The sequence below is a fragment of the Mesobacterium pallidum genome, from assembly GCF_019966535.1.
Lineage (GTDB): Bacteria > Pseudomonadota > Alphaproteobacteria > Rhodobacterales > Rhodobacteraceae > Mesobacterium > Mesobacterium pallidum.
In genome coordinates this window covers 222,590-279,707 of the sequence record NZ_JAIMID010000003.1, presented here as the reverse complement: position 1 = coordinate 279,707, position 57,118 = coordinate 222,590, and the positions used below count along the sequence as shown (strand labels likewise).

50 protein-coding genes (1 of these 50 only partly in view) are annotated in these 57,118 nt (G+C 67.3%); 31 read left to right on the top strand and 19 right to left on the bottom strand.

Translation table 11 applies throughout. From position 1 onward, the window contains the following. Nucleotides 1–93: the beginning of a DUF167 domain-containing protein gene (locus MF270_RS06645; RefSeq protein ID WP_238365090.1), read on the bottom strand. 159 nt of this gene lie to the left of the window's left edge; only the first 93 of its 252 coding nucleotides appear in the window; its start codon is at nucleotides 91–93; the stop codon falls past the left edge of the window. 102 nt (nucleotides 94–195) lie between these two features. On the opposite strand from MF270_RS06645, the gene MF270_RS06640 reads away from it, so the two are divergent. Then, nucleotides 196–774, top strand: a complete 579-nt coding sequence (locus tag MF270_RS06640; protein WP_238365089.1) for a nitroreductase family protein — start codon at nucleotides 196–198, stop codon at nucleotides 772–774. Continuing rightward, nucleotides 771–1,478: an EI24 domain-containing protein gene (locus MF270_RS06635; protein WP_238365185.1), complete on the top strand. Its 708-nt coding sequence runs from the start codon at nucleotides 771–773 to the stop codon at nucleotides 1,476–1,478. Before MF270_RS06640 ends, MF270_RS06635 begins: the two co-directional genes overlap by 4 nt. Before the next feature lie 211 nt (nucleotides 1,479–1,689). On the opposite strand, the gene MF270_RS06630 is transcribed toward MF270_RS06635, so the two are convergent. Both MF270_RS06630 and mce read right to left on the bottom strand, forming a co-directional pair. Next, entirely contained in the window at nucleotides 1,690–1,974 is a 285-nt protein-coding gene (locus MF270_RS06630; protein WP_238365088.1) for a DUF1467 family protein, read from the bottom strand. 1 nt (nucleotide 1,975) lies between these two features. After that, nucleotides 1,976–2,380 (bottom strand): methylmalonyl-CoA epimerase, encoded by a 405-nt coding sequence (gene mce / locus MF270_RS06625; RefSeq protein WP_238365087.1) that lies wholly within the window; start codon nucleotides 2,378–2,380, stop codon nucleotides 1,976–1,978. A gap of 154 nt (nucleotides 2,381–2,534) precedes the next feature. Here mce and MF270_RS06620 point away from each other — a divergent pair, with 154 nt between their 5' ends. Beyond that, nucleotides 2,535–3,251: a response regulator gene (locus tag MF270_RS06620; RefSeq protein WP_238365086.1), complete on the top strand. Its 717-nt coding sequence runs from the start codon at nucleotides 2,535–2,537 to the stop codon at nucleotides 3,249–3,251. A 110-nt stretch (nucleotides 3,252–3,361) separates the two neighbouring features. On the opposite strand, the gene MF270_RS06615 is transcribed toward MF270_RS06620, so the two are convergent. The 3 genes from MF270_RS06615 to MF270_RS06605 form a co-directional block, all read right to left on the bottom strand. Then, nucleotides 3,362–4,072, bottom strand: a complete 711-nt coding sequence (locus tag MF270_RS06615; protein ID WP_238365085.1) for a GNAT family N-acetyltransferase — start codon at nucleotides 4,070–4,072, stop codon at nucleotides 3,362–3,364. Nucleotides 4,073–4,142: 70 nt separating this feature from the next. Beyond that, nucleotides 4,143–5,342, bottom strand: coding sequence for a DUF1501 domain-containing protein (locus MF270_RS06610; protein ID WP_238365084.1), 1,200 nt, complete (start codon nucleotides 5,340–5,342; stop codon nucleotides 4,143–4,145). A gap of 4 nt (nucleotides 5,343–5,346) precedes the next feature. Further along, entirely contained in the window at nucleotides 5,347–6,741 is a 1,395-nt protein-coding gene (locus MF270_RS06605) for a DUF1800 domain-containing protein (RefSeq protein WP_238365083.1), read from the bottom strand. Between the two features lie 170 nt (nucleotides 6,742–6,911). Here MF270_RS06605 and MF270_RS06600 point away from each other — a divergent pair, with 170 nt between their 5' ends. Beyond that, a complete protein-coding gene (locus MF270_RS06600) occupies nucleotides 6,912–7,388 on the top strand; it encodes a hemerythrin domain-containing protein (RefSeq protein WP_238365082.1) in 477 nt (158 codons plus the stop codon). A 57-nt stretch (nucleotides 7,389–7,445) separates the two neighbouring features. Here MF270_RS06600 and MF270_RS06595 read toward each other — a convergent pair whose 3' ends face one another. Both MF270_RS06595 and aspS read right to left on the bottom strand, forming a co-directional pair. Continuing rightward, nucleotides 7,446–7,955 carry a DUF1993 family protein gene (locus tag MF270_RS06595; protein ID WP_238365081.1) on the bottom strand — a complete coding sequence of 170 codons (510 nt, stop codon included), beginning with the start codon at nucleotides 7,953–7,955 and terminating at the stop codon, nucleotides 7,446–7,448. Continuing rightward, nucleotides 7,952–9,733: an aspartate--tRNA ligase gene (gene aspS / locus MF270_RS06590; RefSeq protein ID WP_238365080.1), complete on the bottom strand. Its 1,782-nt coding sequence runs from the start codon at nucleotides 9,731–9,733 to the stop codon at nucleotides 7,952–7,954. Before aspS ends, MF270_RS06595 begins: the two co-directional genes overlap by 4 nt. Before the next feature lie 288 nt (nucleotides 9,734–10,021). On the opposite strand from aspS, the gene MF270_RS06585 reads away from it, so the two are divergent. Together MF270_RS06585 and carB are read left to right on the top strand one after the other, a co-directional pair. Beyond that, a complete protein-coding gene (locus tag MF270_RS06585; protein ID WP_336245998.1) occupies nucleotides 10,022–11,227 on the top strand; it encodes a cyclopropane-fatty-acyl-phospholipid synthase family protein in 1,206 nt (401 codons plus the stop codon). 145 nt (nucleotides 11,228–11,372) lie between these two features. Further along, nucleotides 11,373–14,705, top strand: coding sequence for a carbamoyl-phosphate synthase large subunit (gene carB, locus MF270_RS06580; protein WP_238365078.1), 3,333 nt, complete (start codon nucleotides 11,373–11,375; stop codon nucleotides 14,703–14,705). A 607-nt stretch (nucleotides 14,706–15,312) separates the two neighbouring features. Here the strand turns inward: carB and MF270_RS06575 are convergent. Continuing rightward, a complete protein-coding gene (locus MF270_RS06575) occupies nucleotides 15,313–16,131 on the bottom strand; it encodes an undecaprenyl-diphosphate phosphatase (protein ID WP_238365077.1) in 819 nt (272 codons plus the stop codon). A 227-nt stretch (nucleotides 16,132–16,358) separates the two neighbouring features. On the opposite strand from MF270_RS06575, the gene MF270_RS06570 reads away from it, so the two are divergent. From MF270_RS06570 to msrA, 8 genes are all read left to right on the top strand, one after another. After that, nucleotides 16,359–17,795: an NAD(P)-dependent oxidoreductase gene (locus tag MF270_RS06570; protein ID WP_238365076.1), complete on the top strand. Its 1,437-nt coding sequence runs from the start codon at nucleotides 16,359–16,361 to the stop codon at nucleotides 17,793–17,795. A gap of 60 nt (nucleotides 17,796–17,855) precedes the next feature. After that, on the top strand, nucleotides 17,856–18,290 hold the full coding sequence (locus tag MF270_RS06565; protein ID WP_238365075.1) for a GFA family protein: 435 nt from the start codon (nucleotides 17,856–17,858) through the stop codon (nucleotides 18,288–18,290). An 80-nt stretch (nucleotides 18,291–18,370) separates the two neighbouring features. Further along, nucleotides 18,371–22,909 (top strand): glutamate synthase large subunit, encoded by a 4,539-nt coding sequence (gene gltB, locus MF270_RS06560; protein ID WP_238365074.1) that lies wholly within the window; start codon nucleotides 18,371–18,373, stop codon nucleotides 22,907–22,909. A 288-nt stretch (nucleotides 22,910–23,197) separates the two neighbouring features. Beyond that, nucleotides 23,198–23,938 (top strand): monofunctional biosynthetic peptidoglycan transglycosylase, encoded by a 741-nt coding sequence (mtgA, locus tag MF270_RS06555; protein WP_238365073.1) that lies wholly within the window; start codon nucleotides 23,198–23,200, stop codon nucleotides 23,936–23,938. A gap of 106 nt (nucleotides 23,939–24,044) precedes the next feature. Beyond that, complete coding sequence (gene fzlA / locus MF270_RS06550; protein WP_238365072.1) at nucleotides 24,045–24,710, top strand: FtsZ-binding protein FzlA; 666 nt, start codon at nucleotides 24,045–24,047, stop codon at nucleotides 24,708–24,710. Between the two features lie 93 nt (nucleotides 24,711–24,803). Further along, entirely contained in the window at nucleotides 24,804–25,889 is a 1,086-nt protein-coding gene (gene queG / locus MF270_RS06545; RefSeq protein ID WP_238365071.1) for a tRNA epoxyqueuosine(34) reductase QueG, read from the top strand. Nucleotides 25,890–25,975: 86 nt separating this feature from the next. Then, entirely contained in the window at nucleotides 25,976–26,425 is a 450-nt protein-coding gene (gene msrB / locus MF270_RS06540) for a peptide-methionine (R)-S-oxide reductase MsrB (protein ID WP_238365070.1), read from the top strand. After that, entirely contained in the window at nucleotides 26,422–26,931 is a 510-nt protein-coding gene (gene msrA / locus MF270_RS06535) for a peptide-methionine (S)-S-oxide reductase MsrA (protein ID WP_238365069.1), read from the top strand. The genes msrB and msrA overlap by 4 nt, the downstream gene beginning before the upstream one ends. Before the next feature lie 151 nt (nucleotides 26,932–27,082). Here the strand turns inward: msrA and MF270_RS06530 are convergent, their stop codons facing one another. Further along, nucleotides 27,083–29,161, bottom strand: a complete 2,079-nt coding sequence (locus MF270_RS06530) for a caspase family protein (RefSeq protein ID WP_238365068.1) — start codon at nucleotides 29,159–29,161, stop codon at nucleotides 27,083–27,085. After that, nucleotides 29,161–29,790, bottom strand: a complete 630-nt coding sequence (locus MF270_RS06525; RefSeq protein WP_238365067.1) for a hypothetical protein — start codon at nucleotides 29,788–29,790, stop codon at nucleotides 29,161–29,163. The genes MF270_RS06530 and MF270_RS06525 overlap by 1 nt, the downstream gene beginning before the upstream one ends. 149 nt (nucleotides 29,791–29,939) lie before the next feature. On the opposite strand from MF270_RS06525, the gene MF270_RS06520 reads away from it, so the two are divergent. The 7 genes from MF270_RS06520 (at nucleotide 29,940) to MF270_RS06490 (ending at nucleotide 38,673) form a co-directional block, all read left to right on the top strand. Continuing rightward, a complete protein-coding gene (locus MF270_RS06520) occupies nucleotides 29,940–31,220 on the top strand; it encodes a S1C family serine protease (protein WP_238365066.1) in 1,281 nt (426 codons plus the stop codon). A gap of 10 nt (nucleotides 31,221–31,230) precedes the next feature. Continuing rightward, nucleotides 31,231–31,923: a response regulator transcription factor gene (locus MF270_RS06515; RefSeq protein ID WP_238365065.1), complete on the top strand. Its 693-nt coding sequence runs from the start codon at nucleotides 31,231–31,233 to the stop codon at nucleotides 31,921–31,923. Next, complete coding sequence (locus MF270_RS06510) at nucleotides 31,920–33,236, top strand: sensor histidine kinase (RefSeq protein ID WP_238365064.1); 1,317 nt, start codon at nucleotides 31,920–31,922, stop codon at nucleotides 33,234–33,236. The genes MF270_RS06515 and MF270_RS06510 overlap by 4 nt, the downstream gene beginning before the upstream one ends. A gap of 28 nt (nucleotides 33,237–33,264) precedes the next feature. Continuing rightward, a complete protein-coding gene (locus MF270_RS06505; protein ID WP_238365063.1) occupies nucleotides 33,265–34,722 on the top strand; it encodes a patatin-like phospholipase family protein in 1,458 nt (485 codons plus the stop codon). A gap of 72 nt (nucleotides 34,723–34,794) precedes the next feature. Continuing rightward, nucleotides 34,795–36,771, top strand: a complete 1,977-nt coding sequence (locus tag MF270_RS06500) for a caspase family protein (RefSeq protein WP_238365062.1) — start codon at nucleotides 34,795–34,797, stop codon at nucleotides 36,769–36,771. A 17-nt stretch (nucleotides 36,772–36,788) separates the two neighbouring features. Next, nucleotides 36,789–37,835: a serine protease gene (locus tag MF270_RS06495; RefSeq protein WP_238365061.1), complete on the top strand. Its 1,047-nt coding sequence runs from the start codon at nucleotides 36,789–36,791 to the stop codon at nucleotides 37,833–37,835. Between the two features lie 133 nt (nucleotides 37,836–37,968). Further along, nucleotides 37,969–38,673 carry a hypothetical protein gene (locus tag MF270_RS06490; RefSeq protein ID WP_238365060.1) on the top strand — a complete coding sequence of 235 codons (705 nt, stop codon included), beginning with the start codon at nucleotides 37,969–37,971 and terminating at the stop codon, nucleotides 38,671–38,673. 142 nt (nucleotides 38,674–38,815) lie between these two features. Here MF270_RS06490 and MF270_RS06485 read toward each other — a convergent pair whose 3' ends face one another. After that, entirely contained in the window at nucleotides 38,816–39,811 is a 996-nt protein-coding gene (locus MF270_RS06485) for a polyprenyl synthetase family protein (protein ID WP_238365059.1), read from the bottom strand. 50 nt (nucleotides 39,812–39,861) lie between these two features. Between MF270_RS06485 and MF270_RS06480 the strand changes: the two genes are divergently transcribed. The 3 genes from MF270_RS06480 (at nucleotide 39,862) to MF270_RS06470 (ending at nucleotide 41,132) form a co-directional block, all read left to right on the top strand. Beyond that, nucleotides 39,862–40,074, top strand: a complete 213-nt coding sequence (locus MF270_RS06480) for a putative signal transducing protein (RefSeq protein ID WP_238365058.1) — start codon at nucleotides 39,862–39,864, stop codon at nucleotides 40,072–40,074. After that, complete coding sequence (locus tag MF270_RS06475) at nucleotides 40,055–40,840, top strand: tRNA1(Val) (adenine(37)-N6)-methyltransferase (RefSeq protein WP_238365057.1); 786 nt, start codon at nucleotides 40,055–40,057, stop codon at nucleotides 40,838–40,840. The genes MF270_RS06480 and MF270_RS06475 overlap by 20 nt, the downstream gene beginning before the upstream one ends. 121 nt (nucleotides 40,841–40,961) lie before the next feature. Next, on the top strand, nucleotides 40,962–41,132 hold the full coding sequence (locus tag MF270_RS06470; RefSeq protein WP_238365056.1) for a YdcH family protein: 171 nt from the start codon (nucleotides 40,962–40,964) through the stop codon (nucleotides 41,130–41,132). A 109-nt stretch (nucleotides 41,133–41,241) separates the two neighbouring features. Here MF270_RS06470 and phbB read toward each other — a convergent pair whose 3' ends face one another. The 4 genes from phbB to MF270_RS06450 form a co-directional block, all read right to left on the bottom strand. Continuing rightward, nucleotides 41,242–41,964 carry an acetoacetyl-CoA reductase gene (gene phbB, locus MF270_RS06465; RefSeq protein ID WP_238365055.1) on the bottom strand — a complete coding sequence of 241 codons (723 nt, stop codon included), beginning with the start codon at nucleotides 41,962–41,964 and terminating at the stop codon, nucleotides 41,242–41,244. A gap of 54 nt (nucleotides 41,965–42,018) precedes the next feature. Next, the gene (locus tag MF270_RS06460) at nucleotides 42,019–42,891 is read right to left on the bottom strand and encodes a patatin-like phospholipase family protein (protein ID WP_238365054.1); all 873 of its coding nucleotides are present in this window, start codon (nucleotides 42,889–42,891) and stop codon (nucleotides 42,019–42,021) included. 55 nt (nucleotides 42,892–42,946) lie between these two features. After that, nucleotides 42,947–44,122, bottom strand: a complete 1,176-nt coding sequence (locus MF270_RS06455) for an acetyl-CoA C-acetyltransferase (protein WP_238365053.1) — start codon at nucleotides 44,120–44,122, stop codon at nucleotides 42,947–42,949. Between the two features lie 139 nt (nucleotides 44,123–44,261). Continuing rightward, the gene (locus MF270_RS06450) at nucleotides 44,262–45,104 is read right to left on the bottom strand and encodes an EAL domain-containing protein (protein WP_238365052.1); all 843 of its coding nucleotides are present in this window, start codon (nucleotides 45,102–45,104) and stop codon (nucleotides 44,262–44,264) included. Between the two features lie 123 nt (nucleotides 45,105–45,227). On the opposite strand from MF270_RS06450, the gene MF270_RS06445 reads away from it, so the two are divergent. Then, nucleotides 45,228–45,803 carry a DNA-3-methyladenine glycosylase I gene (locus tag MF270_RS06445; RefSeq protein ID WP_238365051.1) on the top strand — a complete coding sequence of 192 codons (576 nt, stop codon included), beginning with the start codon at nucleotides 45,228–45,230 and terminating at the stop codon, nucleotides 45,801–45,803. 7 nt (nucleotides 45,804–45,810) lie between these two features. Here MF270_RS06445 and MF270_RS06440 read toward each other — a convergent pair whose 3' ends face one another. Beyond that, a complete protein-coding gene (locus MF270_RS06440; protein ID WP_238365050.1) occupies nucleotides 45,811–47,880 on the bottom strand; it encodes a calcium-binding protein in 2,070 nt (689 codons plus the stop codon). A 349-nt stretch (nucleotides 47,881–48,229) separates the two neighbouring features. Here MF270_RS06440 and rpsD point away from each other — a divergent pair, with 349 nt between their 5' ends. The 5 genes from rpsD (at nucleotide 48,230) to MF270_RS06415 (ending at nucleotide 53,166) form a co-directional block, all read left to right on the top strand. Next, entirely contained in the window at nucleotides 48,230–48,850 is a 621-nt protein-coding gene (gene rpsD / locus MF270_RS06435) for a 30S ribosomal protein S4 (RefSeq protein WP_238365049.1), read from the top strand. 136 nt (nucleotides 48,851–48,986) lie between these two features. Further along, nucleotides 48,987–50,108: a cobalamin-independent methionine synthase II family protein gene (locus MF270_RS06430; RefSeq protein ID WP_238365048.1), complete on the top strand. Its 1,122-nt coding sequence runs from the start codon at nucleotides 48,987–48,989 to the stop codon at nucleotides 50,106–50,108. A gap of 96 nt (nucleotides 50,109–50,204) precedes the next feature. After that, nucleotides 50,205–51,290, top strand: a complete 1,086-nt coding sequence (gene hisC, locus MF270_RS06425) for a histidinol-phosphate transaminase (protein WP_238365047.1) — start codon at nucleotides 50,205–50,207, stop codon at nucleotides 51,288–51,290. Further along, nucleotides 51,287–52,207 carry a prephenate/arogenate dehydrogenase family protein gene (locus tag MF270_RS06420; protein WP_238365046.1) on the top strand — a complete coding sequence of 307 codons (921 nt, stop codon included), beginning with the start codon at nucleotides 51,287–51,289 and terminating at the stop codon, nucleotides 52,205–52,207. Before hisC ends, MF270_RS06420 begins: the two co-directional genes overlap by 4 nt. Further along, nucleotides 52,204–53,166, top strand: a complete 963-nt coding sequence (locus tag MF270_RS06415) for an extensin-like domain-containing protein (RefSeq protein WP_238365045.1) — start codon at nucleotides 52,204–52,206, stop codon at nucleotides 53,164–53,166. The genes MF270_RS06420 and MF270_RS06415 overlap by 4 nt, the downstream gene beginning before the upstream one ends. A gap of 275 nt (nucleotides 53,167–53,441) precedes the next feature. Here MF270_RS06415 and MF270_RS06410 read toward each other — a convergent pair whose 3' ends face one another. Both MF270_RS06410 and MF270_RS06405 read right to left on the bottom strand, forming a co-directional pair. Then, nucleotides 53,442–54,335, bottom strand: coding sequence for a CobW family GTP-binding protein (locus tag MF270_RS06410; protein WP_238365044.1), 894 nt, complete (start codon nucleotides 54,333–54,335; stop codon nucleotides 53,442–53,444). Then, nucleotides 54,335–55,975, bottom strand: a complete 1,641-nt coding sequence (locus tag MF270_RS06405) for an amidohydrolase (protein ID WP_238365043.1) — start codon at nucleotides 55,973–55,975, stop codon at nucleotides 54,335–54,337. The genes MF270_RS06410 and MF270_RS06405 overlap by 1 nt, the downstream gene beginning before the upstream one ends. Before the next feature lie 112 nt (nucleotides 55,976–56,087). Between MF270_RS06405 and MF270_RS06400 the strand changes: the two genes are divergently transcribed. After that, the gene (locus MF270_RS06400; RefSeq protein ID WP_238365042.1) at nucleotides 56,088–57,032 is read left to right on the top strand and encodes a LysR family transcriptional regulator; all 945 of its coding nucleotides are present in this window, start codon (nucleotides 56,088–56,090) and stop codon (nucleotides 57,030–57,032) included. The last annotated feature ends 86 nt before the right edge of the window (nucleotides 57,033–57,118 follow it).

The following is a 57,118-nucleotide window of genomic DNA, read 5'->3' as shown; positions in this document are numbered from 1 at the left end:
GTCCTCGACCGTGATCCGGTTGCGCGCGGCCTTGGGCGTCACCCGCACCTCAAAGGCCTGGCCCGGTGCGATCATCTGTCTGAGCTCGTCCATGGGGCTGCCTTACAGCCGCGCGCGCCGCTTGTCTGCACCAACCCGGGTTGAAATCCGCGCCCAATGGGCTGACATATGCGGCGACCAGACAAGGACGACCGCATGCCCGATCCCAACCCCGCCGCCCTCGAGTTCCTGCTGTCGCGGCGGTCCCGCCCGGCCAAGACGCTGACCGGCCCGGCCCCGGACCGCGCCGCGCTGGAGCCGATCCTGACCGCCGGGCTGCGCACGCCGGACCACGGCAAGCTCGAACCCTGGCGGCTGATCGTGCTGGAAAAGCCGGCGCTCGCGCGCCTGGCCGCGCTGGCCGACGAGCGGGCGACGGCACTGGGCAAGGACGACACCGACCGCGCCAAGGGCCGCCGCCAGTTCGATGACGGCCAGCTCTGCATCGCGGTGATCGAGGTGCAGCGCCCCTCGCCCAAGATCCCGCCGATCGAGCAGACCTATTCCGCCGGCGCCGTCTGCCTGGCGCTGCTGAACGCGGCCCTCGCCGCCGGCTGGGGTGCCAACTGGCTCTCGGGCTGGCCCAGCCATGACCGCGCCTTCGTCGAGACGGGCCTGGGCCTTGGCGAGGGCGAACGGGTCGCTGGCTTCATCTACCTCGGCACGGAAACCTCGACCCCGCCGGACCGCCCGCGCCCCGATCTCGACAAGGTGGTCACGTGGACATCGGCCTGATCTTCCGCAGCTTCTTCGCCGCCCTCGGCCAGTCGGGCGACCCGCGCTTCCGCCGCGTGTTGGCCCTGGGCGTCGTGCTGACGCTGGCCCTGCTGGTGGCGGTCTACGCCGCCTTCCTGTGGCTGCTGAACGCGCTCGTCGGCGACAGCGCGACAATCCCGCTGATCGGCGAAGTCACCTGGATCGGAGATGTCCTGTCGTGGACCTCGCTCTTCGTGATGATCGTGCTGTCGATTTTCCTCATGGTGCCCGTCGCCTCGGCCATCACCTCGATGTTCCTCGACGAGGTCGCCCAGGCCGTCGAGGACAAGCACTACCCCCACCTGCCGCACATCACACCGGTGCCCTTCTGGGACAGCCTGCGCGACACGGTGAACTTCCTCGGCATCCTGGTCGCCGCGAACCTCGTCGCGATCCTGCTCTACGTGTTCCTCGCGCCCTTTGCGCTCTTCATCTTCTGGGGGCTGAACGGCTTCCTGCTGGGCCGCGAATACTTCCAGCTCTCGGCCATGCGCCGCGTCGGCCGTGCCGAGGCCAAGCGGCTCCAGCGCAAGCACATCCTGACGATCTGGGCGGGCGGCATCCTGATGGCCATCCCGCTGTCGATCCCGCTGGTGAACCTGCTGATCCCGATCTTCGGCGCGGCCACCTTCACCCATATCTTCCACGGTCTCGTCCCGCACGCCGCCCGCACGCGCGCCTGACGTCGGGCGCGCGCCCAGTCCTTCATTGTTTCAAAAAAACCTCGCGGGAGTCGCCAGCGGCGACGGGGGCAGCGCCCCCATGCCCGGCCCGGCTCCCGACACCGACCCGGGAATAAGGGCGCCCTCGACAGGCGCGCCTTTCTTTCTTCGATCCTGAAAACAACACGCGGCGCTCGCCCATGGCGACGGGGGCAGCGCCCCAACTCCGCCCTCAGTTCCGCATCGACGGCGGGCCCATTCGGTTGAACCAGTCGATGTCGCGCACGGTGATCCAGCCCGACACGATGATCCCCGCGATGATGCACCAGATCACGATCGCGAGGCCCGTGGTGATCAGCGCCTTCTGCTTCAGGTGATGCTCTTCGGGCGAGCTGTCCATGGTCCCCCTGATCTTGCGCCCCATGTCGCCCTGGGTCTTCAGGCGAAACGGGATCACGATCAGGAAGGTCATGAACCAGATGACCACGAAGAGGACGAGCGCCGAGGTGATCGACATCTCAGACCTGCTCCAGCTCGATCAGGCAGCCGTTGAAGTCCTTGGGATGCAAGAACAGCACCGGCTTGCCATGGGCGCCGATCTTGGGCTCGCCCGTGCCCAGCACCCGCGCGCCCTCGGCCTTGAGCTTGTCGCGCGCGGCCAGGATATCCTCCACCTCGTAGCACATGTGGTGAATCCCGCCCGAGGGGTTCTTGTCGAGAAACCCCTGGATCGGGCTGCCCTCGCCCAGCGGGTAGAGCAGCTCGATCTTGGTGTTCGGCAGCTCGATGAACACCACGGTGACCCCGTGGTCGGGCTCGTCCTGCGGCGCGCCGACCTTTGCGCCCAGCGTGCTGCGATACTGCTCGGACGCGGCCTCGAGGTCGGGGACGGCGATGGCAACGTGGTTCAGGCGGCCGATCATGGTGAACTCCCTATGGCGCAAGATCTGTCGCAGACGCTTATGCCGCCGCGATTCGGGCGGCGCAATGCGGCGATTGTACCGGGTGGGCGCCGGGATTAACCGGCTCTTAGGGATGCCGGGGCCAATCTGGTTTCAGATTCGTGAGGACTGAACCATGGACGACATCGACGCCTTCGACCTTTTCCGTTTGCCGACCCCGGTGCGCCCGCTGCTGGGCCTGACCGTTCTCGTGGTCGAGGACAGCCGCTTTGCCTGCGAGGCGCTGCGCTTGCTGTGCCTGCGGTCGGGCGCGCGCATCCGGCGCGCCGATTGCCTGGCCTCTGCCCGGCGCCACCTGCAGGTCTACCGCCCCTCGGTGGTGATCGTGGACCTGGGCCTGCCCGACGGCCCGGGCACCGACCTGATCGAAGAGCTGCACCGCGCCAATCCGCGCGTCGGTGTGATCCTGGGCACCTCGGGTGACGATTTCGCCGCGGACCGCGCCATCGCGGCCGGGGCCGACGGCTTCCTGGCCAAGCCCGCGACCGACCTTGCCGCCTTCCAGGAGGCGGTGCTGTCGCACCTGCCTGCCGACCGGCAGCCCGGTGGGCCGCGCATGATCAACCACGAGATTGTTGAGCCCGACCGCATCGCCTATCGCGACGACATGGCCCATGCGGCGGATGTGCTTAACGACGGCTCCGACGACCAAAGCATCGATTACGTGGCGCAATTCCTCGAAGGGGTCGCCCGCAGCGCCGAGGACCGGCCGCTGATGGTCGCTGCGCAATCGCTGGCGATGGCCCGGGCCAACGGCACGCCCGCGCGCATGGACATCGCCCGCATCGCCGGGCTGATCCAGGAACGGCTGAACCACAAGATCGCCATCTGACTGACCACGCGGCGGCCGCACCCGGGTGTTCGTGTCGCGAGGACCCGGGGCAGGGGACGGACGGGGCACGCACCGGCTTGCGCGCAGCGCGCCATGGCCCGGCGGGCAGCCTACTCCAGCGTCGGGTCGTCCTGCGCGCGCACCAGCCGGGTCAGGTCCGACAGGCTCTCGATCTGCCTTCCGCCATCGGTGAAATTCGTCGGGCTCAGCCAGACGTCATAGGCCTGTTTCAGCGCCGGCCATTCGCGGTCGATGACCGAGAACCAGGCGGTGTCGCGGTTCAGCCCCTTGACCACCATGTGCTGGCGGAAGGTGCCCTCGTAGGAAAAGCCCAGCCGCTGCGCCGCCGCCCGCGAGGGCCGGTTCAGCGCGTTGCATTTCCATTCGTAGCGGCGATAGCCGGCCTCAAAGGCCCATTGCATCATCAGCACCATCGCCTCGGTCGCGGCGCGGGTGCGTTGCAGCACGGGGCCGAAACAGATGTTGCCGACCTCGATGGAGCCATTGGCCGGGTCCATCCGCAGGTAGCTGGCGACCCCGGCCGTCTGCCCGGTCTCGAGATCACGGATGGCAAAGAACCGCGTGGCCGGGTCTGCCTCGGCCTGCCGCACCCAGCGATGATACTGCGCGGCCGACCCGAAGGGCCCGACCGGCATGTAATCCCACAGCGCATCCACCCCGTCCCAGGCCCGGTAAAGCAGCGCGGCGTGGCGTTCGGCATCCAGCGGCTCGAGCGCGGCGTAGCGGCCGGGGCCGATAGGCCCCGAGGGCAGGGCGGGCGGCGTCCAGTCGTCAACCGGCGGTCCCAGCGGATTGGCCATGGCAGGTGTCCCCGTTCAAATGCGGGGCCACCCTAGCGCCGGCGCCGGGATGCACAATGTCAAAACGGGCTCACAGCAGGTGCGCGGGGGCGGCGCCCATCTCGATCCCCGGGAAGACCACGCGTTCGAGGTCCGAGACCGAGGTGCCGAAGAGCGACCGCATCACCCAGGCCGCATGGGCGCGCACGTCGCGCGTCGGCATCAGGTCGCGCCCGGCGTAAAGGTCGCCCTCGCCCAGCCCCGGCCAGTCGGTCACGACCTGTCCGCCGCGCAGCGCGCCGCCGGCAAACAGCATCGCGCCCCCCGTGCCGTGATCCGTGCCCGCCGTGCCGTTCAGGCGCACGGTGCGGCCGAACTCGGTCATCGCCAGCACCGCCGTGCGGTCCCAGTTGGCGCCAAGATCGGCGCGCAGGGTGGCGATGGTCTCTGACAGGCGCCCCAGCGCATTGCCAAGGTCGCGCTCCTGCCGGCTGTGCGTGTCCCAGCCGCCCAGCGAAAAGGCCGCGATCCGGGCCGCGCCGTTCAGCTGCTGCGCGGCAAAGCTGGCCAGCGCCTTGTGGCCGCCACCGCCGCCCTTCATCGCGTCCATCATGTTGCCGCCCATCTCGAGCTCGACCGCGTCGCCGTCGCTGGCGGCCAGCACCAGCGCCTCGCCCAGGGCGGACTGGAAGGCCGGGTCGGCAGACATCACCATCTCGGCCAGGCGCAGCGCCTGCGGGGTCATCAGCAGGTCGACCTCGGGCGTCCAGTTGGAATGCGGCGCGCGGCCCTGCAGCAGGATCATGTTGTCCCGCCCCAGCGCAAAGGCCGTCGACGGGTCCGAGGCGCCCGAGACCTGCAGCAGCCGGTTCAGCCAGCCGTCGCGGCTGCCGTCCAGCGTGGTCGTGCCCGCCTCGAGCAGGTCCTGCCCGTCGAAATGGCTGCGCTTGTCGCGGTAGGGGGTCGAGACGGCGTGGACAAAGCCCAGCTCTTCGGCGTCCCAGAGCGGCTTGAGATCCGCCAGCGCCGCGTTCATCGCGAACCGCCCGTCGAGGTCGAGCGGTCCGCCGGCCGAGCCGACCGCGGGCCCGGGCCGCAGCCCGGCCCAGTCGCGGTCGCCGTAGGGTAGGACGGTGCCAAGGCCGTCCATCGCCCCGCGCAGGATGATGACAACCAGTCGGTTGTCCCAGGGGGCCGAGGCAAAGGTGACCGGCGTCAGCAGCGGGCTGGCGGCGGCGGAACAGCCCAGGGCCAGGGACCGGGCAAGAAAGGCGCGTCGGGAAAGGCTCATGGGCTCAGCTCCTCTGGAAGGCGGGGGAGGCCAGGATCACCCCCAGCCCGTCGCGGCGGCTTTCGGCGGCGCCGGCGGCGAATTTCAGTCGTTCGTCGGCGCGCGGGCCGAGCGTCTTCAGGACGAAGTCGCGCGGGTCGGGCAGGTCATCGCCCAGCAGCTGACGCGGCGCGATCAGCGCCCATTGCAGGCGCGCGGCGATGCCCTGCGGCGTCAGCCAGGCGGCGTCGGATTCGGGCCAGCCATCGGGGCCGTTCGGTTCCTCGTAGGGCTGGCCCATGCGCGACAGGTTGGCCTCGAGCTGCCGGATGAAGGGCTTGGCCCCGTCGGGATGCAGCCGGGCCGGGTCGGGCGCCAGGGCCCGCACCACGGTCGAGACATAGGCAAAGGGTGGCCGGATGTTGCCCATCGGCGCGGCCCAGCTTGCCGGGTGCTCAAGCAGCGCGCGAGTGACCGCGGCAAGATCGCCGCCGGTCTCTTCGAACCGGGCGGCCAGCCTGTCGACCAGGTCCTGGTCGGGCGCATCCGCCACGAAATGCACCGCCAGCTTGTGCGCGATGTGCCGCGCCGTGGCCGGGTGGCGGGCCAGGTCGCGCAGGGCGGCGTGGATGTCGCGCAGGTTGGGGTCGTCCGTGCCGCCGTAGCTGCGGCCAAGGACCGTCTCGGCCCCCGGCTCGGCATAGTCCTTGCGGAACTTGGTGCCGTTGCGGATCTCGAAGGTTAGGCCGGTCAGCAACTCGGCCAGCTGGCGCACGTCGTCCTGCGTATAGGGCCCGCCGACGCCCAGCGTGTGCAGCTCCATCACCTCGCGGGCGAGGTTCTCGTTCAGCCCGTCGTCCTTGGGCGTCTTCAGCGCGCGCGGGCTGTTCGGCCCGACCGATTGCTGCTGGTCGAGGTAGGTGATCATCAGCGGGCTGGTGGTCGAGGCGATCAGCATGTCCTCGAACCGCCCCGCAACATGGGGCCGGATGGTGCTTTCGACATGGGCCGAGCTGGCGAATTTTTCGACACCGGCCTTGCCGCGGGCGGTGAAATGGTCGGCCCAGAAGGCCACCAGCCGTTCGCGCAGCGCATCGTCGGTGCGCGAGCGGCGGGCGAGGTGCCGGCCCATCGCCTCGATCTTGCCCATGCGCGCGGTTTTCCGCAGCTCTTTCATGCCCTCGATCAGCGCCGTGTTGGCCTCGGGCGTGCGTTCCTTGCGGCGCCGGTCGCGCAGGTCCTGCGCCGCGCCCATGAGCTGGATGCGGAACTGGTCGAACCCCTCGATGGGAAAGCGCTGCGCCATCCGGTCAGGGCCGGTCAGCCGCGTCATCATCGCGTCCACCGACGCGGGCGGGGCGACATCGGGCGACAGCCCGTAGCCAAAGCGGAATTCCGCGAGTTGGGGGTCGAAGCGCACGGGGGTCCTCCTCTTCGAACGCGGATCGGGTCCAGTCTACCCCATCGCCCTGCGGCTTTCACGGGGCAAGCGGCCTGGATCGTGACTTGAGCTAGGGTGTAACGCGCGGGGAACAATCCTCCGTCGCGGCTGGTTGACCGGAGAAGCAGAAACTTGCCGGAGGAAGACCGATGCGATCCATCTACGACGCCATCAAGGCCGACCATGACCATCACCGCGCGCTACTGGCCCGCATCGACAAGACCGAAGGGGCCAGCGAGGAGCGCCGCGCCGCCTGGGACGAATTCTTTCACGACGTGAAGGCCCATGCCGCCGCCGAGGAAGAAGAGTTCTATTCCAAGCTCATGCAGCAGACCTGGGGTCAGGACAGCGCCCGCCATTCGGTCGAAGAGCATGGCGCGCTCGACGACATCATGGAGGAGCTGCACGAGATGGACATGTCCTCGCCCGGCTGGATCCAGCGGTTCCGCACGCTCAAGCACGATTACGAGCACCACATGGAAGAGGAAGAGGACGAGGTCTTTGCCCGCGCCCGCAAGGTGATCGACGACAGCGAGACCGAGGGCTACGGCAAGGTTTTCGACAAGCGGAAGGCCGAAGAGCTGAAGCTGGTCGAGAAAAAGCGCGAGGATGCGCTGGAGGATTGATCCCCTCGTCTGACGGTCAAGGGCCCGCGCCGACGCATGTCGCGCGGGCCTTTTGCGTCAGAACCGGAAGCCCGGCGGGTAATCGTGCAGCCCGTCGAAATCGCTCTTGCCGACGTCCATGCCGCTTTCGCGCAGCACGGCAAAGCCCATGCTGAGGTGAAAGAAGAAGTTCGGCAGGGCGAAAAGGTGCAGGTACTCGGACGCGGTCTGGTCGAGATCGGCAAAGCCTGCGCGATGGGTCACGCGCCGCGTCTCGGCCCCGGCAAAGTCGGCCGGGTCGAGGTCCAGCAGCGCGCGGCGGGCAAATTCGAACCGGTCCAGCAGCCCGTTCGGATGCATGTCGGCCTGCGGGAACGCGGGGATCTCGCGGCCGATCAGCGGCAGGGTGCCGCGCAGGGTGAACCCGGCCGCGCTGGCGAATTGCTGCGCGCCCGAGAACATGTCGGGCGCCAGCCTGTTGCCCAGCCGCTCGGGCGCCTCGGCAGTGCGGCGCACCAGCCGCCCGGCCCGGTCCAGGTAGTGCAGGAACACCGGGACCGAGGCGGCGTAGAGCGGCGGAACGCTCACTCCTGCGGGATGACGCGCAGGCCCAGTTCCATCAGCTGGTCGCTGGTGGGATCGCTGGGCGCGTTCATCATCAGGTCTTCGGCGCGCTGGTTCATCGGGAACATGATGACCTCGCGGATGTTGGCGGTGTCGGCCAGCAGCATGACGATCCGGTCGATCCCGGCCGCGCAGCCGCCGTGCGGCGGGGCGCCGTACTGGAAGGCGTTGACCATGCCGCCGAAGCGCTTGCGCACCTCGTCCTCGCCATAGCCGGCCAGTTCGAAGGCCTTGATCATCACGTCCAGCTTGTGGTTCCGGATCGCGCCCGACACCAGTTCGTAACCGTTGCACGCGAGGTCGTACTGGTAGCCCAGCACGTTCAGCGGATCGGCTTCCAGCGCCTCGAGACCGCCCTGCGGCATCGAGAAGGGGTTGTGGCTGAAGTCGATCTTGCCCGACTCCTCGTCGGCCTCGTACATCGGGAAATCGACGATCCAGGCAAAGGCAAAGCGGTTCTCGTCGATGAGGTTCAGTTCCTTGCCGATCTCGGTGCGCGCCTTGCCGGCGACCCGTTCGAACGCCGAGGGCTTGCCGCCCAGGAAGAAGGCTGCATCGCCGACGCCCAGGCCCAGCTGCTGGCGGATCGCCTCGGTCCGCTCGGGGCCGATGTTCTTGGCCAGCGGGCCGGCGGCCTCCATCTCGCCGTTCGCTTCGCGCCAGAAGATGTAGCCCATGCCGGGCAGGCCTTCCTTTTGGGCAAAGGCATTCATCCGGTCGCAGAACTTGCGCGACCCGCCGGTGGGGGCGGGGATGGCGCGGATTTCCGTGCCGTCCTGTTCCAGCAGCTTGGCAAAGATCGCAAAGCCCGAGCCGCGGAAATGCTCGCTGACGTCCTGCATCTTGATCGGGTTGCGCAGGTCGGGCTTGTCGGTGCCGTACCACAGCGCGGAATCGGCGTAAGAGATCTGCGCCCACGTCGCGGGCGCATCCACCTTCCGGCCGCCGCCGAATTCCTCGAAAATGCCCGCGATCACCGGCGAGATCGTGTCGAACACGTCCTGCTGGGTGACGAACGACATCTCCATGTCCAGCTGGTAGAAATCGGTGGGCGAGCGGTCGGCGCGCGGGTCCTCGTCGCGGAAACAGGGCGCGACCTGGAAATACTTGTCGAACCCCGAGACCATGATCAGCTGCTTGAACTGCTGGGGGGCCTGGGGCAGGGCGTAGAACTTGCCCGGGTGCAGGCGCGACGGCACGAGGAAGTCGCGCGCGCCTTCGGGGCTGGATGCGGTGATGATCGGCGTCTGGAACTCGCGGAAGCCCTTGTCCCACATGCGGCGGCGGATCGACGCGACCACGTCGCTGCGCAGCGTCATGTTGCGCTGCATCGCCTCGCGGCGCAGGTCGAGGTAGCGGTAGCGCAGGCGCGTTTCCTCGGGGTATTCTTGGTCGCCGAAGACCATCAGCGGCAGCTCGGCTGCGCGGCCCAGCACCTCGAGGTCGCGGACGAAGACCTCGATCTCGCCCGTGGGCAGCTTGGGGTTCACCAGCTCGGGGTCGCGGGCCTTGACGGTGCCGTCGATGCGGATGCACCATTCCGAGCGGACCTTTTCCATGTCCGAGAACACGGGGCTGTCGGGATCGCACAGCACCTGCGTCACGCCATAATGGTCGCGCAGGTCGATGAACAGGATGCCGCCGTGATCGCGGATCCGGTGGACCCAGCCCGACAGGCGGACGGTGTCACCCACGTTGGCGGCGGTGAGGTCGGCGCAGGTATGGCTGCGGAAGGCGTGCATGGTCGTCCCTTTTTGGCTGTCGGGCGTGCGGTTCGGGCCGATACACCGTTTTGGCCGCCCAAAGTCAAGGCGCGGGGCGCGGGATTCCCGCCCGCGCAGTCCCGCACATGTGCGAAATTTATTTACAGAAATTCGAACTTAATTAACGATTGAAGCGTTTTCACCGCGATTCCCTGCGTCAGGCCGGGTGGGTGGCCCCGCAGGCCGGTTCGAACCGGGGGGCTGTTTTCGCCCCCAAGCCAAGCAAACACGGGGGTGATCATGTGGACATCCGTCTTTGACCGCGCAATGAAGAAACTGATCGTCCGGGGGCGCCTGCGCGTGACCTTGCCGGGCGGAGAGACCCGAAGTTACGGGCCCGGTGGCGGCAGGGACGTCGCCATCACGATCGCCGACCGGGCCCTTGTGCGCCAGCTGATGATCGCGCCCGAGATGGGCCTGGGCGAAGGCTACATGGACGGCCGGTTGGTCATCCACGACGACGCGCTTCATGACTTCATGTGGCTGCTGCTCGACAACCTCAACCACGCGGATTACCCCGCCCTGGCCAAGGTGTTGCAGCGCGGCCAGCAGCTGATGCGCCGCTTTGCGCAGTTCAACCCGGTCGGCAAGGCGCAGGCGAACGTGGCGCATCATTACGATCTGTCCGGCGCGCTCTACGACCTGTTTCTCGATGCCGACAAGCAGTACAGCTGCGCCTATTTCGCCAAGCCGGACATGAGCCTCGAAGAGGCGCAGGCCGCCAAGAAGCACCACATCGCCCGCAAGCTGCGGATCAAGCCGGGGATGCGCGTGCTCGACATCGGCTGCGGCTGGGGCGGCATGGGCCTCACGCTGGCGCGCGATTACGGCGCGCAGGTGGTCGGTGTGACCCTGTCGAAGGAACAGCACGCCGTCGCCACCCGCCGCGCGGCCGAGGCGGGCCTGTCGGACCGCGTCGACTTCCGGCTGACGGATTACCGGCACCTCGACGAGCGTTTCGACCGCATCGTGTCCGTGGGCATGTTCGAACATGTGGGCGTGCCGCATTACCGCGAGTATTTCGGCCACGTTCACAAGTTCCTGGCCGAGGACGGCATCGCCCTGATCCACACCATCGGGCGCATCCAGCCGCCGGGGGTGACCAGCCCCTGGATCCTCAAGTACATCTTCCCCGGCGGCTACGTGCCGGCCATGTCCGAGGCGTTGGCCGCCATCGAAAAGGAAGACTTCTTTGTCACCGACGTGGAGACCTGGCGGCTGCATTACGCCGAGACGCTCAAGCATTGGTACGACCGCTTCATGGCCAACGATGCCAAGGCCGAGGCGCTGTATGACGCCCGGTTCGTGCGGATGTGGCGGTTCTACCTCGTGGCGAGCGAGCTGATGTTCCGCCTGCGCGGGCAGGTCGTGTTCCAGTTCCAGCTGACCAAGTCGGTGGACGCGGTTCCGCTGACCCGCGATTACCTCTATGAAGGACAGGCGCGGCCCGCCCATCTGCAGGCCGCCGAATAGGGGCCGACCGGGCGCAGGCGGGCAATGACGAAAGGGGGCTTGAACCCCTTTCGCCTATCTCTATAACCCACGACAATTTGCGGGCAGGGGGCGACTCCCTGCTCGGTTGCCCCATGCCCGAGTCGTTGCAATAAAGAGGTCTGCCATGCCCAAACGTACCGATATCAAGTCCATCATGATCATCGGCGCCGGGCCTATCGTCATCGGGCAGGCCTGCGAGTTCGACTATTCCGGCGCCCAGGCCTGCAAGGCCCTGCGCGAGGAAGGCTACCGGGTGATCCTGGTGAACTCGAACCCCGCGACGATCATGACCGACCCGGGCCTGGCCGATGCCACCTATATCGAGCCGATCACGCCCGAGGTGGTCGCCAAGATCATCGAAAAGGAACGGCCCGACGCGCTGCTGCCGACCATGGGCGGGCAGACCGGCCTCAACACCTCGCTCGCGCTCGAGGAAATGGGTGTGCTCGAGAAGTTCGGCGTCGAGATGATCGGCGCCAAGCGCGAGGCCATCGAGATGGCCGAAGACCGCAAGCTCTTCCGCGAGGCCATGGACCGGATCGGGCTGGAAAACCCCAAGGCGACCATCGTCACCGCGCCGAAAAAGGCCAACGGCAAGGTCGACCTCGAGGCCGGGGTGCAGATCGCGCTCGACGCGCTCGAGGAGATCGGCCTGCCGGCGATTATCCGCCCCGCCTTTACCCTGGGCGGCACCGGCGGCGGCGTGGCCTACAACCGCGAGGATTACATCTATTACTGCCGCTCGGGCATGGATGCCTCGCCCGTCAACCAGATCCTCGTGGACGAGTCGCTGCTGGGCTGGAAGGAATTCGAGATGGAGGTCGTCCGCGACAAGGCGGACAACGCGATCATCGTCTGCGCCATCGAGAACGTGGACCCGATGGGCGTGCACACCGGCGATTCGATCACCGTGGCCCCGGCGCTGACCCTGACCGACAAGGAATACCAGATCATGCGCAACGGCTCGATCGCCGTGCTGCGCGAGATCGGGGTCGAGACCGGCGGGTCGAACGTGCAATGGGCGATCAACCCCGAGGACGGCCGCATGGTCGTGATCGAGATGAACCCGCGTGTGTCGCGCTCGTCCGCGCTGGCCTCCAAGGCCACCGGTTTCCCCATCGCCAAGATCGCGGCCAAGCTGGCGGTCGGCTACACGCTCGATGAGCTGGACAACGATATCACCAAGGTGACGCCGGCCAGCTTCGAGCCGACCATCGACTACGTCGTCACCAAGATCCCCAAGTTCGCGTTTGAGAAATTCCCCGGCTCCGAGCCGCACCTGACCACCGCCATGAAATCGGTGGGCGAGGCAATGGCCATCGGCCGCACCATCCACGAGAGCCTGCAAAAGGCGCTGGCCTCGATGGAATCCGGCCTCACCGGCTTTGACGATGTGGACATCGAGGGCGCGCCCGAGAAATCCGCCGTCATCAAGGCGATCAGCCAGCAGACCCCCGACCGGATGCGCACCATCGCCCAGGCCATGCGTCATGGCCTGTCGGATGACGAGATCCACGGCGTCACCATGTACGACCCCTGGTTCCTGGCCCGCATCCGCGAGATCGTCGAGGCCGAGGACGCCGTGCGCGCAAACGGCCTGCCGGCGGACGAGGCCGGGCTGCGCAAGCTCAAGATGATGGGCTTCACCGATGCGCGGCTGGCCAAGCTGACCGGCTTTTCGGAAAAGGACGTGCGCCGCACCCGGATGTCCAAGGGCGTCTGCGCGGTGTTCAAGCGGATCGACACCTGCGCCGCCGAGTTCGAGGCGCAAACCCCCTACATGTATTCCACCTACGAGGCCCCGACCCTGGGCGACGTGGAATGCGAGGCGCGGCCCTCGGACAAGAAGAAGGTCGTCATCCTTGGCGGCGGTCCCAACCGGATCGGCCAGGGGATCGAGTTCGACTATTGCTGCTGCCATGCCTGTTTCGCGCTGACCGAGGCCGGCTACGAGACGATCATGATCAACTGCAACCCCGAGACCGTGTCGACCGATTACGACACCTCGGATCGTCTCTACTTCGAACCGCTGACCTTCGAGCACGTGATGGAGATCCTGCGCGTCGAGCAGGAGAACGGCACGCTGCACGGCGTCATCGTGCAGTTCGGCGGCCAGACCCCGCTGAAACTGGCCAATGCGCTGGACGCCGAGGGCATCCCGATCCTTGGCACCACGCCCGACGCAATCGACCTGGCCGAGGACCGCGAACGCTTCCAGGCGCTGGTCAACCAGCTGGGCCTCAAGCAGCCGCACAACGGCATTGCCTCGACCGACGAACAGGCGCTGAAGATCGCCGAGGACATCGGCTTCCCGCTGGTCATCCGCCCCTCCTACGTGCTGGGTGGCCGCGCGATGGAGATCGTGCGCGACATGGAGGGTCTCAAGCGCTACATCCGCGACGCGGTCGTGGTCTCGGGCGACAGCCCGGTGCTGCTGGACAGCTACCTCTCGGGCGCGACCGAGCTTGACGTCGACGCGCTGTGCGACGGCGAAAACGTCCACGTGTCCGGCATCATGCAGCATATCGAAGAGGCCGGCGTCCACTCGGGCGACAGCGCCTGTTCGCTGCCGCCCTATTCGCTCAGCCGCGAGATGATCGCACGGGTCGAAGAGCAGACCGTGGCCCTGGCCAAGGCGCTGCATGTCGTCGGCCTGATGAACGTCCAGTTCGCGATCAAGGGCGACGACATCTACCTGATCGAGGTGAACCCGCGCGCGTCCCGCACCGTGCCCTTCGTCGCCAAGGCCACCGACTCGGCCATTGCGTCGATCGCCGCGCGGATCATGGCCGGCGAGCCGCTGTCGAACTTCCCGCTGCGCGAAGGCTACCCCGAGAACGCGGATTACGACACCGACCTGCCCATCGCCGACCCGATGACTCTGGCCGACCCGATGATGCCCTGGTTCTCGGTCAAGGAGGCGGTTCTGCCCTTCGCCCGCTTCCCCGGTGTCGACACGATCCTCGGGCCTGAAATGCGCTCGACCGGCGAGGTCATGGGCTGGGACCGCTCCTTCCCCCGCGCCTTCCTCAAGGCGCAGCTGGGCGCGGGCACGGTGCTGCCCGAAGGCGGCCGCGTGTTCTTTTCCATCAAGGACGAGGACAAGACCGACCAGCTGGCCGAAACCGGCCGCATCCTGCACGAGCTGGGCTTTGGCATCGTCGCCACGGGCGGCACGGCGGACTTCCTCGAAAAGCACGGCATTCCGTGTGAGCGGGTCAAGAAGGTCTACGAAGGCCGCCCGAACGTGGTCGACCAGCTCAAGGACGGCACGATCCAGCTGGTGATGAACACCACCGAAGGCGCGGCGTCCGTGGAGGATTCCCGCGAGATCCGCTCGGTCGCGCTCTATGACAAGATCCCCTACTACACGACCGCCGCCGGCGCCCATGCGGCTGCCATGGCCATGAAGGCGCGGCAGGAAGGGGACCTGGTGGTGAAGTCGTTGCAGGGGTAGGCAGCTATTTTGTGATGGAGTTAAGGCGCGGCACAAAATGTGCCCCAGTTGCTATTGACCAAAATGCCACATTTGGTTTACAAAATTCCATGGGGCACCACATAGTGTGGTATTGCCCTATGTCTTGCTTTGAGTTGACTCCTGAGGCCTCTGTCCTCACAATCACCCTTATGACACGTATGGAATCAGTGAGCCCTGCCTGAGCGGGCGGCTCTGACAGGGCTCTATGTCCATACTCCGCTAGACCCGAAGGTCGCTGCGGGAGTTCGGTCAACATCCTCGTTGAATCACGGCGGGGGCGGGCGAGTCAAGCGACCTTCTTATCAACTGCGACTGAGTATCTCGGTCGTGATCAAGAAGGAGTAACGGGATTGCCTAGTTACTATGTGAATCGGAACGCGCAGTTCCACGATGGTTTTCACGAAGTCCACGTGGATGACGGGAGTTGCCCGTTTCCGCCAGATCAATACAACCGTGTTCCGCTGGGCTGGCATTCAAACTGCAGAGATGCCGTAAGCGCTGCGAAGCGGATCTATCAGAAATCTGATGGCTGCGCCTACTGCGCGAGCGGTTGTCACACGCGGTAGATCAAAGCTGGCAGCGCGGGTCAAAGTGCGCTGCCACCATACGCCCACCACAACAGAAACACCCCGAACACCACCCGGTAGACCACGTAGGGCGTGAAGCTCACCGAACGCAGCAGCCGCATCATCAGCGTCAGCGCCAGCAAGGCGGCTCCGAACGCCAGCGCGGCTCCGACAAGGATATCCCGCCATTGCCCGCCGATGGCCGGGTCCGTGGCGACCTCCGCCCCCAGCAGCACACCCGAGGCCAGGATCGTCGGGATCGACATCAGCATGGAGATCTTGGCCGCACCGTGTCGGTCATAGCCCATGAACCGCGCGCCGGTGATGCAGATGCCCGACCGCGAGGTGCCGGGGATCAGCGCGACCGCCTGCCAGAGGCCCAGTTTCACAGCATCGCCCAGCGACCAGTCGGCCTCGGTTTTCACCGAGGGCCCGCAGCGGTCCGCGACCCAGAGCACGACGCCAAAGCCCAGCATCGTCCAGGCGATCACCGCGACCGAGCGCAGGGCCTCGTCCAGCCCCGTGAGCTTGAGCGCGAGCCCGGCCAGGATCACCGGCACCGTCGCCACGCTCAGCAGGAAGGCCAGCCGCGCGCCGGGCGTGTCCACCCGGCCGGTCAGCAGGCGGGGCAGGCCCAGGACCGCGCCCCGCACATCTGCCCAGAAATACAGCACGACCGCCCCCAAAGTGCCCAGATGCACCGCCACGTCGATGGCCTGGCCCTGGTCCTGCATTCCCGTAAGGCCGGGAAGCAGGATAAGATGGCCCGAGGACGAGATCGGCAGGAACTCGGTAATCCCCTGGATCACGGCCACGAGAATAAGATGGTACAATGTCATCACGCCACCTCGATGCGAATCGTGCCGTCAGCTATAACCCCCTGCCGCAGCGAGGAAAGACCGGATTTGTGTCCGTTTCGGACCTAAATTCGTGCCTAATTCGCGTTGTGGCTGAGTGTATTTTTGCTAAAGTGGCTTATTAGGTCAGCATAACTGACTTTTCATTCCGGCCGGCCTTGTATAATCACCCTGAAACGCCAAGAATCCGCCTGAGGAGACGCGACCCCATGGCCAAGCAACCGATGCTCAAGTTCGTGACCGTCGAACGGGACATGCCCGACAAGCGCACCGCGGACGAGCGCAAGCAGGACTTCAAGGAAATCTACGCCGAATATGCGGATGCGAAGGCCAAGGAACAGGCCGGGCGCTGTTCGCAATGCGGCGTGCCCTATTGCCAAAGCCATTGCCCGTTGCACAACAACATCCCCGACTGGCTGCGCCTGACCGCCGAGGGCCGGCTGGAAGAGGCCTATGAGGTCAGCCAGGCCACCAATACCTTCCCCGAGATCTGCGGCCGCATCTGTCCGCAGGACCGCCTCTGCGAAGGCAACTGCGTGATCGAGCAATCGGGCCACGGCACCGTCACCATCGGCGCAGTGGAAAAGTACATCACCGACACCGCCTTCGAGGAAGGCTGGGTCAAGCCGATCGCCCCCGCACAGGAACGGACCGAGAGCGTGGGCATCATCGGCGCGGGCCCCGGGGGCCTGGCGGCGGCCGACCGGCTGCGCCGTGCGGGCGTGCAGGTCACCGTCTATGACCGTTACGACCGGGGCGGCGGTCTGCTGACCTACGGCATCCCCGGCTTCAAGCTGGAAAAGGACATCGTGATGCAGCGGGTCCAGCAGCTGGAAGACGGCGGCGTCGACTTCGTGCTGAACTGCGACGTCGGCGACGACATTTCCTTTGACGCCATCCGTGGCAAGCATGACGCCGTCATGATCGCGACGGGCGTCTACAAGGGCCGGGACCTGCCCGGGCCGGGCGCCGGCTCCGAGGGGATCGTGGCCGCGCTGGACTTCCTGACCGCGTCGAACCGCAAGAGCTTTGGCGACGAGGTGGCCGAGTTCGACAATGGCGAGCTGAACGCCAAGGGCAAGCGCGTCGTCGTGATCGGCGGCGGCGATACGGCCATGGACTGCGTGCGCACCTCGATCCGCCAGGGCGCGACCAGCGTCAAATGCCTCTACCGCCGCGACCGGGCCAACATGCCGGGCAGCCAGCGCGAAGTGCAGAACGCCGAGGAAGAGGGCGTGCAGTTCGAATGGCTGACCGCGCCCAAGGGCTTTGTCGGCGACCCGGTCGAAGGCGTGATCGTGCAGCGCATGAAGCTGGGCGCGCCGGATGCCTCGGGCCGCCAGTCGCCCGAGCTGATCGAAGGCTCGGATTACACCGAACCGGCTGAGCTGGTCATCAAGGCGCTGGGCTTCGAGCCCGAGGACCTGCCCAGGCTCTGGGGTGTCGAGGGGCTGGAAGTGACCCGCTGGGGCACCATCCGGGCCGAGTTCGGCACCGGCCGCACCAGCCTCGATGGCGTCTTCGCCGTGGGTGACATCGTGCGCGGCGCCTCGCTGGTCGTCTGGGCGATCCGCGACGGCCGCGACAGCGCCGATGCGATCCTCGAGTACCTCGCCGGCAGCGCCGCCAAGGTCGCCGCCGAGTAAACTGCCCCGGCGCGCCGCGACTGGCGCGCCGCTCCAGCCAGACAGCCAGGGATCGCCCGAATGACCGACAAGACCGGACAATGCATGTGCGGCGCGGTGAGCTTCACCGCCCATGACGTGCCCACCGGCTACGGCGCCTGCCATTGCGAGATGTGCCGCCGCTGGGCCGGCTCGGCCCTGCTGGCCGTGACCGTCAAGGGCGGCTCCGTCACCTGGAAGGGCGACGCGCATATCCGCACGCTGCAAAGCTCGGAATGGGCGGAACGGGCCTGGTGCGGGCGCTGCGGCAGCGGGCTGTGGTATCGCACCACGACCAAGCCGCGCGGCCAGAACGATTACGAGCTGCCCATCGGCCTCTTCGACGACGCCAACGGGTTCGAGCTGAAGCGCGAGATCTTCATCGACCACAAGCCCGACAGCTTTACCCTGGCGGGCGATCACAAGACCCTCACCCGGGACGAGGTGGTCGCGATGTACATGCCCGAGGCCGAGTGAGGCCGCAAAGACTTTTCGCGAGGGCCAAGCCCCGCAACCGTAACAGCGCCGCAGCGGCGGCATCCTGGAGGACCTGAGCCATGACCAACTACGACGCAAACTGGGCCGCCGAAGAAGAGAACCGGCGCAAGTGGATGGCCGAGAACAGCCTGTACCGCGAAGAGGAGGAGCATTCCTCCTGCGGCGTGGGCCTCGTGGTCAGCATCGACGGCAAGGCCAGCCGCAAGGTGGTCGAATCCGGTATCACGGCGCTCAAGGCGATCTGGCATCGCGGCGCGGTGGATGCCGATGGCAAGACCGGCGACGGCGCGGGCATCCACGTGCAGATCCCGGTGCCGTTCTTCTACGACCAGATCAAGCGCACGGGCCACGAGCCGGCGACGGACCGGTTGATCGCCGTGGGCCAGGTCTTTCTGCCGCGCACGGATTTCGGCGCCCAGGAAACCTGCCGGACCATCGTCGAGACCGAAGTCCTGCGCATGGGCTATTACATCTACGGCTGGCGCCACGTGCCGGTGAACATCGACTGCCTCGGTGAAAAGGCCAACGCGACGCGGCCCGAGATCGAGCAGATCATCCTGTCGAACACCAAGGGCGTGGACGAAGAGACCTTCGAGCGCGAGCTTTACGTGATCCGCCGCCGGATCGAGAAGGCCGCCGCCGCCGCCGGGATCAACGGCCTGTACCTGGCGTCGCTGTCGTGCCGGTCGATCATCTACAAGGGCATGATGCTGGCCGAGCAGGTCAGCGAGTTCTACCCCGACCTTCAGGACGAACGGTTCGAGAGCGCCTTCGCGATCTACCACCAGCGCTATTCAACCAACACCTTCCCGCAATGGTGGCTGGCCCAGCCCTTCCGCATGCTTGCCCACAACGGCGAGATCAACACGCTGAAGGGCAACCTGAACTGGATGAAGAGCCACGAGATCCGCATGGCCTCGTCCACGTTCGGCGAGATGGCCGAGGACATCAAGCCGATCGTCCCGGGCGGGTCGTCCGACAGCGCCGCGCTGGACGCAGTGTTCGAGGTGCTCGTGCGGGCGGGCCGCAACGCGCCCATGGCCAAGACCATGCTGGTGCCAGAATCCTGGTCCAAGCAGGCGGTGGAACTGCCGCAGGCCTGGCGCGACATGTATTCCTACTGCAACTCGGTGATGGAGCCCTGGGACGGCCCCGCCGCGCTTGCCATGACCGACGGCCGTTGGGTCTGCGGCGGGCTTGACCGCAACGGTCTGCGCCCGATGCGCTATGTCGTGACCGGCGACGGGTTGCTGATCGCCGGGTCGGAGGCCGGGATGGTCCCCGTGAACGAGGCCACGGTGCGCGAAAAGGGCGCGCTGGGCCCGGGCCAGATGATCGCCGTCGACATGCACGAAGGCCGTCTCTACCACGACGAAGAGATGAAGAACCGTCTCGCCAATGCCCAGCCCTTCGGCGAATGGGTCGGCAAGATCAACGATCTCGACGACGTGCTGGGCGAGCTGGAAGAGGTCCCGCTGTTCGAAGGGGCCGAGCTGCGCCAGCGCCAGATCGCGGCCGGCTACACGGTGGAAGAGCTGGAAAGCATCCTCGCCCCCATGGCCGAGGACGGCAAGGAAAGCATCGCCTCCATGGGCGATGATACGCCCTCGGCCGTTCTGTCGAAAAAGTACCGGCCGCTGTCGCACTTCTTCCGCCAGAACTTCAGCCAGGTGACCAACCCGCCGATCGACTCCCTGCGCGAATACCGCGTCATGTCGCTGAAGACGCGGTTCGGCAACCTCAAGAACGTGCTGGACGAAAGCAGCGCCCAGACCGAGATCCTGGTGCTGGAAAGCCCCTTCATCGGCAATGCGCAGTTCGACAAGCTGATCGAGCAGTTCAACGCCGAGCTGGTGACCATCGACTGCACCTTCCCCGCCGGTGAGCCCGATGGCGCGCTGGGCGAGGCGCTTGAGCGCATCCGCGCCGAGGCCGAGGATGCCGTGCGCTCGGGCGCCGGGCACATCGTGCTGACCGACCAGAACCAGGGCCCGGAGCGGGTTGGCATGCCGATGATCCTGGCCACCAGCGCGGTGCACAGCCACCTGACGCGCAAGGGCCTGCGGACCTTCACCTCGCTCAACGTGCGCTCGGCCGAATGCATCGACCCGCACTACTTTGCCGTGCTGATCGGCGCGGGCGCCACGGTCGTCAACGCCTACCTGGCCGAGGACAGCCTGGCCGACCGCATCCGCCGCGGCCTGATCGATGGCAGCCTGACCCAGGCGGTCAAGAACTACCGCGACGCGGTGGATGCCGGCTTGCTCAAGATCATGGCCAAGATGGGCATCTCGGTCATCTCGTCCTATCGCGGTGGCCTGAACTTCGAGGCCGTGGGCCTTTCCCGCGCCATGTGCGCCGAGTATTTCCCCGGCCTGCTCAGCCGCATCTCGGGGATCGGCCTGCACGGTATCCAGCGCAAGGTCGAAGAGATCCACGCCCAGGGCTTCCTGCGCCAGCAGGACGTGCTGCCCATCGGCGGCTTCTACAAGGCGCGCAAGTCGGGCGAGACCCACGCCTGGGAAGCGCAGACCATGCACATGATGCAGGCGGCCTGTGACCGGGCGTCGTATGAGCTGTGGAAGCAGTACAGTGCGCGGATGCAGGCGAACCCGCCGATCCACCTGCGCGACCTTCTGGCGATCAAGCCGCTGGGCGAGGCGATCCCGCTGGAAGAGGTGGAAAGCATCACCTCGATCCGCAAGCGCTTTGTCACGCCGGGCATGTCGCTGGGCGCGCTCAGCCCCGAGGCGCACAAGACGCTGAACGTCGCAATGAACCGGATCGGCGCCAAGTCCGACAGCGGTGAGGGCGGCGAGGACCCGGCGCACTTCGTGCCCGAGCCCAACGGCGACAACCCTTCGGCCAAGATCAAGCAGGTGGCCTCGGGCCGCTTCGGCGTCACAGCCGAGTACCTGAACCAGTGCGAAGAGCTCGAGATCAAGGTGGCCCAGGGCGCCAAGCCCGGCGAGGGCGGCCAGCTGCCCGGCATGAAGGTCACCGACCTGATCGCCCGTCTGCGCCATTCGACAAAGGGCGTGACGCTGATCTCGCCGCCGCCGCACCACGACATCTACTCGATCGAGGACCTGGCGCAGCTGATCTACGATCTCAAGCAGATCAACCCGCGCTGCAAGGTGACGGTCAAGCTGGTGGCGTCGTCGGGCGTCGGCACGATCGCGGCGGGCGTGGCCAAGGCCAAGGCCGACGTGATCCTGATCTCGGGCCACAACGGCGGCACCGGGGCCTCCCCGGCCACGTCGATCAAGTTCGCCGGCCTGCCCTGGGAAATGGGCCTGACCGAGGCGCACCAGGTGCTGGCGATGAACAAGCTGCGCGATCGGGTGACCCTGCGGACCGACGGCGGGCTGCGCACGGGGCGTGACATCGTCATGGCCGCCATGATGGGCGCCGAGGAATACGGCATCGGCACCGCCGCGCTGATCGCCATGGGCTGCATCATGGTGCGCCAGTGCCAGTCGAACACCTGTCCGGTGGGCGTGTGTACGCAGGACGAGAAGCTGCGCGGCAAGTTCACCGGCAACGCGGACAAGGTGGTGAACCTCATCACCTTCTACGCCAGCGAAGTGCGGGAAATCCTCGCCTCGATCGGTGCCAAGTCGCTGGACGAGGTGATCGGTCGCGCCGACCTGCTGAGCCAGGTCAGCCGTGGCTCGGACCACCTCGACGATCTCGACCTGAACCCGCTGCTGATCTCGGTCGATGGCGCACACAAGATCAAGTACGACCGCAACAAGCCGCGCAACGCGGTGCCGGACACGCTGGACGCCGAGATCGTGCGCGATGCCGCCCGGTTCCTCGAGGACGGCGAAAAGATGCAGCTCAGCTACGCGGTGCAGAACACGCACCGCACCGTGGGCACGCGGACGTCCTCGCACATCGTGCGCAACTTCGGCATGCGCAACGCGCTGCAACCCGACCACCTGCACGTCAAGCTGCAGGGCAACGCGGGCCAGTCGCTGGGCGCCTTCGCTGCGCCGGGTCTCAAGCTGGAAGTCGCGGGCGATGCCAACGACTACGTCGGCAAGGGCCTGTCGGGTGGTCTGATCGTCGTGCGTCCGCTGATGGCGAGCCCCTTGGTCGCGTCCGAGAACACGATCATCGGGAACACGGTGCTGTATGGTGCGACCGACGGGCATCTCTTTGCCGCGGGTCGCGCGGGTGAGCGATTCGCCGTGCGCAACTCCGGCGCGAAGGTGGTGGTCGAAGGCTGCGGCTCGAACGGCTGCGAATACATGACCGGCGGGGTGGCGGTGATCCTTGGATCCATCGGCGCGAACTTCGCCGCGGGCATGACCGGCGGCATGGCCTACCTCTACGATCCCGAGGGTCTGAGTGGCGACATGATCAACCCCGAAACGGTCGTGACGCAGGGCTTCGAGGCCGCGTACTGGGAGGGTCACTGCAAGGCGCTGATCGAGCGGCACGCGGAAGAATCCAACTCTGCCAAGGCTTTGGAGATCCTGCGCAACTGGGAGACCGAGCGGGTCCACTTTGTCCAGGTCATCCCCAAGGAGATGCTGAACAAGCTGCCCATGCCGCTGAGCGACGCGGCCGAGGCGGTCCCGGCCGAGTAAGGGACCATACGGGTTAGACTGGAAAAGGGCGTGCCTCGGCGCGCCCTTTTTTCATTTGCTGAACAAATTCTAAACATTGGACACATCAATGATCAAAGTGTTAAAACCAATGCGGGAGGGCCGAGTCTGCTGCTCGAGTGAGGAGACGAGAGTTGCAGGGTCGGACATGCATCATGGTGGTTTGATGCAATGAAACGGCCGGCGGTGGGGACCGTCGGCCGTATCTATTTCCAGGGACGGGCATCGCAGGATTTGCCTTTCGCTCCGAGGCCGGTAATAGCTTGTGCCATGGCGCGCGCGACAAAGAAGACTTCCAGAACAGCCGACAAGAAACCGGCCCCGCCGCCCCCCCGGCGGGTTCGCCCCGTGCGCTGGCTGCTGCGCTGGACGTTCCGGCTGGCGTTGGCCGTGACGGTGCTGGCCGTGCTGCTCGTGCTCGTTTTCCGCGTGCTGAACCCGCCGACGACCTATTACATGTGGTCCGAAAAGCAGCGCCTCGGCGCGCTCGATCACCGTTGGGTCCCGATCGAAGAGATCGCTCCGGTGATGCAACGTGCGGTCGTGGCGGCCGAGGATGCGAACTTCTGCACCCATTGGGGCATCGACATGGCCGCCCTGCGCAAGGCCATCGAGGAGGGCGGCAACCGTGGCGCCAGCACGATCAGCCAGCAGGTGGTCAAGAACGTCTTTCTCTGGCACGGCCGGTCCTATGTGCGCAAGGTGCTCGAGGCCGGGATCACGCCGCTGATGGAGGCGCTCTGGCCCAAGCGCCGCATCCTCGAGGTCTACCTGAACGTGGCCGAGTTCGACGAGGGCGTCTTTGGCGTCGAGGCGGCGGCGCGGCACTACTTCGGGGTCGGCCCGGGCCAGCTGACGGCGACGCAATCGGCCCGGCTGGCGGCGATCCTGCCGGCCCCCAAGGACAGGTCCGCCTCGAACCCGTCGAATTTCGTCCGCCGGCGCGCGGCACAGATCATCGCCGGGGCCGAGACGATCCGCGTGGACGGCCGCGCGGGCTGCTTCCAATAGGCATCGCCCTGCCGATCCGGCGCGGGGCTTTTCACGGCGGGGAGTTGAACTGCCGCGCAATTCCCGGCATTGACGGGGGACACCTCACCGATTGGATGCACGCCCGATGGCCCGCCTGTACCATGTTCCCCTGTCGCCCTTCTGCCGCAAGGTCCGGCTGAGCCTGGCCGAGAAGCGGATCGAATGCGAACTGGTCGAGGAGCGCTACTGGGAAAAGGACGCCGACTTCCTGCGCCGCAACCCGGCGGCGAAAGTGCCGGTGCTGAAGATCGACGGCAAGACCATGGCCGAAAGCGCCGCCATCTGTGAATGGCTCGAGGAAAAGTACCCCGAACCGTCGCTGATGCCGCAGGGCCATGACGCGCGCTACGAGGTGCGGCGGCTGGTCAGCTGGTTCGACGACAAGTTCCACAACGAAGTGACGTCGAAACTGGTCTACGAGCGGGTCAACAAGAAAGTGATGAAGCAGGGCTTCCCGGACAGCGGCAACGTCAAGTCGGGCGCCAAGGCGATCAAGTATCACCTCGACTACATGGCCTGGTTGCTGGATCATCGCCGCTGGCTGGCCGGTGACGTCATGACGCTCGCCGATTTCGCCGCCGCCGCGCATCTGTCAAGCCTCGACTACATCTCGGACGTGGACTGGAACCGGTCCGAGGTGGTCAAGGACTGGTACGCCAAGATCAAGTCACGCCCGGCCTTCCGGTCGATCCTGGCCGATCAGGTGCCGGGCTTCCCGCCGCCGCCGCATTATGCCGACCTCGATTTCTGAGGCCGGCGTGGGACAGGGGGGCTGTCTGCCCCCCTCTGCCTGCGGCATTCACCCCCCGAAGGTATTTTCGAAACAATGAAGCATGGGCGCCGCGTGCCGGATCTGAAGCATGCCTTGCTGGATCGGGCGCGGGCCGAGGGGTTTGCGCTGGCCCGGGTCTGCGCGCCGGACGCGGTGCCCGAGCTGCCGGGGCGGCTGGGCGCGTTTCTCGAGGCCGGACGCCATGGCAGCATGGACTGGATGGAGCGGCGGGTCGCATGGCGCGGCGATCCGCAGGCGCTCTGGCCCGAGGTGCGGTCGGTGGTGATGCTGGCCGAGATGTACACGCCTGCGCATGATCCGATGGCGGTGCTGGAGCAACCCGATCGCGGGGCGATCAGCGTCTATGCCCAGAACCGCGATTACCACGACGTGGTGAAAAAACGGCTCAAGCGGGTGGGGCGGTGGTTCATGGAGGCGGCCAAGCCGGGTCAGGACCTCGACCGGGTGGGGCTCTTATCTGCGGCGGAGCCGCCGGCGCCGGAAATCAAGGTGTTCGTGGACACCGCGCCCGTGGCCGAAAAGGCGCTGGGCGAAGCGGCGGGGCTGGGCTGGCAAGGCAAGCACACCAACCTGGTCAGCCGCGAACTGGGGAACTGGTTCTTCCTCGGGGCGATTTTCACGACGGTGGAATTGGCGCCGGATGCGCCTGGGCGGGATTCTTGCGGGTCGTGCCGGGCCTGCCTCGACGCCTGTCCGACCGATGCCTTTCCCGCGCCCTACCAGCTGGATGCGCGGCGCTGCATCTCCTACCTGACGATCGAACACGCGGGCCCGGTGGACCCCGCGCTGCGTCCGCTCATGGGCAATCGGATCTACGGCTGCGACGATTGCCTGGCGGCCTGCCCCTGGAACAAGTTCGCCGTCGCGGCCAGCGAGGTGAAATATGCCGCGCGCGAGGATCTGGTGGCGCCGAATCTGGTCGAGTTGGCGAAGCTGGACGATGCGACGTTCCGGGCGCTGTTCAGCGGCTCTCCGATCAAGCGGATCGGGCGGGGGCGCTTTGTGCGCAACGTGCTCTATGCCATCGGCAATTCCGGCAACGCGGCGTTGCGGCCCGTTGCGCAGCGGCTGTGCGACGACCCAGAACCGGTGGTCGCAGATGCGGCGCGCTGGGCGACGCTTCGGCTCGGGGCGTGACGCACGCGCCCGAGAGCGCGGTGAAATATCGCTTTGAAATCCGACACGCGGCCCCATCTAATGGGCATGAGTTACAGGAGGCGCGCATGACCAAGTATGAACGACGCCCCGAGGCCATCGCCGCGCTGGACGAGATCCAGCACTGGGTGACGCAGGAAAGCGGCACCGAGCGGCCGGGCACGGGGCGCTACCTCGACAACAAGGAGCCCGGGATCTACGTCGACATCGTGTCCGGAGAGCCGCTGTTCGCCTCGTCGGACAAGTACGACTCGGGCTGCGGCTGGCCGAGCTTTACCAAGCCGATCGAACCCGCCCATGTGACCGAACTGCGCGATACGACCCACGGAATGATCCGGGTCGAGGTTCGCTCGACCCATGGCGACAGCCATCTTGGCCACGTCTTCCCGGACGGGCCGCTCGACCGGGGCGGGCTGCGCTATTGCATCAACTCGGCCTCGTTGCGGTTCATCCATCGCGACGACATGGAGGCGGAAGGCTACGGGCAATATCTGGATCAAGTGGAGGACGTGGCATGAGCGAACGGGCCGTACTCGCAGGCGGATGTTTCTGGGGCATGCAGGACCTGATCCGCAAAATGGACGGGGTGATCTCGACCCGCGTCGGCTATTCGGGCGGCGACGTGCCGAATGCCACCTACCGCAACCACGGCACCCATGCCGAGGCGATCGAGGTGATCTTCGACCCCGCCCGGATGAGCTACCGGCGGCTCTTGGAGTTCTTCTTCCAGATTCACGATCCGACCACGCCGAACCGGCAGGGGAACGACCGGGGGATGAGCTATCGCTCGGCGATCTACTACGCCTCCGAGGCGCAGCACCAGACCGCGCTCGAGACGATCAAGGACGTGGAGGCCAGCGGCCTCTGGCCCGGCAAGGTCGTGACCGAGGTCGAGCCGATGGGCGATTTCTGGGAGGCCGAGCCCGAGCACCAGGATTACCTGGAGCGGGTGCCGAACGGTTACACCTGCCACTTCCCGCGCGCGGGCTGGGTGCTGCCGGAGCGGGTCAAGGCCGAGGGCTGAACGGTCGCCGCCGTCAGTGGGGGCCAGCCCCCACACCCCCGGAGTTTATTGGCAAGATGAACAAGGGGCGGGTCCGCATGTGGCCCGCCCCTTTCATTATTCTGGAAATACTCCCGCCGGAGGCGGCCGGACCTGTCCACAGGCGATCCGGTCATTCCCCCGGCACCGCGTCGATGTCGTACTGCAGGATCACCGGGGCCGGGCCGCTGTCGTCGTCCAGCGCCACCACGCCGCGGGTGACTGTGCCAAAGCCCGCGGCGCGGAGGGTGGCGTTGAAGCCCGAGCCGTCGCTGCCCGCCCCGCGTGTCACCTCGACCGCGCTTTGGGCAAGGAAGGCGAGGTCCTCGACCGCCGATTGGGGCTGGGCGGGGGTCAGGATGATCACCACGCGGTCGCGGCCGAAGCCCTCGTTCGTGACGCGGAAGAGGCCCTTTTTCAGCGTGTCGCCCGGTTGCAGCCGGCCCGAGTAGAAGTGGCTGATGGAATAATCCGACCCGATGTGCAGCACGTTGGCATCGACCGGGAAATCCTCGTTGTTCCGCGCCAGCACATGGACCTGGTCGTCGGGGATGAGGCGCGGCACGGCGGTCAGGTCGAGGTCCGTCAGTTCGCGCTGTGTGCGCGATCGGGTCTGCAGTTTCAGGTCCACCGACAGGTCCGAGCCGCCGTAGCTGCCGCCGAGTTTCAACAGGTTGATGGCGCGGGCCATCGTCTCGAAATTCTCCTGCATCAGCGCGGCGATCTCGGCGCCGTCCCGGCCTGCGGTGCCGATGGAGGGCGGCTTGCCCGGCGCCTCTGGGTCAAAGAAGCCCGACCCGGGCAGCATCCAGATCGCGTCCGGCCGGTCGCTTTGCGGCATCACGGCCAGGCGGATGTCGGCCTCCGACCCCGCGGGGACAAGGCGCAGGCGGCCGGTCGCCTCGGTTTCCAGCTGGGCCAGCGCGTCCGGCAGGGCCCCGGGCAGGGGGACCGCGGGGTCGGGCAGGGCGACGGTCAGCGTGAAATCCACCCCGTCGGCCAGCTTGCGCGCATAGGTGCCGCGCGGCAGGTCATAGGGGTCGATGGCCGCGAGGCCTGCGTGGTCGATGGGCTCCAACTCGGCCGTGAAGGTGTCGGAAAAGGCCACCTCGACATAGCCCAAGGCGTCGTCTTCGCCCGAGGCGGCGGTGGGCAGGATGGCGAGGATGTCGCCCGCCCCCAGCCCCTGCAGCGCGCCGGCGTTCAGCGTGAGGCCGAAATCGCCCTCGCGCACCGGCCATTGGGTCACGCGGGTGCCGGCCTCGCCGGAAAAGACCACGGCGTCGAGATCGCCTTCGAACATCGGCGTGGACAGCGCGAGGTTCTGCACGGCGTAGCGGCGCAGCACCTCCTGCCCCAGCTGGCGGTAGGTCACACCGGGGTTCTGCGCCAATGTCTCGAAGATCGTGTAGGTGAACACGCCCTGCGCGCGGCGGCCGGGCTGGCCCTTGGGCAGGCGCTTTTCGGGCGTCGTCTCGTTGGTCTGGGCGGCGTAGAAGGCGATGAACCCGCCGGGGGCATCGGCCGCCAGCGCCTCGCCTGCCGGGCTTTGCGGCCGGGCGCGCGGATCGGGCAGGGCGCGGGTCTGGACGGCGTCCATGGCCGCCTCGGGCACGCCAAGCGCCGAGGGGTCGAGCTTGCGCATCCGCACCTCTTCCTCGCCCGAGGGGGCGGCGCGGGTGACGGTGCCGGAATGGCACGAATCGAACACCGCCCAGACCGTCGCGCCGGTGTCGCGCATGGCGGTGATGAGCGTGCCGATCTCGTCGTCGATCAGCGCGTTCTCGACCGTACCGACGGTGTCGTTCCAGGGGCCGATGTCGACCGGCAGGAACATCTCGTCCAGCCCGTCGATCTCGGTCGACGGATCGAGGGCCGGGCCTTGCGTGCCGTGGCCCGAGAAATGCAGGTAGACGAAATCGCCGGGTTGCAGCTGCGCGGTGATCGCCGCGAACCCTGCGCGGATCGCGGCGAGGGTCGGCTTGGTCCCGCCCTCGAGCCCATCGGCCAGCAGCATCACGTTCCCCGCATCGAAAGGCACGGGCGACGTCGTCGTCAGGTACGTCGCCACGAGGTCCACGTCGTTCGCAGGGCCCTTCAGCCAGAACCGTTCCTCGAGGTTGTCATAGGTCGAGGCACCGACCAGCAGGGCATAATTCTCGGCCAGGGCAGGAGAGGCCAGCCCGAGCGACAGGAGAGCCGCGCGCCACATCAGTTCGTCATCATCGAGTAGCGGGCCGAGGACCCGGACGCATTCGTCACCTTGATCGAAAATCCCCCGGTGCTGCGCGGCCGCCAGCCGCAATAAGCGATGGCCGAGGCATCGGTGTCCGAGCAGACCAGCCGGTTCTGCGCGTCGTAGACATGCAGGTTCATGTCCTGGCTGCCGCTGGCCTCGACGTAGATCTCGGCGTATTTTCCGCCCTCGAAGGGCACGCCGTTGTAGCTGTCGGTGCCTTTCGCCCGCAGGTTGGCGATGTTGTAGACGGGGCCGTTGACCACGCCCTTGGTGCCTTCGGTCGCGGCGTCCTCGATGAGGCCGAGCATCAGGTCATCTCCCGCCGCCAGGTCGCGTGCCGTGTCCAGCATGGCGGCGAAGTCGAGCGGGGCGCCGTCGGCCGCCTCTCCGTCTTCGGGCGCGCGGTTCGAGGCTTGCAGCGCCAGCGACTTGCGCAGCTTGGCGGCGGCGAGGACCAGCAGCGGGTCCTTCGTCGCGACACCGGCATCGTAGACGAGGCGCGAGGATTCGGCCATCTTCAGCGGCGGGGCCTCCTGCGCGCCGGCGGCCGTGCCGAGGCTCGCGGCCATCACCAGCGCCAGCGTAATCTTGCGTGCGAACATCCGGGCTCCTCCCGTTTCAAATCTGATCCGAGGTTAGCCGCAAGACCGCGGCCCTGCCAACAGGGCGCATTTCGATGACGGGATATTTCACTTAAACCCCGGCCGCTTGGCGGCGTAGGATCAGCGGGAAATTGGAACGGACTTTCCTGATGCGACTCATTTCGTTTGTCATTTTCCTGCTGCTGCCCCTCGCGGCCACGGCGCAGACCGGGCTGGAACGCGCGCTGGCGTTGACACTGGTGGTGCGCAGCGCGGATGCCGAGGAACGGTTCCTTGGCTCGGCCTTCTTCTACGGCGATGGCCGGGTGCTGACCAATGCCCACGTCGTGGGCCAGGCGCGCACGGTCTTGCTCGAGGGGCCGGACGGCCGGGTGATCCCCGGCGCGGTGATCGCGGTGGACGAGTCGCGGGACCTTGCGCTGGTGCAGGCGACAAGCCCGGAGGGCCTGACCCCCGGACCGCAGCCCGTGCTGGGCCAGCGCGTCTATGCGATCGGCGCGCCGATGGAGGCAGGCTTCACCCTTACCGACGGCATCGTCAGCCATCCCGGCCGGCAGGTCGATCCGCAGCAGCCCGTGCTTTACCTGCAGCATTCGGCGCCGGTGAACCCCGGCAGTTCGGGCGGGCCGCTGGTCGATGCCGAGGGGCGGCTCATGGGCATCAACACGCGGATCGCGGATGGCTCGCGGTTCTTTTTCGGCATCGCCTATGCCGTGCCGCTGGCCGATATCGCTGCCTTCCTGGCCGAGGCCGAGGCGCAGGCGATCCCTGCGCCACCCGCGCTGGGCCTGCATTTGCGCGCACTTGGCCCCAAGATCCGCGCCGCGCTGGGATACGCGGCGGGCGGCGTCCTGGTCGATCACGTCGAGGCCGGCAAGCTGGCCGGGGCGGCGGGCATGGCCCCCGGCGACATCCTTGTCTCTCTCGGCGGCTTGCCCGTCACCCGCCCCGGCGACGTGGCACTGGCACTGGCGCAGGTGCAGCGCGGCGCGGCCCCGGCCGAGGTGACGCTGTGGCGCGACGGACGGGCCAAGACCCTGCCGCTCGACCTTGGCCGCGCGGCCGAGACGCCAGTCAGCCCCATGGCTCCGGCCGAGGTGGCGCGCAAGGAGAGCTATACCTTGCGCGAGATGGGCCTCGTCCTGGATGCGGCTGGCGTGATTGACCTGCCCGAAGCGGCCGAAGAAGCGACGGCCTTTTTCGCCGGTCTGCGCAGCGGCGACCGGGTGCTGCGGATCGACGGTGCGCCGCTGACGCCGCCCGTGCTGGCCGAAGCGCAGGCGCGGGCCTTCCGCGCCCCGGTGCTGCTCTTGGTGAAACTTTCCGACGGGTCCACGCGTCATTACCTATTGGATCCCTGGGATGCGGGCGGATTGCGCCCGTCCAGCCACGCCAACGTGCTGGACCAGGATATTGTCATATTCGATTGAGGAGGAGGGAATGGAGCGTGAACGCATATTGGTGGTCGAGGACGACGCGGAGATGGGCCGCGCCATGTCCCAGGCCTGCGATGAACTGGGCTTTGAGCCCGTCTGGATGCGCAGCTATACCGACGCGCTGAAGGCGGCCGAGCTGTCGGATTACGCCATGGCGATCCTCGACCGGATGCTGCCCGATGGCGATGCCATCGACGCGCTGGCGGGGCTGCGCGCCAGCGGGCGGATCGGCGGCATCCTTATCGTCAGCGCGCTGGCCCATGCCGGCCACCGGGTCGAGGGGCTGGAGCGCGGGGCCGACGATTACCTGCCCAAGCCCTTCGCCCCCGAGGAATTGCGCGCGCGGATCAAGGCCATGGTCCGGCGCAGCGCGCCCCAGGGCGGCAACGATTACCTTGTCTTCGGCAAGCTCGAGATCCGGGTCAAGGCGCGCACCGTGCATTACGACCGCGCGCATATCCCGCTCAGCCCCAAGGAGTTCGAATTGCTGCTCTATTTCGCCACGCACCCCGGCGTGCCGATCGGCCGGATGGAGCTGCTGGAGAAGGTCTGGAACCTGCATTTCGACCCGCAGACCAACGTGGTGGATGTCCATGTGGGGCGGCTCAGGCGCAAGCTCGACAGCGCCTGTGACGAAAGCTTCATCCACACCGAACGCGGCGCGGGCTACCTCTTTGGCCCGAGGGAGGGCGGGTGATCCTGCGCCGGTTCCTCGGCACGGCGCTGGTGGCGCTGGTGCCGGTGGCGCTGGCACTGGTCGGTGTGATCGTGGTGCAGGACCAGCTGCGGATGCGGCTGATGGACGAGGCGCAGGCGCGCCTTGCGGCCGAGGTTGAAAACGTCGCCGCCCTTTACGAACAGCGCCGCATCATCGCAGTGCGGCAGGCGATGGAGTACCGTTCGGCCAACGGCGGGAACGGGGCGATCTACCTGCTGCTGGACCGGGACGGCGCCGTGCTGGGCGGCAACCTGGCGGCCTGGCCCGAGGGGCTGGCGCCGGGCCCTGCCAGCCGGATCACGCTGGATGGCCGCCCCTACCTGGCCCAGGCGCAGGAGCTGCGCGGCGGCTTTCCCATGGCTGTCGGCGTCAGCCTGGCCCCGATGGAGGGGACGCTGACCGCCATGTGGCGCGTCTTTGTCGTCTTCGGCGCGGTCATGCTGGCCGCCGGGCTGGCCGGGGCCGCGCTGGTGGCGCTGCGGGCCCAGGGCAGGGTGCGCGGCATGAACCGCAGGCTCGACGCGGTGGGCGCGGGCGAGATGGCGCTGCGCCTGCCCGAGGGGCGGGACGACTACGGCACGCTGGCGCGGCACATCAACGCCATGCTGGACCGGATCGGCCATCTCTTCGGCGCGCATCGCCGGCTGGGCGACGCGGTCGCGCACGAGATGCGCACGCCGCTTGCCCGCATCCGCACGCAGCTCGACGCGCTGGACGTGGACGAGGCGCAGCGCGCCCGGCTCGACGAAGAGATCCGCGGCGCGATCCGGCTTTTCGACGCGCTGCTGTCCATCGCCGCCGTCGACGCCGAAACCGGCAATCGGGCCGGGCTGAAACCGCTCGACCTCAGCGCGGTCTGCACCGGGATCGTCGAGCTCTACCAGCCGGTGGCCGAGGACGACGGCCGGCACCTCACCGCCGACATCGCGCCCGGGCTTGAGATCCTGGGCGACGGCCAACTGATGTCGCAGCTGGTGTCGAATCTCGTTGAGAACGGGCTGAAATACACCCGCCCCGGCGACACGGTGCGGGTCGATCTGCGGGCGCAGGGCAGCCGAATCGCGCTGCGGGTCAGCGACGACGGGCCGGGGATCGAGGCGGCGCTAAAAGCCGACCTGTTCGAGCCCTTCACCCGTGGCGCCGGCGCTGCGGACCGCCCCGGCCACGGCCTTGGCCTGTCGCTGGTGCGCGCCATCGCCCTGCGCCACGGCGCCAAGCTGCACCTGCCCGAGGTGAAGAAAGGGTTTGCAATAGAGCTGATCTGCCTGCAATTTCAGGCACAAGAGCCTTGACGCCAGGGAATTCGGAGGGACGCGGGGCATGGGCAGTTTCAAGACATTCGTCATCGGTGCGCTGCTGGCGCTGGCCGGATGCGGCGCGTGGAACCAGCCGCTGAACACGCCGCTCGGCCCGGGTGAGGCGCCGGACGAGCAGCCCTTCGGCACCGGGACGGTGGCGGACGAAGAGCTGTTCATCGGCCTCGCCTTTTCCGGGGGCGGCACGCGCGCCTCGTCCTTTTCCTACGGCATGCTGAAGGCGCTGCGCGACGCCACGCGCAGCGCCCAGAACCCGGACGGGCTGCTGCAGTCAGTGCGGCTGGTCACGGGCGTGTCGGGCGGGTCGGTCACGGCCGCCTATTACGGGCTGCACGGTCCGCGCGGCCTTGACCGCTACCGCGACGATTACCTCGTGCAGAACGCCGAAAAGTACATGTCGACCGCGATCTGGAACCCGGTGACGCTGGTGCGCGGCATCTCGGGCGGGGCCAATTCGCGCGCCACCTTCGCGCGGTTCCTTGACGAGTCGATCCTGCAGGGCGCCACCTTCCGCGACCTCTGGGCGCGCGGCCATGCCACCACCTGGATCAACGCGGCGGACGTGGCCAACAACACGCCGTTCCTCTTCAGCCAGGAGACGTTCGACGCGCTCTGTTCGAACCTCGCCGACCTGCCGGTCAGCGAGGCGGTGGCCGCCAGCGCCGCCTTTCCGCTGGTCTTCAGCCCCATCGTGCTGAAGGCCCACACGGACAATTGCGACTATACGGAACCGGATTGGCTGACCGCTGCCCGTTTCAACCCCGAGGCCACGTCGGCCATGCGCGCCTATGGCGCCACCCTGGAAAGCTACCGCGACCCGGAAAAGGTCAAGTTCGTGAAACTGCTCGACGGCGGCATCACCGACAATTTTGGCACCACGGGGCTGGCGATGGAGCGGGCCAAGTCGCAGACCCCCTTCGGGCCTCTGACCGATGCCCAGGCGGTCAAGCTGAAACGCATGCTGTTCCTCGTGTCCAACGCCGCCGTGCAAAGCGACTACAGCTGGAGCCAGAAGGTCGGCGGCCCGGGCGGGGTGCAGATGGGCATGGCGATCGCCAACTCGTCCATGGGCTCGGCCTCTCGCGTGGGCTACGACGTGCTGCGGCTGACCCTCGACCAGTACGCCGAGGACCTGGTGGAGTGGCGCTGTTCGCTGCCCGCCGCTCGCGTGCGCGCGCTGCGAGGCACGACGCGGGGCTGGGATTGCAAGGACCTCAAGCTTTTCGTCGGGCAGATCAATTTCACCGCCCTCGATGCCGAAGAACAGGCCGAGCTGAACGCCGTGCCGACCCGCCTGCGGCTGGACACGGAACTGGTCGACAAGGTGATCGACGCGGGCTACGCGGCGACCCAGCTCAACCCCGATTTCAACGGGTTCCTGCTGGCCATCGACGCGCGTCAGCGCCCCGGCGGCGCGCGGCCGATCCAGCCCTCGGCGCGGCGGATCGCGCCAAGCAATTGACGGCATGAAAAGCGCCGTCATGCAGCCAAGATGACATTGCCCCCGGGGGGCAAAAACCGCATGGTCCCGCTCATGTGGATCACGCGTCTTCTCTCGGCTTCGTGCCTCGCGCTTGCCGCCGCCTCGGCCTGGGCCGAGACGCGGGCGGTGTTGATCGGTGTCAGCGATTACGTCAACCTCGACGCCGATCTCGCGGGCCCCGCAAACGACGTGCGGCTGATGGCCGACATGCTGGCCCGGCGCGGGGTGACCGACGTGACCCTGCTGGCCGAAGGGCCGGGCGCCATCCCCCCGGACCGCGCCGCGATCCTGTCGGCGCTTGATGCCGCAGTCGCCGCCAGCGAGGCGGGCGACACGCTGGTCATCTATTTCTCTGGCCACGGCAGCCAGGCTCCCGACATGGATGGCGACGAACAGGGCGGCTATGACGAGATCTTCCTGCCCCGCGATGCCGGCCACTGGAACGGCGCGCTGGGCGCGGTCGAGAACGCGATTCTCGACGACGAATTCGGCGCCGTCGCCCGGGCCGCGCTGGGCCGGGGCGTGCAGGTGATCGCGATCCTCGACGCCTGCCATTCCGCCACCGGCTTCCGCGCGCTGGACGATGGCGACGGGCGGGCGCGCTATCTCGACCCCGAGACGCTCGAGATCCCCGAGGCGACCGCCGTGGCCGGGACGCCTGCGCCGCCGCTCGAGGGCGATTTCGTCTTCCTCTACGCCGCGCAGTCGGACCAGCGGGCCTTTGAATACCCGGTGGACGGGGAATGGTACGGCGATTTCACCCGCACGCTGGTCAACGTTCTTGACACCTCTCCGGGCCTCAGCTGGCGACAGGCGGTCGCGGCGGCGTCGACCCGCATCCGCGCCCGGTCGGGCCAGCCGGCCCAGACCCCGGATGTCGAGGGCACGCTGGCCGATGCCGCAGCCTTTGGCGATGCGCAGGCCCAGGCCGGCTATCCCATCGACGGCACGGTGCTGAGCGCGGGCGCCCTGCACGATATCACCCCCGGCAGCCTGCTCGAGGTCTTCGCGGACCCCACGGGCGCGGCGCTGGGCCGCATCGAGGTGACCGAGGTGCGCCCGACCACGTCCGACGTGCGCTATGTCGGCACGCCCCCGGCCCTGCGCGTGACCGAAGCGCGCCTGTTGCGCCGTGCCCCCGACACCGACGTCCGCGTCACCCTGACCGAGGGCGCCGCCCGCGCGCTGGAACGGCTGATCCCCGACGGCCCGCGCATGCTGGCCGAGGCGTCCGACGTGCCCGTCGTGCCCTCGGCCCCGCATGGCGTCGTCTGGGCCGGCGACAGTTTCGCGCTGGTCGGCCCCGACCGGGTGCTCGACCCGATGGGGCCCGGCAGCTCGCCCCGGCTGGCCTGGCCGGCCGAGACGCCGGACCTCGTCTCGGCCTTGGCCATCGCGCTGGACGGGGCGGCCGCTCGCATAAGGCTCGACAAGATCCTGGCGCAGGTGACCCCGGCCGGTGGGGCCATGGGCTTTGCGCTGCTGGGCGGCGGCCCGCAGGTCGGTTTCACGCTGCAACCGGCCGAGGCCCGCGGCCGCCAATGCGCCGATCCCACGACCGGGCCGCGCGATGTCGGCGCCACGGCCGAAGCCAGCCATTGCGACCGGCTGGGCGTCACCATCGCCAACACCGGCAGCCGGCCGCAGGACGTGACGCTGCTTTATGTCGATGCCACCGGGCGGATCGACATGATCTGGCCGACGCAGGGCCTGTCGAACCGCATCCCCAGCGGCGAGACGCGCGATCTGCACTTCGGCCTGCGCAATGACGCCCGCCCGGGCATCTACGCGCGCGAGACGCTCTACGTGCTCAGCCTGCCGGCCGAGCCGGGCGATCCGCGCGCCGTCTTCTCGGCGCTCGCCGATGGCCAGTCTCGGGGCAATGCCACCCCGGCCGAGGCCTGGCTGGGCGCCCTCGTGCGGGGCGAGACGACCCGCGGATTTTCGCTGTCGCCCCGGGGGGGCGCGGCGCTGGCGGTAGACCGGCTCGACCTGGTCATCGCCCCATTTGAAACCAAGCGGAATTGACCAACGGAGAAGACGCGATGAAACACCTGACTGCGGCCGTCCTGGCCGCTTGCTTTGCCGGCCCGCTGGCCGCGCAGGACCTGACCCTGCCCGAGGTCGCGCCCGAGGCGGCCTCTCCCTTCGCCTTCGTCCAGTCCGACGGCCGGGCCGAACGCGACGCCGCCGCGGCGCAGGACGAAAGCGGCAGCCGCGTGATCGGCGGGACCGAGGCCGCGCCCGGTGCCTGGCCCTGGCAGGTCGCCTTCCTGATCAAGGCCGCGCCCGTGGGCATCGACGCGCAATTCTGCGGCGGCTCGATGGTGCTAGACCAATGGGTGCTGACGGCCGCCCATTGCATCCACATGAAGGACCCCAACGGCGTCTACCGCGACCTTAACCCCGACGCGATCGCGGTCTTCGTCGGCGGCAACGAGATCGCCGAGGGCGCCGGCGACGTCGTCCCGGTCGAGGCGATCTACCGCCACCCCGCCTATGTCGGCGAGGAATTCGACAACGACATCGCCCTGGTGAAACTGGCCCGCGCCCCGCAGGCGCCCTACCAGACGATCCAGGTGCCGGATGCGCAGTTCGGCGACATGCTTGACCAGCCCGGCGTGACCACGGTCGTGACCGGCTGGGGCCTGATCGAGGGCGCGCAACGCAGCGCCAAGATGCGCGAGGCCGAGATCCAGATGATGTCGCGCGACATGTGCAACCAGATGATGCTCGAGGCGCGCGCCAAGACCGCCGCGCAGGGCATCGGCCTCGCCGCCCAGGCCTTCGGCCTTGAAGAGCCCGAGGCGCAGCTGGTCTGGCAGGAACTGATCAAGCACGTCCGCCCGCCGATGTCGGAAAACATGCTGTGTTCGGGCACGTTCGAGGGCGGCAAGACCTCGTGCAACGGCGACAGCGGCGGCCCGCTGGTCGTCCCGCTCGAGGGCGGGCAATACATCCAGGCCGGGGTGGTCAGCTGGGGCATGTCCTCGCAATCGGGCAAGAGCTGCAAGGAGGACGCGCTGTTCTCGGCCTATACCCGGATCTCGAATTACATCGACTGGTTGAACGGCGTCGTCAATTCCAACTGACGCCCGCGCGGCGCGGCCCCGTCGCCGCGCCGCAGCATTTCGTGACGGGATTTGTCAGGAAAAAACAGTGGATTACGGCCCAGTGAGGTGCCATCCTCGGGCCATCGAAACCCTCAAGCAAAGAGGCCCATCCATGACCCCCAAATCCTTTCTCAAGGCGGCGCTCTGCGCCACGGCCCTGACCGCGCTGGCCCCCCTCGCAATGGCCCAGGACAAGAGCGGCGAGAACGCGCTGCCCACGGCCGAGGCCGATGGCGGCGCCGTCGAACAGGCCGCCATGGCGCAGGACCTCTTTGCCTATGCCCAGGCCAACAAGAACGCCCTTGCCGCCCTCTCGGCCGCGCAGATCATGATGTCCTTGACCATCGAGGACGTGGAGCGCGAGAAGGAAACGCAGGACAACGAAGGCGAGGCCGTCGCTGAGGAAGGCGAGGGCACCGACATGCCGATCGAGGCCGCCGACATGCTGGCCGCCGCCAAGGACTACGCCGCCGGTGACGAGGCCCTCATGGGCATCATCGAGGACGTCGAGGCCGAAGGCGCCCGTGGCCGCATTGGCGGCGCCTCGCGCACCCTGTCGCGCCTGCGCGCCGGCAAGACCGACATCTTCAAGGAGGCCTTCTACGGCGGCCGCCTGGCCGAACTCGCCATCATCGGCGACGGCGACGCGGATCTCGACCTGGTGGTCACGGACGAGAACGGCAATGTCATCTGCCTCGACCGCAGCTATTCGGACAAGCTCTACTGCTCCTGGACGCCCGCCTGGGACGGCTATTTCTATGTCGCGGTCAAGAACCAGGGCCGCATCCGCAACAGCTACTACATCCTGACGAACTGAAGCACGGACCGGGCCTTCGGGCCCGATCCCTTCTTCATCTTGCCAATAAACTCCGGGGGTCCGGGGGCTGGCCCCCGGGTTGCCGGGCTCGCGACACCTCAAGAACACCGATGTAGGGTGGGCATCCTGCCCACCACCCCGCTCAGGTCAGCCGCGCGACCACGTAATCGGCGAGATCCGTCAGCATGTCCTTCACGGGATGCTCGGGCAGCACGTCCAGCGCCGCCTTGGCCTTGGCCGCCCAGTCCAGCGCCTCGCCCCGCGTCGCCTCGAGCGCGCCATGGGCGTTCAGCAGCCGCAGCGCCTCCTCGAGGTCGCCCTCGCCCTGCTTGCCCTTCTCGATCACCCGCACCCAGAAGGCGCGTTCGGTCGCGTCGGCCTTTGCCACCGCCTTGATCAGCGGCAGCGTCAGTTTCCGCTCGCGGAAGTCGTCGCCGATGTTCTTGCCGGTGGCGTCTCCGCCCCAGTAATCCAGCAGGTCGTCGACCATCTGGAAGGCAATCCCCAGCGCGTCGCCATAGTCATACAGCGCCTTGATCTGCGCCTCGGGCACCCCGGCGATCACGCCGCCGACCTCTGTCGCGGCCGAGAACAGCGCCGCCGTCTTGCCCCGTACCACCTGCAGGTAGATCTCTTCGGTCGTCGACAGGTCCTGCGCGGCGGTCAGCTGCAACACCTCGCCTTCGGCGATGGTCGCGGCGGCGTTCGACAGGATGTCGAGCACGCGCAGATCGCCCGGTTCGACCATCAGCTGGAAGGCGCGGGCAAAGAGGTAATCGCCCACAAGAACGCTCGACTTGTTGTCCCACAGAAGGTTCGCCGTCGGCCGCCCGCGACGCTGGGCGCTTTCGTCCACCACATCGTCATGCAGCAGCGTGGCAGTGTGGATGAACTCGACCGTCGCGGCCAGCTTGACGTCATCCTCGCCGCCGTAGCCACACAGGTCCGCCGCCGCCAGCGTCAGCATCGGCCGCAACCGCTTGCCGCCGGCCTCGACCAAGTGCGCGGTCACCTCGGGGATGCGCGGGGCGTGGCGCGAGGCCATCCGCTGCCGGATCAGCGCGTTGACCGCGTCCATCTTGGGCGCAAGCCGCGTCGCCAGCCGCTCGTGCGGCTTGACCGCACTGTCCCTCACCATCGTGTCACTCCGGCTCGACAAGGCCCCGATCCTTCCCTTACATCCATCCCATGAAAGAGCTTTTGCGCAGCAATGACATCGCCCTGATGGCCTATGTCCGCGCCCTTCTTGAGGGCGAGGATATAGCCCTGTTCGAGCTCGACGTAAACATGAGCGTCCTCGAAGGCAGCATCGGCATATTGCCGCGCCGCGCCATGGTGGCCGACAGCGACTATGACCGCGCCCGCGCGCTGCTGGAAGAACATGAGATCGCCCCCTCCTGACGCGCTCGCCGCCCGGGGCCTGGGCTGCTCGGGCTTCCTGGGCGGGCGGATTGCGCTGCTGCAACCGCTCAAGGGGTACCGCGCCGGGGTGGACCCGGTGCTGCTGGCCGCCTCGGTTCCGGCGCGGGCGGGGCACTCGGTGCTGGAATTGGGCTGCGGGGCAGGGGCGGCAAGCCTGTGCCTTGCCGCGCGGGTGCAGGGGCTCACGCTGACCGGGCTCGAGCTGCAACCGGGCTACGCGGCGCTTGCGCGCAAGAATGCGGCGCTGAACGACCTGCCGCTCACGGTGGTCGAGGGCGATCTGGCAGCCATGCCCGCGAACCTGCGCCAGCGCCGGTTCGACATCGTGATCGCCAACCCGCCCTATTTCGACCGCAGCGCGAGCACGCGCGCGCCCGACGCGGGCCGTGACACGGCCATGGGCGAAGACACGCCGCTGGCCGACTGGGTGCAGGCAGGATCGCGCCGGCTGGCGCCGCGGGGCCTTTACGCGATGATCCACCGGGCCGAGCGGCTGGGCGAGATCCTGTCCCTGGCGCCGCAGGCCGGCCTTGGCAGCCTGCGGGTGCTGCCCCTTGCGCCCCGCGCGGGACGCGACGCACAACTCGTGATTGTCCATATGACAAAGGGCGGACGGGCCCCCCTGCGCCTGCATGCGCCGTTCATTCTGCACGCCGGGGACCGCCACGCAGGCGATGCGCCCGATTACACCGAGGCGGCCGAGGCCATCCTGCGCCACGCCGCCCCGATTCGCTGGTCGGACTGAGCGCAGGCACATGTTCGTAACAACCGTTTACGTTTTGGTAACCGTTGCTTGCGCAAGATTGGTGACAGACCCACTTTTTTGTGGTGCACTGAGAGGGCACATCAACCAGCGGAGGACTGCCATGAGCTTGAGTTCACACCTTTCGGAACTGAAGAAGAAACACGCGAACCTCTCCGACGCGATCGAGGTCGCGCAACGTTCGCCCGGCACGCCCAACCAGCAGATCACCGACCTGAAGAAGCAGAAGCTGCGCCTGAAGGAAGAGATCGCGCGCCTGGAGACCACGCACTAGGCGCAATCCGTACCAGTTTCCGGGGCGCACGCGTCGCCCCCGCATGACACGCACATGAAAAGGGCCGGTCACAGTGACCGGCCCTTGGCGTTTCGATCGCGCCACGGCGTCAGACGAAGAACTGCGCCCCGTTGGCCGAGATGGTCGAGCCGTTGATGAAGCCCGAGTCCTCGGAGGCCAGGAAGGTCACGCAGCGCGCGATCTCTTCCGGCTCGCCCAGGCGGCCGACGGGGATGCCCTTGATGATCTTCTCGCGCACCGATTCGTCGATCGCCATGACCATCTCGGTCGCGATGTAGCCGGGGCAGATCGCGTTGGCGGTGATGCCGAACTTGGCACCTTCCTGCGCCAGGCTTTTCACGATGCCCAGATCGCCCGCCTTGGTGGCGGCATAGTTGACCTGGCCGGCCTGGCCCTTCTGCCCGTTGATCGACGAGATCACGATGACCCGGCCGAACTTGCGGTCGCGCATGCCCGACCAGACCGGGTGCACGGTGTTGAACACGCCAGTGAGGTTGGTGGCGATCACATCGTTCCACTGCTCCGGGGTCATCCGGTGGAACATGGCGTCGCGCGTGATGCCGGCATTTGCGACGACCACGTCGACGGGGCCGAGGTCGGCTTCGACCTGCTCGATCCCGGCCTTCGATTCGGCGTAATCGGCGACGTTCCACTTGTAGGTCTTGATGCCGGTTTCCTCGGTGAACTTGGCCGCGGCCGCGTCATTGCCGGCGTAGGTCGCCGCGACCTCATAGCCTTCGGCCTTCAGTGCCTTGGAAATCGCCGCGCCGATGCCGCGCGAGCCCCCGGTGACCAATGCTGTGCGTGCCATGGTAGTCCCTCCCTTACGTTGGTGTATTGGCAATCTTGTTATTCGCTGATCCCATCATGCGCAAGATTGTTGCGCGATAATTTCGGATGCAGCGGTCTTGTCCGTTAGTAGCACCTCGGCATCGCGCGCGCCCTCATCCCAGGTGCGGCGCAGCTTGGCCGGGTCGGTAAAGTCGATCTTGTCCGCCGTCACCTCGTCCGAGGGGCACAGGTAGACGCGGCTCGGCACGTCCGGAATGCGCTTGTAACGTCGGGTCAGCAGGATCAGGCTGCACCCTTCGTCGGGCTCGGGCAGGGGCGCCTGGTCGGCCATGCCGCCATCGACCACGCGGGCGTTGTCCCACAGCGGCGGCTCGAACACCGGCGGGATCACGGCAGCGGCGTTCACCAGCGCGGCCAGCTGGCCATCGCGGGCGGCCTGGTTGGCGTCGATCAGCCGGGCGGTGAGGCCCATCTTTTCGGCCCAGTTGAAATGCGGCGCGTTCACGGTGTGCAACTCGGCCTCGTAGGCCAGCGCAAGCGCGGTCCCGGTCAGGGTCGGCGCGCCGGTTTCGGGCGGATGGGCGATCAGGATCTGGAACTGCGGGCCGTTGGCGATCGCCTCTTGCGCGCTGTCATCGAGGACCTCGGAGACAACGTCGCAGTAAAGCCGCTGGTGCGGGGTGATCCCGTCGGAATCGGCGGCAAAGAGGTCGAGGTTGCTGTCGCGCTGCTCGAAAGCGTCGCACATGATGTCCAGCAGTCGGCGCCCGTTGCCGGTCAGCCAGGCGGCCCCGGCCAGCGCGCCGCCGCTGACGCCGGTGACGCGTTTCGGGCGATAGGTCCGGTCCTGCCCCAGCCGGTCGAGGAAGCCGCCCTGCCAGAAACAACGCAGGCCCCCGCCGGAGAACACCAGCTGGTCTGGATCGGTGAGCGCGGGATGCGTCATGGCCGGACCTCTCGCCCTTGGGTGGGGCGGCGCGGGGCCGCCCCGAGCCTTGGGGTCAGGGGCGTTCGAGGCACATGGCGACACCCATGCCGCCGCCGATGCAGAGGGTGGCGAGACCCTTCTTGGCGCCGCGGCGCTGCATTTCGAACAGCAGGGTGTTGAGGATCCGCGCACCCGAGGCGCCGATCGGGTGACCGATGGCGATGGCGCCGCCGTTCACGTTCACGATGGCCGGATCCCAGCCCATGTCCTTGTTCACGGCGCAGGCCTGGGCGGCGAAGGCTTCGTTCGCCTCGACCAGGTCCAGGTCCTCGGGCTTCCAGCCGGCCTTTTCCAGCGCCTTGCGCGAGGCATGGATCGGGCCCACACCCATGATCGACGGGTCGAGACCCGCGGTGGCGTAGGAGGCGATGCGCGCGAGCGGAGTGATGCCGCGCTTTTCCGCCTCGTCCGCGGTCATCAGCAGCGCGCCGGCGGCGCCGTCGTTGAGGCCCGAGGCGTTGGCCGCGGTGACCGTGCCGTCCTTGGTGAAGGCCGGGCGCAGCTTCTGCATCGCTTCCATGGTCGCGCCGTGGCGGATGTATTCATCCTGGTCGACGGTGATGTCGCCCTTGCGGGTCTTGACGATGAAGGGCACGATCTCGTCGGCGAACTTGCCGGCCTTCTGCGCGGCCTCGGCCTTGTTCTGCGACGCGACGGCGAATTCGTCCTGCATGTCGCGGCTGATCTGCCACTTCTCGGCGACGTTCTCGGCGGTCTGGCCCATGTGGTAGCCGTTGAAGGCGTCCCAGAGACCGTCCTTGATCATCGAGTCGATGTACTTGACGTCGCCCATCTTCACGCCCGCGCGCAGGTGCGCGACATGGGGGCTGAGCGACATGTTTTCCTGCCCGCCCGCGGCGACGATGGATGCATCGCCCAGCTGGATGTGCTGCGCGGCCAGCGCGACGGCGCGCAGGCCCGAGCCGCAGACCTGGTTGATCGACCAGGCGGCGCTTTCGATCGGCAGGCCGGCGTTGACATGGGCCTGGCGGGCCGGGTTCTGGCCCTGACCGGCGGTCAGCACCTGGCCGAGGATGGTTTCGGAGACGTCGGCGGCCTCGATTCCCGCCCGTTCGACCAGCGCCTTGAGCACGGTCGCGCCAAGGTCATGGGCGGGCGTGTTTGCGAAAGAGCCGCTGAAACTGCCGACCGGGGTCCGGGCAGCCGAGGCGATGACGACGTTGGTCATGGGGGTCCTCCACCATATGGGGGCCACGCGTCGAATGGCTCGCGCGCGGCGATCAAGGCAGGGATAGCGCATTCAACCGGGGGCCACAACACGGGGCGTGTTCCCTTGGGTCATGTTCCATGGTCTGCGGTCGAATGCCTCAGGCGCTGACGGCCTCGTTGGTGACATCGCGCCAGGGCGGCATGGTCGTCGGCGCGCCGTAGTAGTAGCCCTGCAGGCAATCGATGCCCTGGGCGGTCAGCCAGGCCGCGTCCTCGGGCCGTTCAACGCATTCGGCCACGGTGAACATGTCGAACTGACGCGCGATGGCGATCAGCGCTTGGGTCAGCACCTGGTTGTCGGCATCGCGCGCGACCCCGCGGATGAACTGGCCGTCGATCTTGAGCAGGTCGAAGCTGAACTGCTTGAGGTAACGGAACGAGGTGAACCCGGCTCCGAAGTCGTCGAGCGCGAAGGACACGCCCCGCGCCTGCACCTCGTTCATGAAGGCGACGACCAGCTCGGGCACGTTCATGGCCGAGGTTTCCGTCACCTCGAGGATCAGCCGCTCGGCCACGGTGTCGTCCTGGCGCAGGCCCCGGTCCAGCGCCGCCATCCAGCGCGGATAGCCGATCGAACGGGCGGACATGTTGATCGACAGGCGCAGCGACGGTTCCTCGACCAGGGCCTTGATGCCCTTTTCGATGGCGAGGCAGTCCAGCATGCGCCCTACCTCCATCTCTTCGACCTGTTCGATGAATTCCATCGCCGGGATGATGCGGCCGGTGTCGTCCAGAACGCGGATCAGCCCCTCGTGAAAGGCGATGCGGTCGGGGCGCGCGGCCTGCACCACCGGCTGGAAGGCAAGCAGCACATCGCCGTGGCGCACCGCCGCCTCGACCATCTTGATGACATTGCGATCGCGTTCGCCGATGGCCTGTTCAAGCGGGCTGGACAGCCTGGAGAGCTGTTCGGCGCGTCGTGCTTTTCGTCCGTGTGGCATCACGTCCCCCGCATGTCTTCTTGACCTGCCCTTTCATCGCCCGCCGCCCCTTAACATCTGGTGAAGATTCGCCGTTTGTTCTAATTTGAAAGAATTCAAGCGGGACACGGAAAGGGCGCGGACATGGGCGACAGGTGCAGCTGGGCGGGGCCCGAGCAGATCTACATCGACTACCACGACACCGAGTGGGGCGTGCCCGAATGGGACAGCCGCGCGCTGTGGGAAAAGCTGGTTCTCGACGGGTTCCAGGCCGGGCTCAGCTGGATCACCATCCTGAAAAAGCGAGACAATTTCCGCGCGGCCTTCGACGGGTTCGACCCGGAGCGGATTGCGTCCTGGGGCGAGGCAGACGTGCAGCGCCTGCTGGGCGATCCGGGCATCATCCGCCATCGCGGAAAGATCGAGGCGACCATCGGCAACGCCCGTGCCTGGATCGCGCTGGAAGAGGCGGGCGGTTTCGACCGGTTCCTGTGGGATTACGTCGGCGGCGCGCCGCTGCAGAACCGGTTCGCCGTGCAGGCCGATGTCCCGCCCCAGACGCCCCTGTCGCAGCAGCTCTCGAAGGACCTCAAGAAGGCGGGCTTCCGATTCTGCGGCCCGACCATCGTCTATGCCTTCATGGAGGCGGTGGGCATGGTCAACGACCACCTCGTGACCTGCCCGCGCCATGACCCGGTGGCGGCCATGGCGCGGGACTGACCGGTCATCAGAAGGTGATGTCGGCCTGGGTCAGGACGATTCCGGCCAGGCCGGCGAGGGTGATGGTGCCTTCGCTGTGGGCGACGATCAGGTCATCGCCCGATGTCGAAAAGCCGAGGCTGCCGAAACCGCCGTCGTGGCCGTAGAGGCGCAGCTTGTCGAGGCCCTGCTCGAAATCGCCGATGGTGTCGTTGCCCGTCGCGCTGTTGAACCGGAAGTCGTCTGCGCCCGCGCCGCCGTATATCAGGTCGTCGTGCTCGCCGCCCTCCAACCGGTCCCGGCCGGTGCCGCCGTACAGAACGTCATTGCCCAGGTTGCCGCCGAGATAATCGTCCATATCGTTGCCATAGAGCGTGTCGGAGCCCTTGCCGCCAACCAGCGAGTCCTGGCCGATGTTGCCCCACAGCTCGTCGGCGCCGTCGTTGCCAAGGACCAGGTCGTGGCCCTTGTGGCCGTAAATGGTGTCGTTGCCGTCGAGACCATAGAGGGTGTCCAGGCCGATGCGCCCCTCGATGATGTTGTTGCCGGCATCCCCGGTCAGCAGGTCCACCTGGTTGCTGCCGACGATGTTCTCGACCCCCCAGGCAGTGACAAAGCCGATGCCGGCCGCGTCCGCCGCGCCGCCGGGGGCGCCATAGTTCTGCCAGCTGCCGTTGGTGTCGAGCGAAAAGGTCACCTCCACCGCGATGGCGCTGAAATCGATCCAGTCCGCGCCGTCGCCGCCGTTGACCGTCACCCCGTAATCGCCCGGCGTCGCCGCCATGACCGCCCGGTCGTTGCCCGAGCCGCCCTCGATATGGCGCACGCCGCCGCTGCCCATCTCGAGCCGGTCGTCCCCCGCGTTGCCGCGCATGTAGCCGACGCCGCCATCGCCGCCGATGATCGTGTCATTGCCATCGTCGCCGGTGGCCAGCTGCACGTTCAGCGCGCCGATGGTGAGAAGGTCGTTGCCGTCGCCCATGCGCAGCGTCGTGCCGCCACCATTGGCCGTGACCATGTCATCGCCGTTGCCCGCGTTCATCGTGGCGACGAAGCCGTTGATCATCGCCGTGTCCCAGCCATCGCCAAGGTACAGCGTCTCGACCCCCTCGCCGTTGATGGTCACGTTGTCCCAGCCACTGCGCGTGGCGATGTGGTCGGCCCAGCCGGCGGTCTGCGTCACGGTATCCGCGACATCGCCCAGCTGCGCAAAGCCCGAGTGATCGTTCAGCATCAGCGTCGTGGCCTGGTTGTCCCGCACGACGAGCGAGCCGAGCCAGGCGTTCGACGTGATGTTCTGGCTGAAGGAGCCGTTCGTGTTCATCTCGACCATGCCCATGCCACCGTTGTTGACGATGGTGTTGGTCGTGTTCCACGAGTTGAAACTCTCCATGTACTGGCTGCCGGTCGTGAGCATCAGGCTGCCGTCATTGGACTTGAGGTAATTGATCCGCCCGGCCCCGTTCAGCGTGACGGTCGCGGCGGCCTGCCCGATCTCGATGGTGTCGATCTGGCCGTCGGTCCCGACCGTCACGGTCTTGGTGCCGCCGGACAGCTCGGCCGTGCCGAGCCGGCCGTTGACGGTCAGGGTATCCGTGCCCTCGTGGCTGGCAACGATGCGCGCCCCGCCCGCGCCGATGGTCACGGTGTCGTCGCCGCGCGTCCGGATCGTTTCGACCCAGCCGCTGCCGGTGGTCAGGATGTTCGACGCGGCTGCCAGCTCGACATAGCCCGTCCATTCCGACCCCAGCGTGACGTCATGCAGCGCGCCGCCCTCTTGCGTGACCAGGAACTTTACCCGGGTCGAGATCAGGTCGATATCCGAGTTCTGGCCCAGCTTGAGGTATTCGATCCGCCGCCCGGTCAGGCCATTGGCGTCGCTGATGTTGGTGTGCTCGGCGGTGCTGTGATAGCGCATCGCCTCGATCTGCCAGTTCGACCCCGACAGCGTGACATTCGAGGTGACGGTGTCGACGCTGCTCGACCACATGCCGGCGAATTCGAGGTAGGTCGAGCCGTCCCAGCTGATGACGCTGCCGTCCGGGGCGGTGAAATCTGCGACCCCGTTGATAGTCGTGGAATGGTTGATGATTGCCATGTCTGAAGCGTTCCCGTGAAAATTGAACTTGTCCTTTGAGGACGCTTATAACATGCGCCTTGGATTCGGCCGAGTCCGGCGCGCGGCCATGGCGTGACTTGCTGCTTGACTCCCTTTCCCCTGCGCGTATAAGCGCCGCTCGTTGGTGTTGGTGGCCCCCGCAAGGGGAAGCCTGTCACGCCGGGTCGCCGGTTCGCCGGTCCGGTGAGAGGACAACGCCCTTTACACACGGCACGAGGCCCTTCGCCTTCCGCGCCCCACGGCCGAGATCGCCCCGCGATTTCAGCCCGAAAAGTGGGAACCGGTGTTCGGAGCAAGCTGAAATGCCACTCATAAAGGAGATCAGACGGTGACCAAACGCACCTCTGCCAAGTACAAGATCGACCGCCGCATGGGCGAAAACATCTGGGGCCGCCCGAAGTCCCCGGTGAACCGCCGCGAATACGGCCCCGGCCAGCACGGCCAGCGCCGCAAGGGCAAGATGTCGGACTTCGGCCTGCAGCTGCGCGCAAAGCAGAAGCTGAAGGGCTATTACGGCGACCTGACCGAAAAGCAGTTCAAGCGCATCTTCAACGACGCCGCCCGTGCCAAGGGTGACACCGGCGAGCTGCTGGTCGGCCTGCTCGAGCGCCGTCTCGACGCCGTCGTCTACCGCGCCAAGTTCGTGCCGACCGTCTTCGCCGCCCGCCAGTTCGTGAACCACGGCCACGTGCTGGTGAACGGCCAGCGCGTGAACATCCCCTCCTACCGCGTGAAGGAAGGTGATGTCATCGAGGTCCGCGAGAAGTCCAAGCAGCTTGCCACCGTTCTCGAGGCCACCCAGCTGCCCGAGCGTGACGTGCCCGACTACATCGAGGTCGACCACAACAAGATGGTTGCCACCTTCGTGCGCACCCCGGGTCTTGGCGACGTGCCCTATGCCGTCGTGATGGAACCGAACCTCGTGATCGAATACTACGCCCAGAACTGATCCGGTTCTGCCGCGAGACAATCGAAAGGCCGCGCCCCCGGGTGCGGCCTTTTTCGTTGCGTGCGCGCCCGGTTGTCTTTCCCTGGCCCCGGTGGTCTGATGCGCGCCAACGCATATCCCGGAACGGACAGTGACTATGACCATCGAGACGACCCATGTCGGAAGCCTGCCGCGCGGCGACGCCCTGTCGGCCCTGCTGATCGCCAAGGACAAGGGACAGGACTACGACCCCGCCGAATTCGAAGCCGCGGTCGAGGCGGCCATCGCCGACGCCATCCGCCACCAGCGCGAGGCGGGCGTGTCGATCATCTCGGACGGGGAACTGGGCAAGGTCGGCTATTCCACCTACATGCAGGAGCGCCTGTCAGGCTTTGGCGGCCATATCGACCGCAAGCCGGCCAAGGATCTTGCCGCGCATCCGGGGCTGGCCAAGAAACTGAGCGCCATCATGGGCAGCCAGGAATTCACCCGCGCCTCTTGCATCGGCGAGGTCAAGCTGGTGAACCTGCAACCCGCGCTGGACGACATCCGCCGCTTCAAGACTGCGCTCGAGGCGGAAGGCGAGGGCACCCGCGCCTTCATGAACGCCGCCTCGCCGGGGCTGATCACCGCCTTCCAGGTCAACAAGTTCTACCCCAGCCATGAGGCTTACCTCGCCGATCTCGCCGCCGCGATGCGCCCGGAATACGAGGCGATCCTGGACGCCGGGTTCGACATCCAGTTCGATTGCCCCGACCTCGCCATGTCGGCCCACACCGGCTACCAGGACATGAGCCAGGACGAGTTCGTCAAGATCGCCGCCGCCAACGTGGAGGCGTTGAATGCCGCGACCGAAGGGCTGCCGGCCGACCGCATGCGGATGCACCTCTGCTGGGGCAACTACGAAGGCCCGCACGACCACGACATCCCGCTGGAAAAGGTGATCGACGTGGTGCTGTCGGCCCGGCCGAACACGATCCTGTTCGAATCCGCCAACCCCTGCCACGAACACGAATGGACCGTCTGGCGCGACGCGGCGATCCCCGAGGACAAGGTGCTGGCGCCGGGCGTGATCGACACCTGTTCGAACTACGTGGAACATCCGCAGCTGATCGCCCAGCGGCTGGACCGCTTCATCGGCATCGTCGGCAAGGACCGGGTCATCGCCTCGACCGATTGCGGGTTCGGCACCTTCGCCGGCTACGGCAAGATCGACCCCGATGTGACCTGGAAGAAACTGCGCAACCTGCGCCTCGGCGCCGATATCGCCGCGGGCTGACCCCGGCGCGGCGGGCCCGCCCGCCGCGACCTCATCCCGTCTGGTCACCGCGCCCACCTGCCGCTAAAAGGCGCCAGTACAGTCGGAGGGACGCAGATGGCGGGGATCGAACCGCAGCCCGGGATCATGGAGATCGAGCTTTACGTCAGTGGCTCGAGCAAGATCGACGGCGTCGAGAACGTCGTGAAACTCAGCGCGAACGAGAACCCGTTCGGGCCCTCGCCTCTGGCGATCGAGGCCTATACCCGCGCCGCCCACCAGCTGCACCGCTATCCCAACACCGACCATGCCGAGCTGCGCGCGGCGATCGGCGAGGTCAACGGCCTCGACCCGGACCGCATCATCTGCGGCGTGGGGTCCGACGAGGTGCTGCAATTCGTGGCCAATGCCTATGCCGGCCCCGGCGACGAGGTCATCGTGACCGAGCACGGCTTTTCCATGTACCCGATCCTGGCGCACATGGTCGGCGCCGTGCCCGTCGAAGTGCCCGAGCGCGACCGCGTGGTCGACATCGACGCGATCCTTGGCGCTGTGACCGACCGCACGCGGCTGGTCTTCATAGCCAACCCCGGCAATCCCACCTCGACCATGGTCGGCGAGGGAGAGCTGGAGCGGCTCGCCTCGTCCCTGCCCGGGAACGTGGTGCTGGTGTTGGACGGCGCCTATGCCGAATTCGTCGACGGGTTCGACGGGGGCGTCTCGGTGGTCGACGCGCATCCGAACGTGATCATGACGCGCACATTCTCCAAGATCTACGGGCTGGGCGGGTTGCGGATCGGCTGGGGCTATGCGCAGCGCGAAATGATCGACGTGCTGACCCGGTTGCGCCAGCCGTTCAACCTGTCGGCCGGGCAGATGGCGGCCGGGATCGCCGCCGTGCGCGACGTGGCCTACACCGAAAAATGCCGGGCCGAGAATGCCCGCATGCGCCACTGGCTGGCCGACGCGCTGGCCGAGCACGGCGTGCCCTGCGACACCTCGATGACCAATTTCGTGCTGGCCCGCTTTGCCAGCGCCGAAGAGGCGGATGCCTGTGACGCGCATCTCAAGTCGAACGGGCTGATCGTGCGCAAGACGGGCGGCTACAAGCTGCCCCATTGCCTGCGCATCACTATCGGCGACGAGGCGTCGTGCCGTCAGGTCGCCCATGCCGTGGGCCAGTTCAAGGCGCGCCGCACATGAGCCATGTCTACGAGCGGGTCGCGCTGATCGGCCTCGGCCTGATCGCCTCGTCGATGTTCTGGGCCATCAGGCGCGGCGATCTCGCGGGCGAGGTCACGGGCTATGCCCGCAGCGCCGGGACGCGCGAGACCGCGCGCCGCATTGGCCTCTGCGACCGGGTCTGCGACACGCTGGAAGAGGCGGTCTCGGGCGCCGACCTCGTCGTGCTCTGCGTGCCGGTCGGCGCCATGGGCGCGGTGGCCGAGGCGATGGCGCCGCACCTGAAACCGGGCGCGACGGTCAGCGACGTCGGCTCGGTCAAGAAGGCGGTGATCGACGCGGTCGGGCCCCACATTCCCGAGGGCGTGCATTTCGTCCCCGCCCACCCGCTGGCCGGGACCGAGCATTCGGGCCCCGAGTCGGGCTTTGCCACGCTTTTCGACAACCGCTGGAGCCTGCTGGTTCCGGTGGTCGGCAGCGACCCGGGGGCGGTGGCGCGCCTGCGCGCGCTTTGGGAAGGCATGGGCGCCAATGTCGAAGAGATGGACGCCGAGCACCATGACCTGGTGCTGGCCGTCACGTCGCATACGCCGCACCTCATCGCCTACACGATGGTGGGCGTGGCGGATGACCTGCGGCGCGTGACCGACAGCGAGGTCATCAAGTACTCGGCTGCCGGTTTCCGCGACTTCACCCGGATCGCCGCTTCGGACCCGACCATGTGGCGCGACGTCTTCCTGACCAACAAGGAGGCGACGCTGGAAATCCTCGGCCGCTTCACCGAGGAGCTCTTTGCGCTGCAACGGGCGATCCGCACAGGGGATGGCGAGCAGCTGTTCGATTATTTCACCCGGACGCGCGCCATCCGCCGTGGTATCATCGAGGCGGGTCAGGATACGGACGCGCCGGATTTCGGGCGTGCAGGTGCGAAAAAGTGAAATATATCATCGGGGTGATGCTGATCTGCGTTGCGGGGGCCGGATGGTCCGCGGCGCCGGACAGCTCGCCCCGACCGATGGCGCGTAACGCCGTCACCGTTGATGCGACGGGCGCGATCCGGCCCCTTGGGCGACCTCTTTCCGAGGGCGATACCGACGATCCGCTGGCCGCCGAAATGGCGCTGGCCGTCGTCAGCCCGACCACCCTCGGGATTGCCGCCTCGGCCTTGCCGCCGATCCGCCCCGTGCCACGCCCGGGCTCGGCTGTCGTCAAGCCTTCTCCGGTTGCGCCGGCGCTGACCTCGGACGATCTCGCCGCGAATACCAAGGGCGTGATGGTGCTGGCCAGTTCCGGCACGGTGCGCTCGCTGCGCCCCGCCTCGCGGCCCGGTGCCCTCGAGAAAAAGGCCATGGCCAAGCGGCAGCTGGCCCGCAAGGGCGCGGTCTGCGGCGATATCGACCTGCAAGGGTCGAATGTGGGCCGGGTGCCCGGGCGCATCTCGGCCTGCGGGATCAAGGACGCGGTCAAGCTGCGCTCGGTCTCGGGCGTGCGGCTGAGCCAGGAAAGCGTGATGGATTGCACCACCGCCAAGACGATCAAGACCTGGGTCGAGACGGGCGTGAAGCCGGCCTTCGGCTCGCGCGGCGGCGGGCTGTCGCAGCTGAAGGTGGCCGCGCATTATTCCTGCCGCACCCGGAACAACCAGCCCGGTGCAAAGGTGTCGGAACATGGCAAGGGGCGGGCCATCGACATCTCGGGTTTCGTGCTGCGCGACGGGACCACGGTGACGGTGCTGAAGGGCTGGCGTGACAAGACCTGGAGCGCGACGCTCAAGAAGATCCACCGCGCGGCCTGCGGCCCCTTCGGCACGGTGCTTGGCCCCGATGGCGACCGCTATCACCAGGACCATCTGCACATGGACACGGCCCGCTACCGCTCGGGCAGCTTCTGCCGCTGATCCGGATGCCCCGCTGGCGCGGGAAGAGCATGCCGGGCCCCACCTCCTGTCCTCCTCCCGCACGGGGAGGAGGAAGCGCGTGGCTGGCCGACCCCGACAAAGCGCCAGTGGATTGTCTGGAACGGGCGGGAGCCTCCGGCGGGAGTTTATCGGCAAGATGAAGGGGAGTCGGCGCGCGTGGCGGCGACATGCGCCTCCAATCCCTTTCATTATTCCGAAAATACTCCGGGGGGCGTCACCGAAGGTGACGGGGGGCAGCGCCCCCGTGCCCGGTTTCAGGCGGGCGCGACGCATTCGGCCAGAAGCGCCTCGAGCGCCTCGGGCCGCAGGTCTCCCTTGAAGCCGATGCAGACGACGCCCGTCTCGTGCCCAGTTGCGGCGGGTTCCACGTCGTGGCGGCGACCGACCACGTGGATCAAGTCAGGGCCAGTGGGGCCGGTGACGAAGCCCTTGGCGCGGGTGATGGTCGGGTCCTCGGCCAGGGCGCGGGCGAGGGCCTGCGCATCGACCGGGCCGTCGGGGCGCAGCACGTGGCTGGCGAAAAGGCCATGGGCGCCCGCGTCGGGGCGGTGGCCGCGGGCGGGCAGGGGCAGGGCGCCCAGGACGGCCGAGATCGGGACCTGCCCGTGATCGGCGGGGATGATCCGGGCCCGGGGGGCCTTGGCGCGCAGCCAGTCGGTCACGGCCGCGAGGTCGCAAGCGAGGTCGGGCTTGGTCAGCAGCAGGATGTCGGCCTGCGCCAACTGCCGGTCGATCGTGTCCGAAAGGTAGCTGTTCGCCGCGTTGGCCTGCACCTGGTCGGCATCGGCCAGCACCAGGATCGCATCGGCGCGCAGCCCCTGCACCAGCCCCACGGTGGTCGCGATGGCGCCTGGCAGGGCCACGCCGGACGCCTCGATCAGCACGTGGTCGGGGCGCGGCACCATTGCCTTCAGGTCATCCAGCGCGCCGATCAGGTCGGACCCGTAGGCGCAGCAGACGCAGCCGCCCGAGATCGAGACCAGCCCGTCTTCTTCCGCCTCGATCAGGTCGGCGTCGATGGGCAGCTCGCCGAATTCGTTGACCAGAACGGCCAGCCGCTGACCCTCGTTGTGGCGCAGGAGGTGATTGACCAGCGTGGTCTTGCCCGCGCCAAGGTAACCGCCGATCACCGTGACGGGGATATCCATCAGAGGTCTGAGGCCGCGAAGATGCGGCCGCCCTGCACAGTGCCCCAGATGCCGACGTCCTTGAGCGTCTCGGGCGCGACCGCGTAGGGATCGTCCTCGAGCACGGCGAAATCGGCGCGCTTGCCGACCTCGATCGACCCGATCCGGTCGTCCATCTTCATCGTGATCGCCGCGCCTAGCGTGATCGCGTAAAGCGCCTGCTCGACGCTGATCTTCTCTCCCTCGCCCTGCACCCGGCCCGAGGCGGTCAGCCGGTTGACCGCGCCCCAGGCGGTGAAGAGCGGCCCCAGCGGTGTGACCGGCGCGTCGGAGTGGATCGCCAGCTCGACCCCCATCTGAAGCGCGGTGCGGGTGGCGTTCATCCGCTCGGCCCGCTCGGGGCCGACGGTAAGGGCGTAATGTTCGTCCCCCCAGTAGTAATGGTGGTTGGCAAAGAGGTTGGCGCACATGCCCATCTTGCCCATCTTGCGGAACTGCGCCGCGTCGGCCAACTGGCAGTGCTGCAATGTAAAGCGGTGATCGGGGTCGGGCGTTTCGCGCAGCGCGGCCTCGAGCGTGTCGATGGTCAGCTGGGTCGCCTCGTCGCCATTGGTGTGGGTGTGGACCTGCACGCCGGCCTTGAGCGCCAGCGCATAGATCTCGGCCAGCTGGTCGGGGGCCACGTACCACAACCCGTTCTCGGCGCCGTTGTAATAGCCCGGCCAGCGCAGGCGCGCGGAAAAGCCCTGGATCGAGCCATCGGCCACCACCTTGATCTTGCCCAGTTCCAGCCGCTGGGTCGATCGGCTTTTCAGCCCCGCCGTATACGCCACCAGCTCTTTCGGCGCGATTCCGAAGTTGATGCGGAAGGCCACGATGCAGACCGGGTAGGTCTCTTCCTCCGTCACCGAGAGGAACATGTCGACCAACGCGTCGGTCAGCTGCTGGCCCAGGTCGGACGAGGTCGTCACCCCGGCCCGCACGCAAAGCTTGCCGTAATTGCGCAGCCCCTGCGGGTCGGCCGCGAGGAAGGCGCGGTCCATGCCCACATGCTTGCCGACGGGGGTGAAAACCTCGGGGCTCTTCAGCTCTCCGGTCGGCAGGCCGTCGGGACCCAGCGGGATGCCGGGGTGATTGTGGCCTTCGCGCAGCATCCCCGCCAGCTCCAGCCCCCTGGAGTTCACGTTGAGGATATGGCCCGAGGCATGCATGATCCCCACCGGGCGCGTCGCCGACACCCGGTCGAGATCGGCCCGCGTCATGCGCACGTTGTCCATGTAGATCGGGTCGAACCCCCAGCCCAGAAGCGGCGCGTCGGGGTCTTCCATCCCGGCCTCGATTTCCGACAGGCGCGCGACCACGTCATCCACCGTCTTCACCCCGTCCCAGACCTTGCCATCGGGGTCCATCCGGTCGAACCAGCCGACATAGGTAAAGGACCAAAGCGCCCCCTCCATGGTATGCGCATGTCCCTCGATCAGGCCCGGCATCAGCACCTTGTCGGCGAATCTGTCGTCCACGACATGCGGGCCCCAACCTGTCAGATCCGACAGGGACCCGGCGCCAAGGATCTTGCCGTCCCGCACCGCGACATGGCTGACCACCGGCTGGTTCGGGTTCATCGTGATGATTTTCTTGGCGGAATAGATGGTGGTCTGCATCAATTTTCCTCTTGGGGCTGGGGGCGGGATGACAAAAGCCTAGGCGGGTTCCATCCATCCGAAAAATGGATTTACCTGATGATCATTCGCGGTTTTCTGGTGGAATGCGCCCGTGCTGAACTACACCCTCAAGCAATTGCGCTATGTCGAGGCGGCGGGCCGGCTCGGTTCCATCGCCTCGGCCGCGTCGGAATTGTCGATCTCGCAAAGCTCGATCACCGCGGCCATTGACGCGCTGGAAGGGGGCCTGGGCTACGACATGTTCATCCGCACCCCCGCGCGCGGCATCCGTCCCACGCCGCAGGGGACCGAGGCGCTGGGCCTCATCCGCCGCTTCCTGCACCAGGCCCGCCATTTCGAGGCCGAGATGCAGTCGGTCGCGGGCCTGGCCAAGGGGACCGTGCGCATCGCCTGCTACGCCACCGCCGCGCCCGCGTTCCTGCCGACGATCCTGCGCAGTGTGACCGAGACCTTCCCGGACCTGTCGATCACCGTGCTCGAGGGCTCGCTGAACCGGGTAACCGATTTCCTGAACGAGGGCGAGGCGGACCTCGCGTTCAGCTACAAGGATTTCTCGGACCCGCGTCACCGGTTCGAGCCGCTGTTCGAAGCGCCGCCCTATGCCATCGTGCCGCGTGACGATCCCATCGCGCAAAGCGGCGTGACCACCATGGCCGAGATCGCGACGCGCCCGATGGTGACGCTCGACCTGCCCGGGGCGCGGGATTACTTCCGGTCGATGTTCGACGACCTCGGCCTTTCGCCCCGCATCGCCCATTCCACGCGGTCAAGCGAGATCCTGCGCGCGCTGGTCTCGGGCGGATTCGGCGTGTCGATCCTGAACATCAAGCCGCTCGACTACCGCGAGGGCGAATCGAGCTACGCCATCGTGCCCATTCAGGATGCAGGTCCTGCCCCGATGTTCGGCATCCTGACGGTCGGAAACTCCGAGCCGCCGGGCATCGTCCAGGCCTTTATCCGCAACTGCATCATCCTGAAATCAAAAGGGGAATTCAGGAATCTGGCAGTCCATCTGCCGGCCCATTCCCACATTTGATGTGACATTACGGACCAATTTATCAGTTTTTTGACGCAAAGCCCCTGCGCTTAGGCTTTGATCATGAGGCGCGGCAAACGCGCCCG

Coding starts and splice junctions, on each gene's coding strand:
- carB (WP_238365078.1), top strand. CDS start 11,373: ATGCCCAAACGTACCGATATCAAGTCCATCATGATCATCGGCGCCGGG.
- MF270_RS06470 (WP_238365056.1), top strand. CDS start 40,962: ATGAGCTTGAGTTCACACCTTTCGGAACTGAAGAAGAAACACGCGAAC.
- MF270_RS06480 (WP_238365058.1), top strand. CDS start 39,862: ATGAAAGAGCTTTTGCGCAGCAATGACATCGCCCTGATGGCCTATGTC.
- MF270_RS06490 (WP_238365060.1), top strand. CDS start 37,969: ATGACCCCCAAATCCTTTCTCAAGGCGGCGCTCTGCGCCACGGCCCTG.
- phbB (WP_238365055.1), bottom strand. CDS start 41,964: ATGGCACGCACAGCATTGGTCACCGGGGGCTCGCGCGGCATCGGCGCG.
- MF270_RS06525 (WP_238365067.1), bottom strand. CDS start 29,790: ATGTTCGCACGCAAGATTACGCTGGCGCTGGTGATGGCCGCGAGCCTC.
- MF270_RS06615 (WP_238365085.1), bottom strand. CDS start 4,072: ATGGCCAATCCGCTGGGACCGCCGGTTGACGACTGGACGCCGCCCGCC.
- MF270_RS06445 (WP_238365051.1), top strand. CDS start 45,228: ATGGGCGACAGGTGCAGCTGGGCGGGGCCCGAGCAGATCTACATCGAC.
- gltB (WP_238365074.1), top strand. CDS start 18,371: ATGACCAACTACGACGCAAACTGGGCCGCCGAAGAAGAGAACCGGCGC.
- MF270_RS06575 (WP_238365077.1), bottom strand. CDS start 16,131: ATGACATTGTACCATCTTATTCTCGTGGCCGTGATCCAGGGGATTACC.
- MF270_RS06610 (WP_238365084.1), bottom strand. CDS start 5,342: ATGAGCCTTTCCCGACGCGCCTTTCTTGCCCGGTCCCTGGCCCTGGGC.
- msrA (WP_238365069.1), top strand. CDS start 26,422: ATGAGCGAACGGGCCGTACTCGCAGGCGGATGTTTCTGGGGCATGCAG.
- MF270_RS06430 (WP_238365048.1), top strand. CDS start 48,987: ATGACCATCGAGACGACCCATGTCGGAAGCCTGCCGCGCGGCGACGCC.
- MF270_RS06620 (WP_238365086.1), top strand. CDS start 2,535: ATGGACGACATCGACGCCTTCGACCTTTTCCGTTTGCCGACCCCGGTG.
- MF270_RS06485 (WP_238365059.1), bottom strand. CDS start 39,811: ATGGTGAGGGACAGTGCGGTCAAGCCGCACGAGCGGCTGGCGACGCGG.
- hisC (WP_238365047.1), top strand. CDS start 50,205: ATGGCGGGGATCGAACCGCAGCCCGGGATCATGGAGATCGAGCTTTAC.
- aspS (WP_238365080.1), bottom strand. CDS start 9,733: ATGCACGCCTTCCGCAGCCATACCTGCGCCGACCTCACCGCCGCCAAC.
- MF270_RS06440 (WP_238365050.1), bottom strand. CDS start 47,880: ATGGCAATCATCAACCATTCCACGACTATCAACGGGGTCGCAGATTTC.
- mce (WP_238365087.1), bottom strand. CDS start 2,380: ATGATCGGCCGCCTGAACCACGTTGCCATCGCCGTCCCCGACCTCGAG.
- MF270_RS06565 (WP_238365075.1), top strand. CDS start 17,856: ATGACCGACAAGACCGGACAATGCATGTGCGGCGCGGTGAGCTTCACC.
- MF270_RS06455 (WP_238365053.1), bottom strand. CDS start 44,122: ATGACCAACGTCGTCATCGCCTCGGCTGCCCGGACCCCGGTCGGCAGT.
- MF270_RS06600 (WP_238365082.1), top strand. CDS start 6,912: ATGCGATCCATCTACGACGCCATCAAGGCCGACCATGACCATCACCGC.
- MF270_RS06505 (WP_238365063.1), top strand. CDS start 33,265: ATGGGCAGTTTCAAGACATTCGTCATCGGTGCGCTGCTGGCGCTGGCC.
- MF270_RS06640 (WP_238365089.1), top strand. CDS start 196: ATGCCCGATCCCAACCCCGCCGCCCTCGAGTTCCTGCTGTCGCGGCGG.
- MF270_RS06570 (WP_238365076.1), top strand. CDS start 16,359: ATGGCCAAGCAACCGATGCTCAAGTTCGTGACCGTCGAACGGGACATG.
- MF270_RS06585 (WP_336245998.1), top strand. CDS start 10,022: ATGAAGAAACTGATCGTCCGGGGGCGCCTGCGCGTGACCTTGCCGGGC.
- fzlA (WP_238365072.1), top strand. CDS start 24,045: ATGGCCCGCCTGTACCATGTTCCCCTGTCGCCCTTCTGCCGCAAGGTC.
- mtgA (WP_238365073.1), top strand. CDS start 23,198: ATGGCGCGCGCGACAAAGAAGACTTCCAGAACAGCCGACAAGAAACCG.
- MF270_RS06630 (WP_238365088.1), bottom strand. CDS start 1,974: ATGTCGATCACCTCGGCGCTCGTCCTCTTCGTGGTCATCTGGTTCATG.
- MF270_RS06405 (WP_238365043.1), bottom strand. CDS start 55,975: ATGCAGACCACCATCTATTCCGCCAAGAAAATCATCACGATGAACCCG.
- MF270_RS06460 (WP_238365054.1), bottom strand. CDS start 42,891: ATGACGCATCCCGCGCTCACCGATCCAGACCAGCTGGTGTTCTCCGGC.
- MF270_RS06410 (WP_238365044.1), bottom strand. CDS start 54,335: ATGGATATCCCCGTCACGGTGATCGGCGGTTACCTTGGCGCGGGCAAG.
- msrB (WP_238365070.1), top strand. CDS start 25,976: ATGACCAAGTATGAACGACGCCCCGAGGCCATCGCCGCGCTGGACGAG.
- MF270_RS06420 (WP_238365046.1), top strand. CDS start 51,287: ATGAGCCATGTCTACGAGCGGGTCGCGCTGATCGGCCTCGGCCTGATC.
- MF270_RS06450 (WP_238365052.1), bottom strand. CDS start 45,104: ATGCCACACGGACGAAAAGCACGACGCGCCGAACAGCTCTCCAGGCTG.
- MF270_RS06520 (WP_238365066.1), top strand. CDS start 29,940: ATGCGACTCATTTCGTTTGTCATTTTCCTGCTGCTGCCCCTCGCGGCC.
- MF270_RS06495 (WP_238365061.1), top strand. CDS start 36,789: ATGAAACACCTGACTGCGGCCGTCCTGGCCGCTTGCTTTGCCGGCCCG.
- MF270_RS06515 (WP_238365065.1), top strand. CDS start 31,231: ATGGAGCGTGAACGCATATTGGTGGTCGAGGACGACGCGGAGATGGGC.
- MF270_RS06530 (WP_238365068.1), bottom strand. CDS start 29,161: ATGTGGCGCGCGGCTCTCCTGTCGCTCGGGCTGGCCTCTCCTGCCCTG.
- MF270_RS06475 (WP_238365057.1), top strand. CDS start 40,055: ATGAGATCGCCCCCTCCTGACGCGCTCGCCGCCCGGGGCCTGGGCTGC.
- MF270_RS06500 (WP_238365062.1), top strand. CDS start 34,795: ATGTGGATCACGCGTCTTCTCTCGGCTTCGTGCCTCGCGCTTGCCGCC.